Origin of the sequence: Nostoc sp. PCC 9305, assembly GCF_963920915.1 — a bacterium.
In the GTDB taxonomy this organism is placed as follows: domain Bacteria; phylum Cyanobacteriota; class Cyanobacteriia; order Cyanobacteriales; family Nostocaceae; genus Nostoc.
Window position 1 is genome coordinate 1 of sequence record NZ_CAWUDN010000070.1, and the last position, 41,732, is coordinate 41,732.

The window sequence follows — 41,732 nt, forward strand, 5'->3', positions numbered from 1 at the left end:
AAATACGATATTGAAGTACCCAAATACGATATTGAAGTACCCAAATACGATATTGAAGTACCCAAATACGATATTGGAGTACCCAAATGCGATATCGGAGTACCTCAATGCGATATTGAAGTACCCAATTATAATTAATGCTTAATTTGTTAGCTTAAATTTTAAGAATTTGTTATGGTGAGTAAACGATCGCAGCGATCGCAGCAAACGAGTATCCATTTATAATAAATGCTTAAGCTGTTGTTGCTAACAGACAAATATTCCTAAAGTCTGCGTCTTTCTTCGTAACGAGTGGACAAGCTGTTGTTATCACGGCAACTTTATTTGTAACGTTGCTGCTGCAAAAGGACTTAAATTATTCTTGTGAAGAGGATTTTCGCAAAGCTTCGCAGCGCACGAGTAGCAATATTATTCTGATGCCAAGCTTTATAGAAATCGGGGTAAGGCATATTCTGGGCGCATTTCCAGGCTAAATTGTAGTATTCATCATTTAATCGCCAATAACCACTTAAAGCTTTGACTACCGCAAAGCGATGCTGATTGTTCTGTATAATTTCCCCTAAGCTTTCTGCTGCTTGACTACGGGTGGAATCATCTACAGTAGTTGATTGCAGCAGTTGCACCAAGGCCGCGATCGCAATTTCATTGCCTGGGTCGATTTTCCATAAGCTATTTGCTGCCTGACAACGGGTGTAGTCATCCACAGTAGTTGATTTTAGCAGTTCCACCAAGGTAGAGATCGCAATTTTATTGCCTGGATCGATTTCCCCTAAGCTTGATGCTGCTTGCCTATAGGTGAAGTAATCGAGATTAGTTGATTGCAGCAGTTTCACCAAGGCGGCGATCGCAATTTCATTGCCTGGGTCGATTTTCCCTAAGCTATTTGCTGCCTGACAACGGGTGTAGTCATCCACAGTAGTTGATTTTAGCAGTTCCACTAAGGCAGAGATCGCATTTTCATTGCCTGTGCCGATTTCCCCTAAGCTTGATGCTGCCTGCATACGGGTGTAGTCATCCAGATTAGTTGATTGCAGCAGTTTCACCAAGGCGGCGATCGCAAATTTATTGCCTGTGCCGATTTTCCCTAAGCTTGATGCTGCCAGCCAACGGGTGGAGTCATCCACAGTAGTTGATTGCAGCAGTTGCACCAAGGCGGCGATTGCAAATTCATTGCCTGGGTCGATTTTCTCTAAGCTATCTGCTGCCTGCCAACGGGTAAAGTCATCCACAGTAGTTGATTGCAGCAGTTGCACCAAGGCGGCGATCGCAATTTCATTGCCAGTGCCGATTTTCTCTAAGCTATCTGCTGCCTGCCAACGGGTAAAGTCATCCACAGTAGTTGATTGCAGCAGTTGCACCAAGGCGGCGATCGCAATTTCATTGCCTGGGTCGATTTTTCCTAAGCTATTTGCTGCCTGACAACGGGTATAGTCATCCACAGTAGTTGATTTTAGCAGTTCCACCAAGGTAGAGATCGCAATTTTATTGCCTGGATCGATTTCCCCTAAGCTTGATGCTGCTTGCCTATAGGTGAAGTAATCGAGATTAGTTGATTGCAGCAGTTTCACCAAGGCGGCGATCGCAATTTCATTGCCTGGGTCGATTTCCCCTAAGCTTGCTGCTGCCCGCCAACGGGTGTAGTCATCCACAGTTGTTGATTGCAGCAGTTGCAGCAAGGACGCGATCGCTTTTGTAAAAAATTGAGGAATATCTGTTGATTGCAGCAGTTGAAGCAAGGACGCGATCGCTTTTGTGCGGTCTGTTTGTTGCAGTGCTGAACTAGCTTCCTCATTGATTGAATTCGTACTATCAATTGTCCACTCGACAATTTGTGCTATTAGTCCATCTGATCTCAAATAATCCCTAAACTCTGCAACTCCTGCGGCAGCTACAAAATAGGCGCGATATTCATAAAATCCTTTATCTACATTTTCTCTATTCCACTTACCACATCCATCTTGAAAGCATACTAAAGCATCGATAAACTGTTGCTTTTGCTGTTTGAGGTTTTTTTCTTCTCGCCCTAACCAAAGTAATATTGTTTGCTTCCATTGCGGTTCAAAGATGCGATAAGTTCCTTGACTGGGATTGTAGGGAAAATGCTTGAGAAAAAAATGCCAGTCATCAATTGCAATAGCAGCAAAGTACTCTTGAAATGAAGTATGAAAGAAAGCGTAAACAGGTTTTCTATTTGTATCTATCCCTACACAGTTCAGCCAGCCCCGATTTAGTGCCAATTTTAGCAACGACTTTTCATCATCAGTATTCCCCAAAAACTGACTAACAAAATCCTGCCGCAAGCGAAAACGGTTTGCTTCTTTGTCTATTGCTGCTTTAGCTAATTCGCCCAATTTGACATTGAGTTGCTGACGCTGATCAGAGTTTGTAGCAAATTCATCTTTTTTCCACTTGTAGAAGTCATCTACAAATTGCTGATATAGTCCCGCTTGGGTATCCGGTAATTTACCATCTCCTGATTGCCAATTCAAACACAGCAGCGTCAATCGCAAAGGATTTTTCACTAAATCTTGAATCCGTTCTTTACCTGATTCTTTCAACGCAGTACATAACTGCTCCCCTTTTTCTTGATTAGCAGCGAACCATTTGTAAATCAATCTCTCTACCTGTTGTGGATAAGAAAAATCTAAACTGCGATAAATATCAAAATCATCAAGTGCATTAATGCTGCCATCCCACAGATTAACCCGACAAGTCAACACGATTCGCGCTTGAGAAATTAACCCTGCTTCACGGAATTGTCGGGCAATTTCTGTGAGAGGATTAGATGCCGACATTTCATCTAACCCATCTAACAGCAGCCACACATTATTTTGATTAAACAGAGCAACAAAATCATTCTTTAGTTGCTCAGTGGCTTTAGCTTTACCTATTTTCTCAGCCACCTGAGTTAACCAAGTCTCAAACAGATAAGATTTTAGTTCCTTCTCTCGCAAATCTGCTAAAGATACCCAAATGACAATTGACTGGTTAATCTCACGAGATACCCAATCAGCAATCCGTTGTAACAGTGTTGTCTTTCCTGCTCCTGGTTCGCCAATGATGGCAATTCGCTTACCTTGACTTTTAGGCGTGTTCTTCTGTTTTAGAACTTCTTCGAGAAAAGCATCATGCTCAAATGTTTTGGTGATTTCTGTCTCCTTGTACAGTTCTGAACCCTGTTCTGGAGAAACATCGCCCTGACGTTTAGATTGTTTTTTACGCTCAACTAATCCCAGTGGTACGTAAACATCATCAACTTGCAGGGCGATTCCTTCAGTTGATGTTAGAGGATTTGTAGTCAGCTTTCGCCGTTCTGCCAGCATTTCACGGCAGATTTCACGCCAGTCATCGGGAGTTAACTTTGTCTCATCCTCCCCTTGAGACGACTGTAGTCAAAAGGTGAAGTTATTAGTTTGATTATTTATCTGTCCTTGATTTACAACCCCGATTTTCTCTGCTAACTGCGTCAGATTTTGAATGGTTGGCTGTTGAGACTTGAGGGTATTTTCGATTTCTTGAATTTTTTGAGTGAGTTTTGGTTCTGCTTTTGCTGCTGCTTCCACTTCCACAACTGCTTGAGCAATTTCTGAGTCTGTGTCTGCTGCTGCTTTCAGTTCTAGCACTGCTTGACCATAATCTAAACGCTGCGGTTCATTTCCGTCTACAGCATTGGTGAGTAATGGCGATTTATTCTTCTGGCGGAGTAATCCGATTAACTTGCCACCTAGTGCCCATGTAGCATCACCAATGTTTTCGCCAATTTTCTCCTGTGTTTTAGTCCAAAGTGTAGTTGCGATCGCAGTAGCAACAGCCGTCAGTGTTACAGTTACCATAAATTTACTACAAATTGAGTTTATGTAGAAATTATTTCAATTGACACAAATAGTATGACGCAAAAGCTAGGCGATTACTGATATAACTCAGTTTTTAACCCGCGCAGGTGGTCACTGAGCCTAGTCGAAGTGCGGGTTTTGTCTGTGTAGCCGCGATTTCTAATCGCCAAGGCACTATAAAACAAACGGTGCGTTAGCCTTTGGCATAACGCACCATAAAAAAATATATTAAACCTAATTATTAATTATCAATTAGAAGCTGCCTGTTCTGCAACCGAATGAATTATTTCCTCCAGGGTTTGCAATAACTCTTGCTCGTTATAAGGTTTAGAAAAGTAAGCCCGCGCTCCCAATTGCATAGCTAGTTGTCGATGTTTATTACTACTACGAGAAGTCAACATCGCCACTGGAATATTTTTTGTATCAACGTCTGAATTTACCTTACCTAAAAAGCCATAACCATCAAGGCGAGGCATTTCAATATCGCAAATTACTGCCTCAACCTTCAATCCACTATGGAGTTTTTCTAAGGCATCTTGACCATCTTTAGCTTGCTCTACTTGATACCCTCCTTTTTCAAGAGTCAGGGCTAAAAAGCGGCGTACATTAATCGAATCATCTACGATTAAAATTGTACCTTTCTGCTTAATAGATGCTGCTGACATTTTCTCTTCATCAAATATCAAGAACGGTGTTTTTAACCTTGCTGATGGTAATTGAGTACCTCTTGGTGTCTTTTTATTTGTAGCAATCCAATACAGCAACTCATTAACATTAACTAGTGGCACTACTCGACCATCTCCGAGAATTGTACAGTTGCTGAAGCCTTCAGGTAAAGGTATATTTCCTTCAACTTGGCGAATCGCAACTTCTTGTTCGCCCCAGCAACGATCTATTTGAATTGCTACTGGCTGATTATTACCTTTGACTACTAAGACGCTGTTAGTACTAATGGCTGCCGGAATTTCCAACTCTGCGCTATCGTAGCGTAGGCAATTAAACTCTAAATAACGAGTTAAGCGAATCAGTGGCAGCATGGTTCCTTGCCAATTTAAAACTTCGCTACCAGCCATTTCAAAAACTCGCTCGTCTTGGAGTAAAGATATTTCTGAAATGACATCTGTGGGAAATGCTAATAGAATTTTATTGATTTCTACCAGCAGAACTCGCGCAACAGAAAGTGTAAAGGGTAGTGATAAAGTAAAGGTAGTACCAACTCCTGGTTCCGTATCAACTTTCACATCTCCTCGAATTAGTTTGAGGTTGTTGCGAACCACATCCATACCGACACCGCGACCAGATAATGCTGTAACTTGTTCGGAGGTGGTAAAACCTGGTTCAAAAATTAGTGATAATAATTCTTCATCACTAGCATTAGCAAGTAGAGAAGCATCTAATCCCATAGCTAGGGCGCGGGTGCGAATTTTCTCCAGAGAAATGCCCCAACCATCATCACGGATAGTAATGATGGTGCGATTGCTGCGGTGAGTAGCTGTAATTTCAATTAATCCTTGTTCTGGTTTTCCTAAAAGGCGACGCGTGGCAGAGTCTTCGATACCATGATCGAAAGCGTTCCTTAATAGGTGCATTAAAGGTTCGTTTAAAGCTTCTAAAATGCTGCGTTCAATTAAAGTATTGCCACCTTCAATTTTTAACTGGACATTTTTACCATACTCGACATTTAAATCGCGTAAAGCTCTCGGAAAACGTTCGATTAAATCGGACAGCGGCCGCATTCGGATGTGATTTAGCTTGGTCTGTAACTGTTTCGATGTTTTGTTGAGTTTACGAGCAATATGGTCTGTATCATCTACACTGAGTTGCACATCTGTTGTGACTTCCTGTACCTGAACAATGGTTTCCATAACTTCCTGCGATCGCAGGTTTAATTCGTTATAGCGATCCATTTCTAAGGCATCAAATTCTGTATTTGTACCTTCTACTTGGTGGCCATTTTCAGCTTGTAACTGTGAGGTAGCTTGAGTGGAAATTTTGTCGGAGACTATGCGTAATTCCTGGTTTTCGCGGTCGAGAACTTGGACTCGTTGGTTGAGGTTACGAACGAGTTTGCGTAATCTTTCTAATTGCGAATTTAAGCCATTTCGCTGAACAATTAGTTCGCCAAATAAATCATTAATTTGCTCTAGCTGTTTGCTAGGAACTCGGACGCTATTTTCATGGATTTCTCCTCGTTCTTTAGCAACGGCAACTGGCTCTCCTTTACCTTCGCTAAATTTGCCATCTGGAGGATTCTCTTCTTTAGCAAATATTGTATTGTGTTCAGTTACATTGACAGAATTTACATCGTCGGCAAATTCTGCATCTACAAATGTGAAATTGGCTGCGATACCTGCGGTGGGCTGCGCCAACTCTTCTTCTTTAACCCAAGTTTCTGGAGTTATCTCTGCTTGCCAAACCCCTGTTGACACTGCTTCTGTGTCGAGGACATCTGTGGGGAGAAGTTGTGGTATCACTTCTGCTGGTAATAGCGGCAGGGATTGCGTAGAACTACCCAAATAAATTTCTGTAGGCAAGTTATCTAGCTGATTCGTCAGCACCAAAGCTTGCGATCGCCGCCATGCTTGCAATGCTAACTGGGCAATTTCGGGAATGCGTTCGCTACTAACAGTTTCCAAATGCTGCGTTACCGACTGACAAAGCTTGCTAAAAGCTGGCAACTGGAGCATTTCTCCCAAACCGCCTAACTCAGCTGCCAGGATTGCGATTTCTTCAGGCAATCCGGCTTGTTCGCTATCTGCCAATGTAGATTCTAGACGCTGCAAACACTCTTCTACTTCTGTGGCAAATAGCAAAGGGATAACGTCTTGCCCGTCCTCTGGGGATAGCATAGTTGAGGCATCTTCTGGGGTGGGGTCGCCCAAGCGATCGTGCAACTCATCGAAGATGGGATAACAAAAAGTTGCTAACCACTGATCTTCGACAACATTCCCTTCTGCAAGCAATTCGACAATTTGACGCAGCCAGTCAACTCCAGATAGCAATAAACTTTGCAACTGAGTATCAATTTCTAAAGAATTTTTTTTAGTTTTTAAAACTTTAAAGGAATCTTCCAGACGATGAGATAAATCACTTAGCGATTTAAATCCCATCATTCCCGCACCACCTTTAATAGAATGAGTGGCCCGGAGTGCAGCATTGATTTTATCCAAATCGATGCGGTTACTAGTATCGATTTCCAGCAATACCCCTTCTAAGGTATTTAAGTAATCTGTTGCTTCTTCCAGAAATTGCATCTGGATTTCTAATTCTTTGTCTTGTAGCATGGTTTTTGTCCTTAGTCATTGGTCAATCAATTTTGGATTTTAGATTGCGGATTTTAGATTTTTATTTCAATCCAAAATCTAAAATCTAAAATTTGCATGGTCATTCGTCATTCATCACTAGCAAATCGCAAAAGACAAAGGACAAATGACAAATGACAAACTTAACTAACTTTGAAAGCCTCGACAGTCTCTTGCAACTGCTGGGAAATATCCACAGTTTGTTGCAGAGATTCAGAAACTTGGCGGGAAGAATCGCTAGTACGTTGTGATATAGCAGCGATATCTTTCATCAATTGGCTAACACTTTGGGATGTTTCAACCTGAGATGCAGTTGCAGTGGAAATCGACTGCACTAAGGAGTCAATTTGAGAAGATACATCCAAAATTTCACTCAAACTTTGTTTAGCTTCCTCCACAATTCGAGTACCTTCTACCACTTGGGTAGTGCCTATTTCCATCGCTTGCACTACTTCACTGGTTTCTCGTTGGATATTTTCAACAATTTGTTCGATTTCTTGGGTTGCTGCGGCACTCCTGACTGCTAGTTCGCCGACTTCTTCAGCCACTACGGCAAAACCTTGACCTTCTTCACCCGCACGTGCTGCTTCAATGCCGGCATTAATAGCAAGCAAGTTAGTTTGAATCGCAATTTGGTTAATCAAGGAAACCACGCGAGAAATTTGTTGCGAAGACTCTCCCAAACGTTTCACTTTCTTAGCAGTTTCACCCACAGTTTCCCGCAAAGAGAGGATATTTTGTACTGTTAAATCCATCGCGTGTCCGCTCTTAGTAGCAGTGTGAGCAGCATGGTTAGCAATGAAGGCAGCTTTTTCGGCACTTTCGGCTACAGCTTTCATGGATTGGGTCATTTGGTCAACTGCATCAAGGGTGCGGTTGATTTCGGCAGCTTGGGTGAGCGCTTCTTCTGCTAGGTGGCGGATGGCTCCTTCGTTAGAGCCAATGGCGCTATTTACATGGATTGCAGCTTGTTTAACTTGGGTAACAATATCCCGGAGGCTTTCCACAATGGAGTTGAAGAAGTCGGCAACAGTACCAATTTCCCCAGCAGTTACGTCTGCACGCACTGTCAAATCGCCTCTGGCTGCACCTTCTACGTCGTTGAGTAGTTGTAAAAGTTGTTGTTGTAGTGTTTCGTCTGAAGCACTTACAGTTACATTTCTGACTTTTTCTATCTCTTCTAATAATTTGGCTTGTTCTAAGGCATAGCCGACTTGAGTTGCTATTTGTTGAAACAAGTCAATTTCCGGCTGTTCCCAAACACGAAGAGTTTCGCAATGATGAGCAATTAATAAGCCTAAAAGTTTTTCTTGGGCAAGAATCGGTACGATTAAATGACCTTTGACAGCAAATTTTTCCAACAGTTGGATGTAACTGTCGGCATTTTTCAGGCTTTGGTCTTGATGAATATTGGCAACCGCTTGCACCTCTCCATCGCGATCGCTTTCTAGATAACGTTCTCGAAAATAGGGGTCATCAATTTGCACTCCTAACATTTCCGGCCAATTACCTGTTACTGATTCCGCAACGACAACGCCAGTCAAAGTACCTGGATTCAGACTATAAATGATTACCCGGTCTGTTTTGAGGATTTGCTGAACTTCTTTGACTGCTGCGTGATAAATATCTTCAGTTTTAAGAACTTTCCGAATCCGTAGGGTAATATCTGCTAGTAATTTTGCCCCTTCAACGTCTACTTCCTGTTGCTGTTCTTTAACTAAGACCTGCAATTGTTCAGCCATTAGGTTGATATTTGCACTCAATACCCCTAATTCGTCTTCTCTTTCAATTTCCAGACGGGTATTAAATTTACCTTGACCTAACTTTGCTAATGCCGCAGTTGCATTAAGAATTGGCTGTGTAGTCAGTTTAGCTAACCGAGATGCGATCGCACCTACAATCAATGCTGTCAGTGCTGTACCGATGGCTATAATCCACAACAATTGTCTTTGCGGCTCAAATACAGATGCGGTGTCTGTAGCTAAAAGTACCTGCCAGTTTAAATCAGGTAAACCATCTATCGTACTAGCTGGTACATAGCTAACTAGTTCTTGTTTTTTGTCAGTTTTGGAAACTTCTATAAAACTATTTACCTTTTTAGCTGCTAGCAGTTTAGGTAAATTAGAATACTCTCCCTTAGCCTCTTTCCCCAATAATTCCTTTTGGGGACTCAAGAAAACCGTTCCTGAAGCATCGAGCAAATAGTATTGTTGTCCGTTGGCTGCGTAGTTTTTGGTAACTTCCTCTAAAGATTTTACGGGCATACGTGCTTGTACCACGCCAATAGTTTGACCCGTTCTTGTCTCTTTCACAGGTGCAGCGAGATAAATACTCACGACACCAGTATTTTTTGCTGCTTCCGGTTTGCTGATGACAGGAGTCTCTTTTTGTAAAGCATCTTGAAAATAGGTGCGGTCTTTTTGATTTTCCAGGGGTTCGCCTGTGGACTGGACAATCAAGTTACCTTGGCGATCGAAAACAGCAATACTGTCATAAGCTTTGTAGGCTTCGACAACCCGATCTAAGACTGCTTGCTTCTCCTGAGTACTAATACTAGCTTGAGAATTTGTTAAAAATAGCAAGTTTGATATTACCTGAATATCACCGTAGCGTCCCAGCATAAAGCGGTTAACTTTATCACTTAAGCCAGTGGCTTCGGCTTGTTGAGATTGGGTAATTTGCTTAGTAATGGATTTGTTGGCAAAACCAAAAGCGATCGCACCGATGCCCAAAACTGGTATTGTACCGATTGCGATCGCTAAAATAGTTGCTTTCTTAACCAATCCCAGCCTTGTAAAATAGGCAATTCCCTGATTCCAAGAAGAACTATTAGCACTTTCATTAGTCAGCTTAGTTGGTAGCTTTACTACAGTACCAATAGCTTTTTGAGATGAAATCAGTGATGCTCGATTTTGAGCGCTATTACCTTGATTCGTGTTGGTTTTATTAAACATAAAAGTATTTCTCCTAAATATGTGAATAAGAACACTAAAAAGCTTTTTTAGTAGTAAACCCTAATCACTGCGGAGAATAGAAGACTGGACAATTGCCTGTGCATCTAATACCAGTAATATTTCTTCCTGTTGCACAACGCACCCACATAAATAAGGAACTAAACTGGATGTCACTTGTCCTATAGGAGAATGAATATCATCAACTATGAACTTGGTTGTACCTTTTATTTCTTGTACAACTAATCCCAACACCAATGATTCCACTTGGATAACGATCACATTGTATTGTCGCAGTCGATAATCTAGGGATTCTAAATTGAGCATTCTTGGTAAATCAACTACCCAAATTATCCGACTCCGCCAATTCATTAATCCTAATATGCAGGATGGCATATTAGGTATTGACGTAATAGATTCAACAGGCACAAGAATTGCTTCTTGCGTATGCCTCATTGATAAAACAGCAGTAGTTTGTTGATTTAGCTGAAACTTCAGATAACTATCTGCTAAATTATTCGGGATTGGTTTTGAAGAAAGAGTAATGTTTGTACTAGTCATTGATTCAAATTACCACTGATTTAATAGTACGTAGGAGATGTTCGCGGGTGTAAGGTTTAGTTATATAGGCATCTGCACCTTGTCTCATTGCCCACAAACGGTCAATTTCTTGATTTTTAGAACTACAAACCACAATTGGCACTTTTGCAGTAATTGGATTTCTTCTCAGAGAACGACACAATTCAAATCCGCTCATTTCTGGCATTACTACATCAGTAACGATCGCATCTGGTTTTTCTAACACAGCTTTTTCTAAACCCTCTTTTGCACCACTTGCTTTAATTACGTTGTAACCACTCTCTTTGAGATAATGGCTCATTAATTCCAATTCACTGGGAGAATCTTCTACAATCAAAATTGTGCCAAGCAAAGTCAGGCTCACTATTAAATCTCCTAAAAAAATAAATTAAACATATTAGATTTTTTATTAGAATTCAGGAGTCAGGAATCAGAATTCAGAATGGAATTAGCATAGCTTGTTAGTAGTTTACTAACTTCCTCTATTTGGAGTTTTAATCCTGAAATATCACCATACTCTAAGTCATTTGAAAGAATTATATAATAACGGCATTCTTCCAAAGAACCTTGTGCAATATTTAAAAAACGTACTTTATCTGCTAAACCTTTTTTCTTAAATCCTTCCGCTATATTTGCTGGTATAGAAATTGCTGCCCGTCTAAATTGAGAGGTAAGCCCATATATTTCTGATTTAGGAAATTGAGCAGTAAATGGGTACACTAATAAAATAAATTGATGTGCTTTCTGCCAAACTATCAAATCTTGAAATGTCTTCGCTGGCTGTCTCATTTATTTTAACTCCTGAATTCTGACTCCTGAATTCTGAATTCTGACTCCTAAATTAACCAAGATGCTTAAAAACCATTTTTAGCAATTCTGATTGTGTAAAAGGCTTGGTCAAATATCCTGACGATCTGACTATTTTAGCCTTTGCCCTGTCGATAAACCCTGTTCTACCAGTCACCATAACGATCGGTGTATTTTTAAAAGCTGAATGTTTACGTAATAAGGAACATAGTTCATAGCCATCTAAACTTGGCATTTCAACATCTAGCAAAATCAAATCGGGCTTACTCCGTAGAATTTGCATTAAAGCTTTTACCGGATCGTTGATTGTTACAACTGAAAATGTATTTTCATCCAAAAAATGTTTGATAGAATTCAAAACTGTTTGGCTATCATCAATGCAGGCAATTGTATATAGTTTTTTGCCAACAGGTGGCTGAGTATTTTTATTATTCTCAGGAATATCAAAATTGATTGGTATTGGCAATTTTTGCCCAAGCTTTATTTGCAGCTGTGGCTGAACTTGAGACGATTGTGTTGTAGAAAATATTTGGGAACTCCCGCCAGCCGGTATTGATGACTGAATATTTTGCCGATTTCGTAATTGCTTTTGACAGTGTTCAACAAGCAACCTTAAATCCAGGTGACAGAACTTTGGTTGTTCGCCCAAAGAGCTTTCTGGACTGAATTCATAGCTACCTTCTTTTAAACACAGGAATGATTCCATTACTTCTTTTGCCAATTCGTCTATCAGGCTTCCTGCTTGCACAGAGGTAATATAGTCCTGATTTACTAACCAACAAATAGCTTGGTAATCTGCATTTGGTATTGATTGATGTTCATTCTTTGTCTCAAACATCAGCCGCATCTGTACGCGAGTGGCGCTGTTGAGAGCAGGAATTTGCTGACTCAAGCGCCGTAAGTGACTGTCAAGGCGCTCAAATAGTTTATCTGAATAGGAGGCATAAGTAAGTTTACCGTCCTCTAGATAGATTGACCAAGAAACTATCCCGGTAAATACGCTTAGGCAACCCGTAGCACGCCGACTTGTTAATTGTGCCAACAGAGATAGCGGATGTAGTTTCTGGAACAACCTGTAGCTACCTATAGGAGTTGTGCTCATTTTGCTTTTACTTCAGCTAAAATTCGATACGTGTAAGCTAAATTCGTGTAGAGTTATTCCACAATAAAAATCAAGTAAAAAACATTAAACTTTTGTATTTTAAAGTACATCTGTTTACATCTAGGTTTGTGGTGAAACTCAACGAGAGTAGCGTTATTTTCAGATGAGCAAATCTTAGTAAATTCGTAAATTACGATTAATCTACTTAGTGTTACTGAGATTTCTCAACATCTTTCGAGAAACAAGACATAAAAATGTCAAGACTAGATGAAGCCACTTTCCATTGAGTAACCCCAATCTGACCACAGAAATAATACTGATTTTATTGATGGTAATATCTTTGAACTTCTGTATTTACACTTAAATGAAATCTATTTTTTAAACAAGTAAGGACTGAATGAAGCCACTTTGCATCGAATAACTTCAAGTTGACCACAGTAACAATACTTATTTATTGAAAGCAATAAATGTATTTTTTGTTATTTGAATTTAAGAACTTAGATAAAACAGAATGCAAAACTTATTTTTTGCAGAGTCTTTTACCGCCAAGATTAGGGTACTGAAAGTACTTGGAATGCTACATTATGTCCCCAACACATCCTACCTACGAAAATTGTAGGTTATTAAATCCACTAGGAATTATGTACTTTTACACATTTACTATCATCTGAAGAACAGACTTATAAAGCTAAAAGTCTTTCCCCACCTTGTTCACAGACGCATTCTACCACAAACAAATTTTCAAATATCCTCTTGTATTTGAAGCTATGTTGGCGAAACATATTTTTATTTAAGCAATATTTAAACAGGCTGGTAACTATTCTTGAACTTTTAACTCAAGTATAAGTACCAGCCTAGATAAAGCAATTTAATTTATCAAAAGTGCGGATGAAAGGACTTGAACCTTCACTCCTTTCGGAACTAGAACCTAAATCTAGCGCGTCTGCCAATTTCGCCACATCCGCATCAGTTTATTATCGTAGCATAAGAAATTATTTTTGGGAATAGGGAATGGGAAAGAAGCAGGGGAGCAGCGAGCAAGGGAGCAGGGGAGGCAGAGGTAGATTAAAAAGAAATTCTTACTGGGGCAATGGGAAGAATACAAAATTACATCTTTCCCCTCTGCTCCCTGCTCCCTGCCCCTCTGCCTCTTCTCCATGCCCAATTACATGACTGCAACACGAGGCAAACGATGCTTGAATCCACAGAGAATTTCCCAAGAAATAGTGTTTAATTGTTTTGCCCAGTCGTCCGCTGAAATTTCTTCTTTTCCCTGTTCTCCCAATAAGGTGACTACTTCTCCTTCTTGGATATTGGGTATGGCACTTACATCCAGCATCAACTGATCCATTGTAATTGTCCCAATTTGCGACACGCGCTGACCGCGAATTAATACCTGCATTTTGTTGGAAAGACTGCGAGGAACGCCGTCAGCATAGCCAATTCCCACGACGGCGAGGCGAAGTTCACGCGGGGCAATAAATTTATGCCCGTAGCTAACAGCGGTTCCTGCGGCAATTGTTTTAACTTGAGTAACTCTTGCTTTAAGTTGCAAAACGGGCTTGATATCGATCGCATTTTGTAAATGGGTTGCTGGATAAAGTCCGTAAACGGCTAAACCTACACGCACCATGTCGTAGTGCAATGACGGATTTGTGAGTGCGGCGGCTGAGTTTGCCAAGTGCAAGCAAGGCGGTTCAATTCCCATTGCTTTGATTTGAGCGATCGCATCTTCAAATCGTTTATGCTGTTCTTCCATTGCCGTGGTATCAAGATCGTCTGCTGTCGCCAAATGAGAATAAATACTGGCAATAGATAGATGTGGTAATCGCTGCACTAATTGCACAAATTCACCTGCTTGCCGCCAATCAGTTCCCAACCTCGACATTCCCGTGTCTAATTTGATGTGTACGGGCACTGGAGAACCATGATTCATGGATTCCAGAATATCGGAAAAGACTAAAGCTTGTTTAGGGCTACAGAGTGTGGGCTGAAGTTTCCATTGAGCGATCGCATGAATCTGTTCTAGTGTATGAGTTGCCCCTAAAATCAAAATGGGCGCTTGAATCCCGCCTTCTCGCAATTGAATAGCTTCTGGAACTGTAGCCACTCCCAAGCAACTAGCTCCCGATTGGATGGCGATTTGGGCGACTGTCACCGCTCCATGTCCATAAGCATCAGCTTTTACTACTGCCATTAACTGGGTACGCGGCGATAAAAACTGCACCAATTGCTTTACATTGTACGACAACGCCTCTAAATCAATTTCTACCCAAGCTCGTTGCGAAAACCACGCGTAGGTATCGCACTGCTGATTAGGAACTATACCAGGGATTTGTTTGCGACTTAACATTTGTACTGACTCCTATCCCGCTACGGCTAAACTTGCAAATTATCTATCTATACACGCTCCTAAAAGCGAGATCAGATTAAATAGGAAGTTTAACCTTCAGATTGGAATTGATACAAGATGTTACGGCGCTCAAGTAAAAGTTATGAGTTATGAGTTAGGAGTTAGGAGTTAGGAGTTAGAAGTAAATCTTACGGCTCGATTTTTCACTCCTTTCTTCTCTACGAGACGCTGCGCGATTGCGTCAGTCTAAGTAATGATTTTAATCAAGTGATAAATTTGACTTCATAACTCCTAACTCCTAACTCCTCACTCCTAACTCAATTTCCAAATTCTCCCGAAAGTATAATTTCTTCTCATCTCCCTAGCAGGGTGTATTTGTGTTAATATATTGTAAAACTCATACCCTGAGCGCAAATAATGGGGAAGGTTTTAGTCTTAAACGCCTCTTACGAACCTCTCAATATAACGAGTTGGCGTCGTGCTGTAGTTCTTTTAATCAAGGGCAAAGCAGAACGCGTGGAACACAACGGTAAATTTCTGTACACGGATTTCCCGTTGCCGACCGTAATCCGGTTGCGTCACTATGTACGCGTTCCTTATAAAGAAATCCCTCTAACTCGCCGAAATATATTGCACCGTGATGGTCATGCCTGTCAATACTGTGGTTACACAGGGGATGAATTGACACTAGACCATGTAATACCGCGATCGCGCGGCGGAGGCGATACTTGGGAGAATATTGTTACCGCTTGTGTCCGTTGCAATGTCAAAAAAGGCAGTCGGACTCCCCACGAAGCTCACATGCCTTTGCGTCATCCCCCGCGCCAACCTTATAGCAGTCTCTATTTCGAGGTTAGCAAACATCTTAAGAGTGGACTGCATACAGAGTGGCAAAAGTATGTTATAGGTCTTTGAGCCAAAAATCAGAGGAGCAAAGGAGAAAGTAGAAATACCCTCTTTCTTTGGGAAATAGCCAATAACTTTAGTTATGGAGTGTTAAAAAATTGGTGGCTATATGGCTTGCAACGAAAGCGATTGATCAACTATCAAGCTTTTAAATTTGTTGTATGTATATAGAGTTTCCCTTTTGCTCTTTACTCCCCCTGTATTTTGCCCTTTTCCATTGGACTTGACTCTAAATTTTCAGAATTTTCAAAGGGGATAGGAAACACGCATTGTTCATCAAAAATAATTGTTAATTGCTCAATAGTCACAATAATGAGATATTAAGCATAAGAATATTTCAAATATCAAGGACTAATCCTAAAGTATAAGATAGAAAGTATACCCTAAGTTAGATAAAAATCCGTTTAATTCAATTTACGAGAGAGAACAAAACTCCTAAAACATATTTATGCTGCCAGATACAGCCCGATATCCTAAACTTCCTTGCTGTATGCCCTTTAGTGGAAGTTAGTTGATTGTTGAGCGCTGTTACTGGCAAGAAATATACTTAGATGTATAGTGCAATGTCTTGATATTTTTGCGAAGATCGTAATTAATGTGGCTAAATTCAGGGAATTGCTGCTCGTAGTATTTCTGAATTAAAGGAGCCTCACACTTTAAAAAAGTTCCCTATGTACTTTAATTCTCCCGTTACTCAGTTTGAGAGTTTGTCATTGACCACAGAGCCAAACCCAGAGGAACCTGAAATCGAGAAAGCGCCAGTGGAAGTTGCATTTAAAAGCCCGTCATTACCGCCATCGGTAGGTGATGGGGCTATATATCTCAGTCACCGTGGTAATTCTCTGGCACAACAAAAGTCAGAAGAACTGCAAAAAACCCTATTGGCACACCGACACGATCGCCAACTGGTAATTCTGCAAGATTTTCCTGACCCTGATGCCCTTTCCTGTGCCTGGGCTTACCAGTTAATTGCCCAGCAATATGATATCAAATGTGAAATCATTTATGCTGGCGCATTGAGCCATCAAGAAAATATTGCCTTGGTAAGGCTGACTAATTTACCTATCCAACGCTGGACAACCCAAACCTTGAAAACAAAAGATTTGTCATCTTATCAAGGTTTTGTGTTAATTGACAACCAGGGAACCACTTCCCAACTACTGTCATCGGTGCAGCAGGCTGGAATTCCTTTAGTGGTACTCATCGACCATCACAGTATCCAAGGCGATTTGCAATCAGAATTTGAGGATATTCGTCCTTATGTCAGAGCGACGGCAACAATTTTTACTCAATACCTCCAAACAGGATTATTAGCATTAGATAGCAGCATAAATCAACACGTCAAATGCGCCACTGCCTTGATGCATGGCTTGCGATCGGATACAAATCGGCTCATGCAAGCGCAAGAAGAAGACTTTATGGCAGCGGCGTATTTAAGCCGATTTTATGACGCTCAACTGCTGAATGCCATTTTACAGGCCAACCGTTCCAAGCGGGTAATGGATGTGATCGAGCGATCGCTGAAAAACCGTATCGTCCAAAATAACTTTTCCATTGCCGGTGTTGGTTATCTACGCTACGAAGACCGTGATGCCATCCCCCAAGCGGCTGATTTTCTCGTCACCGAAGAAAACGTTCATACCGCCGTAGTTTACGGCATTGTTCACGATGAAGACGATGAACTGGAAATAGTCATCGGCTCCCTGAGAACCAGCAAACTCACGCTTGACCCCGATGAATTCATCAAAGAAGCCTTTGGTCAAGATAGCACAGGGCGCTTTTTCGGTGGTGGAAGGACAAGCGCAGGCGGCTTTGAAATCCCGATGGGCTTCTTATCTGGCAGTAACGAAAATTCCGCTTATGCGAAAATGAAATGGGACGTATTCGACGCTCAAATTAAGCAAAAACTGCTGAGATTAGTTAATCCCAGAGATAACCCGATTCAGTCGGAGTAGAGGCAGAGGATAAGGCAAACTCGTAACTCATGCTGGAGTCAAAGTGTTTGGTTATATGAGCGCGTTATTATGATCCTAAACAAAGCAGCGCATATATTATCATGTACCAACTCACTTTGACTATTCCAGAAGAAACTGTATTGGCTCTCAATGTAAAACCAGAACAGTTACAAGGTGAAGTTCTTCTGGCTGCTGCTATGAAGTTATACGAACTTGGCAAACTCTCTTCAGGAGCAGCAGCTAATTTAGCGGGTATTCCCAAAGTTGTATTCCTTTCACAACTTGCAAAATATGACATCAGCACCTTCAAACTCACTGAGGCTGAACTGATTAAGGATTTAGTTCGTGCCTAATGTGATTTGTAAAGGAAGAATGCCATGAACTCTACAGAACTGCAAATGTTACAAACTCTGTATGAGCAAGATTTTTGTGCGTGGGCAGAGAAGACAGCAGAGCTTTTGCGATCGCTTGTATGTTTTCTGTCGATGAGATTTTAGACTTAGACTTTTATCCTAATGCTGACGAATAATCGTAAAGTTATTTACCCTCTAACAAGCGCTACTCATAGTCTAAATTAAGTAAAAATACGGCTTAAATTTAGTATGATAAATGGCTAGCATCATGATAATCATGAGCGGTCAATTTTATTTATGATGGAAACTATAATTTTTCTTTGCAACGGTGAAGCAAAATATAACAGTGGACAAGGAATCATTAAAAATAGTAAACTTCCTGGCTTTATAAAGTCAGAAATTTCATCAGGAGAATACTACGAAACATTCTGGAGTTGCTCGAATTCTAGATTCATACAGGTTGGAGATAGAGCCTACTTTCAGAGAAGCGGAAATACTGGCAATGAACCTAGTGGCTTTATTGCTGCTGGTCATATTATTGCAGCACCAAAAGATTATCAACTAAAGGTTTTAGATAGCAAAAAATATTCAGATTTAAGTGAAGCGTACATATCCGATAATGCTGGATGTTTTTTCGTTTACATTCAAATAGATTCAGTTGTTGATTTTGATTTCCCTCTGGAACAAAGGAATTTAAGAAGATTACCTCAATTTCAAGGTATAAATTTTAATTTTGGAGGTGGCGGTTGTAGATTCAATAGTAAAGCTGCTCCATTTTTAGATTCAGAATGGGAGAAGCATTCCCTAATACAACAAAGGCAAAGACGAAGACGTAGACTTGTTGACATTTTCTTTGAGCAAGGAGAGGATTTTAAGCAAAAAAAGGAGTATAAAGCTGCAATAGATGCTTATAAATTAGCCTTGGAAGTTGATCCAAAATATGTCAAAGCAATTAATAGAATAAGTTCTTGTAAATCAATTTTGGAGAAGATTGACAAAATGCTGAAGCCTCCAGAACCACCGATAGAACCGAAGCCTAAAATACTGCCGATTGATTCGGAGCTATTGCCGGAGACGAATGAACTATTGCCCGCAATAGAAGAGCTTGATAAGGAAAACTTCTTCACTTGTACAAGTGATGCTGAGGCTCGTCAAAAAATTGCTGTATCAATAGTTAGGAGACAAGGGCAATCACAGTTTCGTCAGTCTTTGCTGAAAGCATATTCTTACAAATGTGCAATTACAAATTTTGATGCTGAGGCTGCACTTGAAGCTGCCCACATTACTCCCTACATTGAAACTGAAAATAATCATCCGTCAAATGGTTTGTTATTACGTGCTGATTTGCATACCTTATTTGACTTAAACCTCATTGCCATTAATCCAACAACAATGATGGTGTATATTTCCCCTATTCTCCAAACCACTGAGTATCGAACAATTCAGGGAATAAAGCTACAGGTTCCAAAAGATGAAATCTGCCGTCCCAGCCAACAATTTTTGAAACAGAGGTTTCAGCAGTGTAAATGGTGTCAAAATATTTTATAGTTATCACCTTCAAATTTTTCAAGGCATAAGAATGACACAGCAAGAATTGTTGAATGAGTTTTTATCCCTTCCTCCTGAAGCACAGCGTCAACTCATGGACTTTATTGCTTTTTTGCGACAAAAATATGTAGTAGTTGAATTGGCCTCTCAGTCGCCAGATTTTGACTTGATAAATGATAGCTTTATTGGGATGTGGAGCGATCGCCAAGATTTAGCTGATAGCACTGCTTGGGTGCGCGGTGTTCGAGAAAATGAGTGGTCAAGGTCACATGACTAACTCAACGATAGTTGATACTGATATTCTAATTGATGCAGGTTGCGGTGTTATTGAAGCAGTAAAGTGTTTGCAAAATCTGAAAGCTAGTTCTGGCTTGGCAATTAGCATAATCACACAAATGGAACTAATGGTTGGTTGTCGTAACAAAGTAGAATTACAAACACTAGAAAATTTCCTCAAGCAGTTTTACATCATTAAGATTGACCAGGCTGTATCTGACACAGCAGTTGATTTATTGCGGTCTTATCGGCTCAGTCATGGTTTGCTCATTCCTGATAGTCTCATTGCAGCTACAGCAATAGTGTGGAATTACCCATTTATTACAAAAAACCAACGGGATTACAGATTTATTCAAGGTTTAAACCTATTGCCATATCCATAACACTTAGAATATCTAACGCCGCACTGTACCGGACAGATGGCAGATCAATGAATACGTAATAATGATTAAGATTAGGATAGGTTAAGTCACACCAAACATAACTCCTAACTCAGCACGGGCTACGCTAATAAAATTAAAAGTATGGAACTATATTTAATTCGTCATGGCATCGCCGAAGACAAGGGATTAGGCATCAAGGATGAGGAGCGCAGCCTTACCAAAGAAGGAAGGCAAAAAACTGAGAAAGTTGCCCAGAAACTTGTTAAATTAGGTTTAAACTTTGATTTAATTCTCACCAGTCCCTTAGTGCGGGCCCGCCAAACGGCTGAAATCCTGATAGCAGAAAAACTAAGCTCCCAGTTAGAGGAATCTAGCTACCTCGCCCACGATGGTCAAATTTCTAGTTGGCTAAAAGACTGGTTAGAACCAAGAAATTATTCCCAAAATACCCAACTGGCACTGGTTGGACACGAACCTGATTTGACCAGTTGGGCAGAAATTCTCCTGTGGGGAGAAGTCAAAGCAAGCTTAGTCTTGAAAAAAGCAGGTATGATTGGGATAAAACTACCAGAAACAGGTTCTCCTTTGGGTCGGAGTCAGATGTTTTGGTTGACACCACCCAAGTACCTGCTATAACAGTTTTTCAACATTTTCGATTGTTGTTAGAACGGCTACTGTTATGGCGACAATAAATTTCTGGTAAGTTAGCTTGATCAGATATTTCACAAAGCGAATGGTGTTGCCATGATGGTGTGCGAATACAAGCCTGGTTTAGAAGGCATTCCCGCCGCCCAATCAAGTATCAGCTATGTTGATGGGCAAAAAGGAATACTAGAATATCGTGGCATTAGGATTGAGGAATTAGCAGAAAAAAGTACTTTCTTAGAAACTGCTTATCTTTTAATCTGGGATAAACTGCCAAGCAAGGAAGAACTGGAAACATTTGAGCATGAAGTTCGTTACCACCGGCGGATAAAATACCGCATTCGGGACATGATGAAATGCTTTCCAGAAAGCGGCCACCCAATGGATGCCTTGCAAGCCTCTGCTGCGGCTTTAGGTTTGTTTTATTCGCTCCGGGATTTACATAATCCTGCCTATATTCGAGATTCAGTAGTACGGCTGATAGCAACTATTCCGACGATGGTGGCGGCCTTCCAACTGATGCGAAAAGGCAATGACCCGGTGCGTCCCCGTGATGATTTAGACTATTCGGCCAACTTTCTATACATGCTCAATGAGCAAGAACCCGATCCTCTAATGGCGCGGATTTTTGATATCTGCTTGATACTTCAAGTCGAGCATACAATGAATGCTTCTACCTTCAGTGCCAGGGTGACAGCTTCCACCTTGACCGATCCTTATGCTGTGGTTGCTAGTGCTGTAGGAACTTTGGGCGGGCCCCTGCATGGTGGAGCCAATGAAGAAGTAATTCAGATGTTGGAAAAAATTGGCTCTGTGGAAAATGTCCGTCCCTACATAGAGAATTGTCTGCAAACTAAATCTAAGATTATGGGCTTTGGACATCGTGTGTATAAAGTAAAAGACCCACGAGCCATAATTTTACAAGGTCTAGCAGAACAACTGTTTGAGAAGTTTGGCTATGACAAGTTCTATGACATTGCTCAAGAAATGGAACGAGTGGTAGAGGAAAAACTCGGTAGTAAAGGGATCTATCCAAATATTGACTTTTACTCTGGTTTAGTGTATAGGAAGATGGGTATTCCTACAGACTTGTTTACGCCAATATTTGCGATCGCCCGTGTTGCCGGTTGGTTAGCCCACTGGAAAGAACAACTAGCAGAAAACCGGATTTTCCGTCCTACCCAGGTTTATAACGGTCTGCACGAAGTTACTTATACCCCAATTGACCAACGCTAACAGGGGATTGGGCAGGGGCATTGGGCATTGCGCATTGGGTATAAGAGGCAGAGGGGCAGAGGGGAAAGACTTACTACAACTTCTCCTCTGCTCCCCTGCTCCCCTGCTCCCCTGCCCCCCTGGTCTCTTGCTCCCTTGCTCCCTTGCTCCCTTGCTCCCCTGATCCCCCATCCCTCAATAGCCAATCTCAATGCCAACCATAAGTAGAATTCTCATCTCGCTTCAGGGTGGTCAAACCATCCAACGATATACTAGGCATGGGAATTGGCAACAAATCTTCAATCGGACGTCATCACAGCAAAAATTATAAATGGGTGAATTTACAGGTATTAATTTAACTAATAGTTGTAATTCACCATGACTCGATGTCTTAAAGAGCGGAAACATGAATTCAGGAATTGACCTCCAAGGAACTTTTATTGAATCCCTCCGGGATTTAGGTATACCAGCAGGAACAGCCAAAGCGATTTGGATGCCGCTGCCAATGATACTGATGCTGATTGGGGCAACAGTGGGGGTATTAGTTGCTACTTGGTTAGAACGGAAAATTTCTGCCTCCGCACAGCAGCGAATTGGGCCAGAATACCAGGGGCCTTTTGGGTTGCTAGTGCCTGTAGCGGATGGTCTGAAGCTGGTATTTAAAGAAGATATAGTACCAGCCAAGTCTGACCCCTGGCTGTTTACCCTTGGCCCCATTATTGTTGTAATTCCGGTATTTCTGTCGTTCCTGATTGTGCCCTTTGGACAGAATATCGTAATTAGCAATGTGGGCATGGGTGTATTCTTGTGGATTGCCTTGTCAAGCATTCAACCCATTGGCTTGCTGATGGCTGGCTATGCATCTAATAACAAATACTCCCTCTTAGGGGGCTTGCGGGCAGCAGCACAATCTATTAGTTATGAAATTCCTTTGGCGCTGGCAGTGTTAGCGATCGCTATGATGTCTAATAGCCTCGACACCGTTGATATTGTCAATCAGCAGTCTGGCTATGGCATTCTGGGCTGGAACATTTGGCGACAACCAATTGGTTTTCTGATCTTTTGGATAGCTGCCCTCGCTGAATGCGAACGATTACCCTTTGACTTACCCGAAGCGGAAGAAGAAATCGTCGCCGGCTATCAGACTGAATACTCAGGCATGAAATTTGGTCTGTTCTACCTGGGTTCATACGTTAACTTGATCCTTTCTTCCTTACTAGTAGCAATTCTCTACCTGGGCGGTTGGGACTTTCCTATTCCCCTCAACCTCATCGCTGGTTGGCTGGGAGTCAGTGAATTAAATCCCGTGTTCCAGATAGTAACTGCGGCTTTGGGTATCACCATGACCGTGTTCAAAGCCTATTTACTAGTGTTTGTCGCCATCCTGTTGCGCTGGACAGTGCCACGGGTACGGATTGACCAACTGTTAGATTTAGGATGGAAGTTTTTGTTACCAGTTGGTTTGGTTAATCTCCTATTAACTGCCGCCTTGAAACTAGCCTTTCCCTTCGCCTTCGGCGGGTAATGAGAGAGTTAGGAGTTATAAGTTATGAGTTATGAGTTATGAGTTATGAGTTATGAGTTTTTAATTAACTCCTCATTCCTCACTCCTAGCTCCTCACTCCTAACTCCTCACTCCTCACTCCTAACTTTTATCACCTGAAGAGAGAGACACAAAATGCTAAAGTTCCTAAAACAAGTTGGTGATTACGCCAAAGAAACGGTACAAGCTGCGCGTTACATTGGTCAGGGTCTTTCTGTCACCTTCGACCACATGCGGCGGCGTCCAATTACTGTACAGTACCCTTACGAGAAACTAATTCCTGGCGAACGGTTTCGCGGTAGGATTCACTTTGAATTTGATAAGTGCATCGCTTGCGAAGTTTGCGTTCGCGTTTGTCCAATTAACCTGCCTGTAGTCGATTGGGAATTCGACAAAGCCAGCAAAAAGAAAAAACTCAACCACTACAGCATTGACTTTGGAGTTTGTATCTTTTGCGGTAATTGTGTGGAATTTTGCCCCACTAACTGTCTATCTATGACAGAAGAATATGAGCTTTCCACTTACGATCGCCATGAATTGAATTATGACAGCGTGGCGCTAGGTCGTCTGCCGTATAAAGTAACAGATGACCCAATGGTGACACCACTACGCGAACTAGTTTACCTACCTAAAGGCGTCCTCGAACCTCACGGACTACCCGCAGATGCGCCACGTGCAGGTGCGCGTCCAGAAGACTTGGTAGAACAAACAGAAAAATAAATGTCATTTGTCATTTGTCCATTATCCTTTCCTAATGACCAATGACCAATGACTAATGACCAATGACAATTGACTAAGGACAAAAAACAGTGAATCTAGCAGAAGGAGTACAGTTAGTATCACTTGGCATACTGGGCGTGATGATGATTGGGGCAGCCATTGGTGTGGTGCTGTTTTCCAACATCGTCTATTCTGCCTTTTTGCTGGGGGGTGTGTTCATCAGCATAGCGGGAATCTACCTGTTGCTAAATGCTGATTTTGTTGCAGCTGCACAAATACTAATTTACGTTGGGGCGGTTAACGTGCTGATTTTGTTTGCCATTATGTTGGTGAACAAGCGGCAAGATTTTGTAGCATTTCCTAACTCTTGGGTGCGGAAAGTACTGACGGGTGTAGTCAGTGTAGGATTGTTTGGTCTTTTAAGTACGATGGTACTGGCTACTCCTTGGGCGTATTCAACCGCTCCTGTAGCCGGTGGTGAAAGTTCTATAGTTTTGATTGGCGAACATTTCTTCACTGACTTTTTACTACCTTTTGAATTAGCTTCCATTTTGCTGCTGATCGCGATGGTAGGAGCAATTATTTTGGCACGTCGTGAGTATTTGCCAGATCAACTGACACGATCCAATGTGGGGCAAACTGTTTTGACTTTACAAGAACGCCCCAGAGAACTAGTATCAACAACCAGCGAAACAAAAGAATAATATTTGCGACCGGAATCGCAGATAAACAGCCAGCTTTTTCAGGAGGGATACCCAGATTCATGCAACTCCAGTACTTTTTATTACTAGCAGCAGCTTTATTCTGCATTGGCATCTACGGTTTAATTACTAGCCGCAACGCTGTGCGGGTACTGATGTCAATTGAATTACTGCTCAATGCTGTTAATCTGAATTTAATGGCATTTTCCAACTTCCTCGACTCAACATTAATTAAGGGTCAGGTTTTCACAGTATTTGTGATTACCGTGGCCGCAGCCGAGGCGGCGGTGGGTTTAGCGATCGTGCTGGCCATTTATCGCAACCGCGATACCGTCGATATGGAGCAGTTTAATCTCCTGAAGTGGTAATTGTGCGTGCAACTCAAGCAGGTAATCATTGCTTATAAAGCGCGGGATGCCCGGAGTAAACAATGGGCAGAAATCTGTGCTAAACAACTAGAAAGCCGCGATTGCCAAGTGTTGATGGGGCCTAGCGGGCCGAAAGACAATCCCTATCCAGTCTTTTTGGCTTCGGCGGGTCAACCAATCGATCTCGCTTTGGTACTCGGTGGCGATGGTACTGTTTTAACTGGTGCCAGACATTTAGCCCCAGCTGGTATCCCAATTCTGGGAGTGAATGTGGGAGGCCATCTGGGGTTTTTAACTGAGTCAGTGGAAGAGTTTCAGGATACAGAGAAAGTTTGGGATCGACTGTTTGAGGATCGCTATGCTATCCAACGACGGATGATGTTGCAAGCTGCGGTGTATGAGGGTCATGGATCTAATTTAGAACCAGTGAGCGAACGTTACCTGGCTTTGAATGAATTCTGTGTCAAACCCGCCTCCGCTGACCGAATGATCACCTCAATTCTGGAAATGGAAATCGATGGTGAGGTAGTCGATCAATACGTCGGGGATGGGTTAATTATTTCCACTCCTACAGGTTCCACAGGTTACACCGTTTCTGCGAATGGGCCCATTATGCATGATGGTATGGAGGCGCTTACCATTACTCCTATTTGTGCAATGAGCCTTTCTAGTCGTCCCCTCGTTTTACCCCCTGGTTCTGTAGTGAGTATTTGGCCTTTGGGGGATTACGATTTGAGTACCAAGTTGTGGACAGATGGGGTTTTGGGAACTTCAATTTGGCCCGGACACCGTGTTGATGTACGAATGGCAGAGTGTCGGGCTAAATTTATTATTTTGCGCGAGAACAATTCCTACTATCAGACGCTACGGGAGAAGTTGCTGTGGGCAGGTACAAGGGTTCACTACAACAATAATCACCGTAATTAATTAAGTATTTTAGAGTGCATTTACCGCAGATTGCGTAGGCGTAGCCCGTCGTAGACATCGCGTAACGACCGTAGGCGATCGCAATCAAAATTACCCAAGCCCCTGGATTTATCTGGGGGCTTTCTACTTAAGGAGAGAAACCTATACATAAATGTATTGGCTTTTTAAAGTTTAGGATAAAATCTCGCCTCACCTTAATTCAGTCCCAGTTCTTCCTTCAACGCCTCCGGTATATTAACTGCTGTTTCTAATCCCCGCACTCCTTCCCACTGCTGCTTTTTACCCCAGATCATCTCTTCTAGATTGGCGTCGCTAAGGTCTGCACCACCGAGAATGGCGTAACTGAGGTTGCTATGGCTAAGATCCGCACCGTTGAGGATAGCACCACTGAGGTTACTGCCACTGAGGTTAGCACTGTTAAGGTTGGCATAGCTGAAATCTGTGCCAAACAGGATAGCGTCGGTGAGGTCAGCGCCACTGAGGTCGGCGTCGTTGAGAATCACGCCGCTGAGGTCAGCTTCGTTGAGAATTACCCGACTCAAATCTACGCCGCTGAGGTCGGCACCTAAGAACATTGCACCGTTAAGTCTGGCATTATTAAGTTTGGCACCGTTAAGTTTGGCATAGCTGAGGTCTGCGGCAACCAGGATAGCATTGCTGAGGTTGGTACTGAAAAGAATTGTGTCACTGAGGTTAGTACCGTTGAGGATGGCGTGACTCAAATCAGCACCACTGAGGTCGGCGCGGCAAAGGTCAGCGTGGCTAAGGCTGACGCTATTAAGATTGGCTTCACTCAGATTTGCACCGAAAAGGATAGCGTTACTTAGGTCAGCATGGCTGAGGTTAGTGCTGCTAAGGTCAGCGCGGTTGAGGTCGGCGCGGCTAAGGTCGGCGCGGCTAAGGTTGGTATTGCTAAGGTCGGCGCGGTTGAGGTCGGCGCGGCTAAGGTTGGCACAGCTAAGGTTAGCACCACTGAGGTTGGTGCTACTGAGGTCGGCACTGCTGAGGTTAACACCGCTGAGGTTGGCGCCGCTGAGGTTGGCATCGCCGAGGTTGGCACCGCTAAGGTTGGCTCCACTGAAGTTTACGCCAGTTAAGTTGGCATCGCCGAGATAAGCAAGGCTTAGGTCAGCACCGCTAAAGTCTGCCCCGGTAAGGTTGGCATCGCCGAGGTAAGCACCCCTAAAGTTGCCGCCTTTGAGAAATTGTCCAACTATACTGCTAAAGTTGCCAATTTCCAGGGCATCGCTATAATTAATAATCCGCAGCAGTTGGGATGTGAAAAAATTGTCTGTGTCCGGTTGGGCGGATGGATAGAAGATGATTTTTTGTTTGAGTTCATCTTGCCCTTGAGCGTAACGGTGTAACTCTAATAATAAAATCAGTACGTTCAGCCCTGTATATATGTCTATCTGTCTCAAGCCGATCGCAATATTTTGTGCCGCTAGCTTTAACTTTGTTTTCTGAGGCAGGTTATCATCTGGTGTGCCATCAATAAATTCTCCCTGACACCAGCGACGATAAAAATCTTCTAGCCGCCCAAAAAGCAATTCTGGACGAATTTTTTGACCAGTCACAACCAATTCCATTAGTTGGTTGACTACTTCAGGTTTCAGGGCAGCATTGCCCAATAAATCATAAATCTCTTCATACATCTGGCGATCGCATACTTTAAAGCAAAACCCAGTGGATAAAGTGCCCAATGTGCGATCGTCTATCTGAGAACTCAAACCGTTCTTTGGTATTGTCCATTTTTCTAAGCTTTTTTGCAGTCTTGGAGAGTATAAATATTCCTGCAAATTATCTTGTGCGAATCTAACGCTTTTGTCTGGTTCTTTAATATTTTTTCCTAGAGGTAAAACTGCTTCAGTTTCTAGCGATGTGGTCTTTGGCATCTCTTGTAACCTTGCACCACTCACATAATTTCTCAGCAGCTGCCAAACTTGAGATAAATATGTTGACATTTTTGTTTCCGTTGTTACATTTAAATAACTGTTTTTGATAATCCTGAATTAAAAACTTTTCTATGGTAGTTTGCTTTGCATTCACAACAATCAATAGTATAAATAAATACTATAGTAAAAAAATCATGAGTTGGCGATATTTAGGGTAGGCTACTTCTGATGAATTTGCCAATGGCGTTTCTGAATGGCGGCTTCTCGCTCACCTGTAGTAGCCTTAAGCTTCCTCTCATAATATAAATAAAGTGTTAACTTCAAAATTATTTCCCAGCTCAACTAATTCTATGATTTAGCTAATTTGTGATACTTTTTCTGCAATAAATTTCCCAGTCTGATGTAAAAATCATACTTACTGTTTGTAGGAGATGCAATTGTTAGAAAAAATCCTACACTAAAACAGCATAACAAAGCTGAAAAATGGCAATTAAAATTTAAACTGAAAGTTTATTGCTTAATATAAAGCAGCTAAGATAATCGCCAGAGGGCAAGCTATATGGCTTTGCAAAAGTTAAAAATTAACGAGAGATAGTTATCAGGTAATGAATGCGATGAACAGATTAACCTTTTATATGATTTTGTTACATAGTTTATTTTTAGGAATAGCCACAGCTAGCGCTAAGTCACCGTTTGTTAACAATGTTGATACCGCCAAGCATATTGTTGGAGAAGATGTGGTTACAGTCAGAAGTGGAGAGAAATTCAATAGTCAGTTATCGACAGAAACTTCTTCAACGAAAATCTCAGCCTTATCATCAAATAATATTAATATTCCTCAGAAACAGAGGCTAGCGTCAAATCAAGTTTGGGTAGTTAATCCAAATAAACACGCAGAGCCTCAACCGTTTATTTGGATAGTAAAAAACCTGAAACAAGCAGGTCAGCAACCATTTTTACAAGTTGAAAACCCCTTAGAGAAAGCAAATGCAAAGCCTAGTACAACCGCAAAACCAGCAGCAAAGGATGATTTAGAGCCATTTAACGAAGTAATTAAAAACACCCAAAAATCTGGGGGATTGTTCACCCTTTATCGTAATAAAGAAAAGAATAAGATTTATCTAGAAATTAAGCCAGAACAACTTAATAAAAATTACCTAGCTACGGCAACCCTGGAATCGGGTATTGGCGAACAGGGTATTTACAGTGGTATGCCTCTGCAAGATTTTTTGTTTTATTTCAAACGGGTGGATGATAAATTACACTTTGTGATCCGCAATGTGAATTTTCGCACTCGTGAGGGAGATCCTCAGGTGCGATCGCTGACGCGATCGTTTAGTGATTCTGTTCTCTACACCATTCCCATTAAAAGCATTCATCCAGAACGCAAAACTATTCTCATTGACTTGGAAGATTTACTACTCACAGACTTAGCTGGATTGTCTGTAGGTTTAGGAGTTCCAAAAACCACAAGCCAGTCCTATTTTGGTACTGCTAAAGCCTTTCCCCAAAACTTAGAAGTCGAGTCAATTTTGAATTACTCTAGTAGCGTTGACCCCAACAGTGAAGTGACAAACTTTGGGTCGCTAGCTGACAACCGTGGCTTTACCCTGCGCGTTCACTACAGTTTCTCCCAACTACCCGATCTAGATTATCGACCGCGCCTTGCTGACGATCGCATCGGCTATTTCATCACCGCCTACCAAGATTTATCCAAAGACGACGATCGCGGCGATTCTTTTGTCCGCTACATAAATCGCTGGCATTTAGAAAAACAAGACCCGAAAGCAGTCATTTCTCACCCCAAAAAACCGATTGTTTTTTGGATTGATAACGCTGTGCCCTTAGAATACCGCGATGCGATGAAAGAAGGCGTTCTCATGTGGAACAAAGCCTTTCTCAAAGCCGGATTCAAGGATGCAATTGAAGTCCGCCAAATGCCAGATGATGCTACCTGGGACCCGGCAGATATTCGTTACAACACGATTCGCTGGATAAACACAGTCGATGGCTACTTTGCAATGGGGCCATCTCGCGTTAACCCATTGACAGGGGAAATTTTAGATGCAGATATTCTCGTAGATGCTAGCTTTATCCGGGCACTCAAGGGTGAATATCGCAAAATCGTCCAACCCAGCCAAACAGAAAATCACACGACTTTATCAGCTTTGATGCAAAATCGTCTACTTTGCGCCAATGGTTTAGATGGGAAAAACAATGGTGTCCCCCAGAAGATGCAAGGACAACAAGGGTTGTTGAATCGTTTATCGAAAATGGCAGGCGAGTACGATTTATGCTATGGCATGGAAGCTGCTAACCAGTTTGCCTTTGGTTCACTGGCAATGTCTCTGCTGCCTGATACTATGGCTACTCCAGACAAGGTAAAAGAATATATTAATCAATATTTACGTTTAATCATCGCTCACGAAGTTGGACATACTCTTGGTTTACGTCATAACTTCCGTGGTAGTACATTGCTACCACCACAGGAGATGAATAATACAGAAGTTACCAAAAATAAAGGTCTGACAACTTCTGTCATGGACTATATTCCCCCAAATATTGCCCCTCAAGGTACAAAACAAGGAGATTATTTTCCGAGTATGGTGGGGCCTTATGATGAATGGGCAATTAAGTACGGCTACACAACAATTCAGACATCAACTCCTCTAGCAGAAAAGCCAATTTTGGAGGAAATTGCTGCACAATCCTACAAGCCAGAGTTGAGTTATTCCACAGATGAAGATGTATATGACCTTGACCCCACAGCTAATGCTTGGGATAACAGCGGTAATGTGCTGCTTTATTCTCAGTGGCAATTGAATAATTCGCGGGTGATGTGGGAACGTCTGGATAAACGTTTCCCAATGGCTGGTGATAGTTACAGCGATGTCAGCGAACGTTTTAGCACAGTATTGGGTAACTATTTCCAGCAAATATATTTCACCACAAAATACATCGGGGGACAATCTTTCTATCGCATTCACCCCAGCGAGCTACCTGCCGAGAAAGTCTCTGGAGTTCTCCAACACCGTTTACCATTTGAACCAGTACCAGTTGAAGAACAACGCCAAGCTTTAGAAACGCTGCAAAAATATGTATTTGCAGAAGATGCCCTGAGTTTTTCACCAGAATTACTCAATAAATTAGCACCTTCTCGTTGGCGACATTGGGGTAGTTCTCCACAAGTTGGTCGTTTGGATTTTCCCATTCATGACTTGGTGCTACTAATGCAAGGTTCTGTGTTGCGAGATTTACTCTCAGGCGATCGCCTCTCTCGTCTCAAAGATATTGAACTCAAAACTCCCGAAGGAAAAGCGCTGACTTTACCAGAACTATTTGACACTTTACAATCAGGTATTTGGACGGAAGTTATCCAACCAAAAGGTAAACCAATGAAAATCGCCAGTTTGCGGCGAGGCTTGCAGCGTCAATATTTGGACATTTTGACAGATATGGTATTGCGAAAAGAAAATGTTCCAGAAGATGCTCGTACTTTAGCTTGGTATAAACTAAAGCAACTTGATGAAAAACTTAAGGGGGTTAATTCCGAGGATGAATATACCAAAGCGCACTTATTAGAAACGCGCGATCGCATCGAGAAAGTTTTAAACGCCCCATTGCAAGCGAATTAAAAAAGTGAGGAGTGAGAAGTTAATAGTAAAATTTCTCACTTCTCTTCTTTTCCTATGATTTTGGCAAAATATATTGATTATGCTGTGGGATAAAGGCTTTTTGCTTAAGTCTTATTGAATTTACAAAAGCAAGTTTTCACCGCCCACAAAAACCTTTCCAAGAAATTTGTATGTAAAGTTTTGTATCAATATTTAACATTTCTGCACCGAAGCATAAATATCAAATACCATTGATGCCCCTAACTCTGATATGCACACTGACTCCAAAAACCCCCTTCCTTGAGTCGTCCTCCATTCTGAGTGCAAGCGCTATTTAGTCCACTGTCAACTACTCTCGATCAACCCAGTATTGCGGTTTACGCTTGTGGTGTGCGACTGCCAAAATACGAATCCGATCGTCTTCTAGAATACGATACAACAAATAATATGGAAACTTGGGCAAAATCAGGCGGCGAAGGGAGCCTCGAACTTTTGAACCAGCTTCTCGATATTGGATGAGGAAGTTTACTGCGTGTTCTATTTCTCCAAGATACTCCAGCCCAAGTCCGGGTTTTTGCTCTTCGTAATAGGCTACAGCATCAATTAATTCTTGCTCTGCTAAGGGATGAAATATAACGTTTGTCATTGCACAGATGCACGAATTTGCTGAAAAACTTTTTCGGCAGAAATACCACTTAATTTACCGCTATCCATTTCTCGATCGCGCAGTTCAGCTTCCTCTGCCCAAATGGATGCAACTTCTCGATCAATTTCGCCACTTTTGCCCAAATGTTCAAGGAGTCGAGCCAGTAGTGCCGCTTGAGAGTCTTTTGGAAGTGCCAAAACTTCAGCTTCAAGGTTTTCAAGTGTCATAGCTATTTAAGAGTTTTCTAGCGAAGTATTCCGATCATACTTTAGATCATTCGCTCTACATGTGTTGCACCGTTGACAAAAGGTATATCAATAGAAAACTTACCGAGGAGGCAGCAGGCGATTAAGTTTCCTCCTGCTACCTCTGCATTATCCTAACTACTCAATGCTTTTAAGAAGCGTTGCAAACTCTTAAATACACTGGGCTTTCTCACAGGTGTCGCGTCTGTTGTTGTTCGCGGTTGTCCTTTTAAAACAATGAGATCCAAATCATCACCAGATGGTTTTGTGGGTAATTCGGCAATTCTTTGATATTCGCCACCGGTTTCCAGCCAAACTTCCCACTGTCCTGGGTAGCAACGATATAGGGCACTTTCATCGTCTATGGGGCGCACGTAATAAGCGGATTCAATGGTACTGATAAAGCGATCGCGGATTTTTCTCGCTGTATAACCAATGCCCACGGTTCCAGAATCTTCTAAGCGAGGATTTAACAAGACTAAAGGGCGATCGCCTATTACTTCACACAGCTTTTCCAACTGCGGCACTTCTACGGATGTGGGGGCGATGAATAAGAAAATTTCATCCTCTGGCTGAATTTTTGTCTGCAAAGAAGCAGCCCTACCCGTACCAATATCCAAAATTTGAAATGGTGCATCTGCCCAATCACGACGGGCTAGAGCCGCAGCGCCAGCGTCAGCAAAGAAAATCTTCAAACGGGAATCATAATCTGTAAATGCCGGCAGAAATTGTTCCGCCACCGGCATAAACTTCAGTTCTGGGAACAGGAACTCAACTTGTAAGCGAGTACAGCCATCTGCAAGGGCAGTTTGAACGGCTACGCGAGATTGGGCAATCGCATCTTCAAGAGTATTTGGAAGTTCACTCATAATCTGCATGGTTCTGTAATGTCTACTCCCATTGTTTCAGTATTGGCTCTTAATTAGGACTTACGCACACTAGATCGCCCAATCCCCTGAAAATGCAGGGCTGTTTCATTGAGTGTTCCTGTAATAATATAAATCCTCAAATATCTCCATTAAACTCAGTCGTCAGCAGGAGGATACTTAGCGCAATATTTTTTACACTAGAAAATAAACCTTATAAACAACTTAGGAACAGCGTATGCCTCTTCATAAACTTGAACATTTTGACCAAAATTATCGAGACACTTTTGGCGGAGACGATCTCAAAGCGCTGGATCTCTATACTGGCGGAGGAGACAGAGTTGGCTCAGTTGCTGACGTTTTAGTTGATGATGATGGTCATTTCCGGTATTTAATTATTGATATAAGCTTAGATTTTGTTAGCAAGAAAATCTTACTACCAATTGGTCTTTGCCGGATCAGTTATCCAGAAAGACGCGTCTATGTTGACGGGTTAAGCAGACAGCAAATAGAAGGTTTACCCGATCATACAGAAGACGCGATCATTAATAATGATTACGAAGAAAAGGTACGTAGTGTATTTCGTTCTCCAACCAGCGGTGTGACTTACGATCGCGATACATACAATTACCAAAAAGATCCAGATTTGTATGGGTTGAACGATCAATCTCATCAAACTTTTAGACTGTATGAAGAACGATTAATTGCCAGCAAACAACGCATCAAAACCGGAGAAGTAACGGTTGGGAAGCATATTGAAACAGAAACTGTAAACCTTACAGTACCCGTTCAAAAAGAACGAGTTCTAATTGAGCGAGTTACGCCAACAGAAGCAGGAAAGGTTGTAAATCCCAATGAACTTCAGTTTCAAGAAGGGGAAGTAGCACGCATAGAAGTGTACGAAGAAACTCCTGAGATACATAAAGAAGCGTTTGTGCGTGAAGAAGTCCGGGTGAAGAAAGTAGTAGAACGGGACACTGTGGAAGCACAAGACACCATTCGTCGAGAGGAATTAGATATTGATACTGCGGGCAATTTAGATGTGCAATAAACTGCGATCGCTAGACATGAGGCTATTTAATTAGCTGGCTCATCAATTTGTTTAGTAGATTTATTTGAAAATAATCATACAGGCAAAGTTAATTTTTCTCTTTGCCTGTGTTTATTTTATTCAATAACAAGATTCCCGACTTATAAGAAGTAGGGAATTTCACCATACAAAAAATCTGTATTTTTTGCATATAAAGATGCAAAACTTTGCGGTGAGAATTCTAATACTGAAATATATTATTATATCTGGCAAAATTCGTGTACTAAAGCTAGACATATCTTTACAAAAATAAAGTGAATGCTCTTAATTTCGTTTCTCTTCTCTAGTTAGCCACATCGATCAAAACATCAAAACTCTCTATAACTTTCGATTATTTAACTCTGGAAATAATTCATTCGGCAGAAGGATGTACAAAAATAAATAAATGTCTAGTTTAGATATTAAGAGATGACAAAAAAATATTTGAGGTTAAACATAATGGTTCTTTACAAATTAGAAGATTTTGAGCCTAGCTATCAAGAGAGTTTTGATGGTCATGACATTAAAGGGCTGGGTGTCTATACACAGGGAACTGATGAAAAAGTTGGTACTGTTAGCGATGTTTTAGTTGATGAAGAAGGTCATTTTCGCTATCTAGTTGTTGACTTAGGCTTCTGGATTTTTGGTAAAAAAGTATTACTACCAATTGGCCGCGCCCGTATCGACTATGATGTCGATCGCGTTTACACAATTGGCTTGACTAGAGAGCAAGCTGAAGATTTGCCTGAGTTCGATGAACGTCAAACCCTTGATTACGATTATGAAGAACGGGTGCGTGGGGTATATCGCCAACCCACAGACTACAACCTTCCTGTAGAAGCTGCAACACCATTAGACCCTTTAGCAGGATTAGATCCTTTAGGAGCGCCTGTAGCATCATTAGGTACAACTCCTACTTACGCCCGTGATAGCTACACTTATGATAATGAGCCTGCTTTATACGGGTTAAATGAGCAAGATCATCAAACTCTGAGATTGTATGAAGAACGGCTGATTGCCAGCAAACGACGCCAAAAAACTGGAGAAGTAACGATTGGCAAGCATGTTGAAACTGATACCGCACGGATTGCAGTGCCAGTAGAAAGAGAAAGAATAGTAATTGAACGTGTAACTCCAGCAGATGCGGGTACGGCTGTTTCTGGGCGCGAAGCAGACTTCCGTGAAGGCGAAGTTGCTCGCATAGAAATCCATGAAGAAACTCCTGATGTTCGCAAAGAAGCATTTTTGCGTGAAGAAGTCAGAGTTAGAAAAGTGGTCGATCAAGACACAGTTGAAACTCAAGAAACCGTGCGTCGTGAAGAGTTAGATGTGAATTCTGGTAATCTTCCCATTGAAGAACGCTAACTAAAAATAGTCATTAGTTAATCGCTAATGACTAATAATTAATTCTACACAGTATAGGTGAAGCAATTGAATTAGCTTGACCTTTGCTCACAATAGCTGATACCACTTACAATACTTTTTGGATAAACCCAACAATCTCTCTTTTGGTCTGGGGAAAGGTTAAAGGTAAACTCAAACCCTTTCTCTTTCCCCTTTCCCCCTGAACCGAAAAGTATTGATATCACTTAGAGTTTTTGATTGCAAATATTACTCTGGATATGAGTTGGATAAATCCATCGATCGCCAATACTTTCTAAATGGTATCCAGATGATTAATACATTTAATTTAGCTAAGTAGAAAGCAGTTAGTAAACTTTCCAGATGAATGGCCAAACTATGGCAAAAAATACTTTACAGGCAAAGGGTAATTCTCGCACTATCTCCTCGCTGGCAGATTTAAGAAAGAAAGTGAACAATTTTGCTGTGTTTGATAATCAAGGTCAGCTAGTAGGAGTAGTTCATGATTTAATTGTGGATGGTAATCGTCGGCTAAACCTCGTTGTATCGAACCAGGCTAATCAAAAAACTGTTGAATATAGCCAGCAGTTAGCTGACAAACATCCTTCTTTATTTCAGTTGCAGAGCCAGAGAATAAAAAAAATAGATAAGCCGACTCAATCTGTTTTCATAGACTTAAACAAATCAGAAATTGAATATATGCCTGAATATTTAGAATCAGAAACACCAGGCGATTTGAACTTAACTGAGCAAGTAGCTAACAATCAAACGACAAATAGCCCAGTTGAGTCATTAAATAATTTAGAACAGATTCCTGAAGAACAGATTATTCGTCTACTAGAAGAACGACTATTTGTTGAAAGCAGTAAGCGTAAAGTTGGTGAGGTAATTGTTCGCAAAGTAATTGAAACCCGGATGGTACAAGTTCCTGTCCGGCGTGAAAAGCTGATTGTGGAACAAATTAGCCCAGAACACAAACAACTTGCAGAAATTGATTTAGGACAAGAAGAAATTTCTGGGCTTGATTTGACCGAAGTCGAAAAACTTGAAGCTACACATAATAACGGTTTAACGGTAAGCGGCGAGTTTAGCTCACCTAAAATTGCTAATTTATTATTGAATGCGATCGCACTAGAGCGAAATAACGGCTGTAAGCAGGTGCGTGTTACCATCGCTGTTGAAGATGAGTCGCACCAGAAAAAATACCAGGAGTGGTTTGACCGCTGTTCTAAAGGTCAATCACTAAAGCCATAACAACAAGTTTATTATAAGTTTCTAGCAGATAAATTAGTAGGGTGGGCATTGCACACCCTATTTTTTTGCTGATTTAAGAACAGAAAGTTTAAATTTCCACTCTACACTCCCTAACTTGTCTAGAGTGAATGTCTCTAAAGCAACTTAATTTACAATACTAAGTAGTTGCCGTTCTTTTGGCTACTTGCAATGAAATTTCGACTGAAGAGACTTTCACCCAAGAAACGACAGCGTTTGATCTCACCGATTAAGATTCAAGTTAAAAATGGAAAATTTGAGATTATAGGTATGGGTGCATGGCATTCCTACTGGCGCGATCCCTATCATCTGCTGCTAACGATTCCCTGGACTGGCTTTCTGCTGCTGATTTGTACTTTCTATGTAAGTATTAATGCTCTATTTGCCCTCGCTTACTTGATAGGAGGAGATTGTATTGCCAACGCCCAACCTGGCTCTTTTTTAGATGTCTTTTTCTTTAGCGTCCAAACCCTAGCATCTATTGGCTATGGGGCAATGTATCCGAAAACAACTTACGCCAACATTATTGTCACGATTGAAGCAATGATCGGTTTGGTAGGAATTGCTGTGATGACAGGACTAGCATTTGCTCGGTTCTCTCGACCTACAGCCCGTGTACTCTTTAGCCGTGTTGCTGTCATTACAGCTCATAATGCGATGCCGACTCTGATATTTCGCAGCGCTAATAAGCGTCGCAATACGATTCTGGAAGCGCAGATGCGAGTCTACTTGATGCGCGACGAAGTAACCCTAGAAGGACAGTTCATGCGTCGGTTCCACGATCTCAAACTGGTGAGGAACCAAACACCTAGCTTCACGTTAAGCTGGTCAGTGATGCATGTCATTGATGAGTTTAGTCCTTTGTATGGGATGACATCAGAATCGTTAACCCAGACAAATACTATGCTGATTGTCTCTTTAAGTGGGATTGATGAAACGGTTGCCCAGGTCGTCCATGCCCGTCATAGCTATGGTGCGAATGACATTTTGTGGAACAATCAATTTGTCGATATCTTTCACCACACACCTGATGGACATCGCTACATTGATTACAACCACTTCCACGATGTTTTACCTTTAGAGTGAAGGCGTAAAATTCCTGAAAGTTACTCGGAAGTTTCATTGAGTGGTGGTTGTAAGGGTTTAACGACCACCCGGCCATTTTCAATTACAGTGCAATTTTTAACCGTGCTCTTACTGTGGTTAACTGGCACATCCTGGCACTGGTTTTGGTGGGAAATATTTTGCTCTTGTTGTTGGTTGAGGACGACAACACAACAGGCGCAGGAAGCAATGGACATATAACTTAATTTTGATCTCTATATCTATTATCGCGCTACTGATGCTGTTTGACTGAAAAATTTGCTACTCATGTATTTTGCTCGTTCAAAGCTCCTGTCAAATTTCTGGTAAGTACTTGCTTTATTGTGCTTGTAGCCTGTTTGATATATCTAAACCAATTAAACAGGAAAGCGGTTATAGATCCCGCCCCGCTTTCCTCCCTGCCCAAACAAGTTTAAGCAGGGTTAGATAGTGGGTTTTTCTAATGAAAAAATTTTTGAGATATCTGGGTTTAGGTTTGCTATCTACGTTCTTAACTGCTACTCCCGGATTAGGGGCTGAACGCATTAGCTTTTATTATCCTCCCTTCGGCGAATTTTCCTTATCGGTGGATTCGCTGGAAACCTTTGCTAAAGAAGGCAAAATCGATCAAGATTTTTCATTTTATGCTAACCGTGCGACTCCCGAACAACTCGCTCAACTGCGGGATCTACTCCAGCAGCGCTTTAATCTCACTCCTACACTAGTATCTCAAGTTACCTACTCACCGATAGGCGAGCAGTTGGTGCAACAACTGGGAAAATTACTTCTCACTGAGTCTCGAAAAAATGGCTTCTATGCCATACGCGCCTCTTTAATTTTGTCTGCTGCCGATCGACAAGAGGGGTTAACGGTTGTGAATTTACTGCGGAAATTTCCTAGCGATACTATACGGGTGAATTTCACAGAGGGGTTGAGGATAGTCGATGACTTGTCGCAATTGATTAAAAAAAAGGATGAAGTTTTTGCCTCTCTTCAAAAAGAAGCGATCGCTCAAGCAGCCACTGACAAAATTGATTTCTCCCAAAAACCAGATTTGCGATCGCCAGGAAAATTTACCTGGCAGAAAAAAAGCCTGGAGTTAAATGACATTTCTCGCTCGCGCCGTCTACCTGTGGATATCTATCTCCCTTCAGCAGGTTCACAAAACACTGGAGAATTATTCTCGCCTCCCTTTCCCCTGATTGTAATTTCTCACGGACTGGCCTCAGATCGCTCTACGTTTGTCTACTTGGCTGAACATCTAGCATCATACGGTTTTGCTGTTGCCGTACTGGAACACCCTGGTAGTAATGCCGAACGCTTTCAACAATATTTTGCGGGTTTGGCAGGGCCGCCAGATGCAGCAGAATTTGTCAACCGACCCTTGGATATCAAATATCTACTAAATGAACTCCAGCGTCTAGATAAATCCGATCCCACTCTCCAGGGAAAATTCAATTTTCAGCAAGTTGGGGCGATCGGTCAATCCTTTGGTGGTTATACTGTTTTGACTTTAGCAGGAGCCAATATTAACTTTGAGCAATTGCGCCAAGACTGTAATCCCGATAATTCATCCTTTAATTTGTCGCTGTTTTTGCAGTGTCAAGCAAACGAGTTACCTCCAAAGAATTACGAACTGAAAGACGATCGCATCAAAGCCATCATTGCGATTAATCCCATTGACAGCTCAGTTTTGGGTCAGGGGGGAATCAGTCAAATTAAAACTCCCGTCATGTTGGTAACAGGTAGCCAAGATGTTTTTGCACCACCCGTATTTGAGCAAATTCGCCCCTTTACCTGGCTTTCTGACTCCAATAAGTACTTGGCTTTGATTGAAAATGCCACCCACTTTTCAGCGATCGCCGAACCTACTCCTGAAAACGATGTCTTACCTGTGCCACCTGCCTTGCTGGGCCCCGATCGTGCTGCTGTTTATTCTTATCTCAACGCCCTCAGCGTCGCTTTTTTAGAAACCCATCTCCTCAACCGCCCTGAATATCGTTCCTATTTGCAGCCTTCCTACGCCACTTTTATCAGCAAACAGCCGCTTAATCTCAGTATTTTACAGTCGTTGTCGGTAGCTCAGTTCAATCAAGTTTGGAGTGGGTCAACTCCCCAGTCCAGCAAGCCATCAAATCCTCAACCTACTTCTACCCCTTATCAACCTTTGAGGCAATGAAACAGCCCTGTTGCTTTTGCAGGGGGATTGGAGGGATCAAAAGCCCTCACCCTAAGTCCCTCTCCTTTGGGCTACGGTGTATACAAGTCTTTGAGAGTTGCCTCACAGCGTTTAGATCCCCCCTAACCCCCCTTAAAAAAGCTACCGTGTATACACAAGTCGGATGTAAAGTAGGTGCAGAGGATTTTTGAGAAGCAAAAACTATGGATAATCCAATCTTAATTCACGCTTCGACGACACCAGGAACGGCATTTGGAGACCCAAGGCTGATAAAAAGGGGGCAGCATTATACGAGGCGATTCGTAAGCACCAATCGATAAATATCCGGCAAATCAGTCGAAATTGGGCAGAACAGATGGGTTATTATCGGTTTTTGGAGAATGAAAACGTAACACTATCAGAACTAGTACGTAGCCTTTCGGATGATTGCGAGTTTCATCTGGCAAAACGACACGTATTGGCGATTAGCGATACTAGCGAGATTAACTTGCAGTCTCATGCAGGTAGGCTGTCACCGCCAGGATTAGGAGTAGTAGGCAATAACACAGATGTGGGGTTTTATATCCATCCAACATTGGTATTAGATGGTGAGAGTGGATTTCCACTGGGGTTAAGCACAGTAAAACTGTGGAGCCGAGCTATAAACCATGCAGACAAACATCAACGAGACTATCAAAATTTACCAATTGAGGAGAAAGAATCTTACAAATGGTTAGCATCGGCAGAAAGTAGTAAGCGATGCTTTGAAGTGGGTGGAGCAAAAATGGTAACTCATATTGGCGACCGCGAATCGGATTTATTTGAAGAATTTGCAACTGTACCCAATAAAAACAATCATTTACTGATAAGAGCTTGCCAAGATCGTCGATTGTTAGGGCGGTCTGAATCACTATTCGACTACTTAAGTCAGCAGCCTTGTGAAGGTACTTATATAATTAACGTTCCCGCAGACTCACGTCGAAAGCGAATGCCAAGAGAAGCAATGCTTATTGTTCGTTGTGGACAAGTTGAGATTCAACGCCCCGATAAATTAG

35 protein-coding genes, 1 tRNA gene and 2 pseudogenes are annotated in these 41,732 nt (G+C 41.8%); 21 read left to right on the forward strand and 17 right to left on the reverse strand.

Annotated features, from left to right (window positions below):
• Positions 1–350: 350 nt before the first annotated feature.
• The 10 genes from ACM0OX_RS23330 to alr all read right to left on the reverse strand — a co-directional run bounded on the left by ACM0OX_RS23330 (position 351) and on the right by alr (position 14,927).
• Positions 351–3,323, reverse strand: coding sequence for a HEAT repeat domain-containing protein (locus ACM0OX_RS23330; protein WP_414517366.1), 2,973 nt, complete (start codon positions 3,321–3,323; stop codon positions 351–353).
• A 69-nt stretch (positions 3,324–3,392) separates the two neighbouring features.
• A complete protein-coding gene (locus ACM0OX_RS23335; RefSeq protein WP_414517367.1) occupies positions 3,393–3,833 on the reverse strand; it encodes a hypothetical protein in 441 nt (146 codons plus the stop codon).
• 248 nt (positions 3,834–4,081) lie between these two features.
• The gene (locus tag ACM0OX_RS23340; protein ID WP_414517368.1) at positions 4,082–7,117 is read right to left on the reverse strand and encodes a response regulator; all 3,036 of its coding nucleotides are present in this window, start codon (positions 7,115–7,117) and stop codon (positions 4,082–4,084) included.
• A 161-nt stretch (positions 7,118–7,278) separates the two neighbouring features.
• A complete protein-coding gene (locus tag ACM0OX_RS23345; RefSeq protein ID WP_414517369.1) occupies positions 7,279–10,089 on the reverse strand; it encodes a methyl-accepting chemotaxis protein in 2,811 nt (936 codons plus the stop codon).
• A gap of 60 nt (positions 10,090–10,149) precedes the next feature.
• Positions 10,150–10,647, reverse strand: coding sequence for a chemotaxis protein CheW (locus ACM0OX_RS23350; RefSeq protein WP_194042956.1), 498 nt, complete (start codon positions 10,645–10,647; stop codon positions 10,150–10,152).
• Positions 10,648–10,651: 4 nt separating this feature from the next.
• On the reverse strand, positions 10,652–11,029 hold the full coding sequence (locus ACM0OX_RS23355; RefSeq protein ID WP_069071198.1) for a response regulator transcription factor: 378 nt from the start codon (positions 11,027–11,029) through the stop codon (positions 10,652–10,654).
• Between the two features lie 59 nt (positions 11,030–11,088).
• A complete protein-coding gene (locus tag ACM0OX_RS23360) occupies positions 11,089–11,454 on the reverse strand; it encodes a four helix bundle protein (protein ID WP_414517370.1) in 366 nt (121 codons plus the stop codon).
• A gap of 52 nt (positions 11,455–11,506) precedes the next feature.
• Positions 11,507–12,574 carry a response regulator gene (locus tag ACM0OX_RS23365; protein ID WP_414517372.1) on the reverse strand — a complete coding sequence of 356 codons (1,068 nt, stop codon included), beginning with the start codon at positions 12,572–12,574 and terminating at the stop codon, positions 11,507–11,509.
• An 883-nt stretch (positions 12,575–13,457) separates the two neighbouring features.
• Positions 13,458–13,539 (reverse strand) — tRNA-Leu (locus ACM0OX_RS23370).
• A 200-nt stretch (positions 13,540–13,739) separates the two neighbouring features.
• Complete coding sequence (gene alr, locus ACM0OX_RS23375) at positions 13,740–14,927, reverse strand: alanine racemase (protein ID WP_414517374.1); 1,188 nt, start codon at positions 14,925–14,927, stop codon at positions 13,740–13,742.
• Positions 14,928–15,344: 417 nt separating this feature from the next.
• On the opposite strand from alr, the gene ACM0OX_RS23380 reads away from it, so the two are divergent.
• The 13 genes from ACM0OX_RS23380 to ACM0OX_RS23440 all read left to right on the forward strand — a co-directional run bounded on the left by ACM0OX_RS23380 (position 15,345) and on the right by ACM0OX_RS23440 (position 26,467).
• The gene (locus tag ACM0OX_RS23380) at positions 15,345–15,842 is read left to right on the forward strand and encodes an HNH endonuclease (RefSeq protein WP_094349059.1); all 498 of its coding nucleotides are present in this window, start codon (positions 15,345–15,347) and stop codon (positions 15,840–15,842) included.
• Between the two features lie 662 nt (positions 15,843–16,504).
• Complete coding sequence (locus tag ACM0OX_RS23385) at positions 16,505–17,788, forward strand: DHH family phosphoesterase (RefSeq protein WP_414517375.1); 1,284 nt, start codon at positions 16,505–16,507, stop codon at positions 17,786–17,788.
• A gap of 101 nt (positions 17,789–17,889) precedes the next feature.
• Complete coding sequence (locus ACM0OX_RS23390; RefSeq protein ID WP_414517376.1) at positions 17,890–18,141, forward strand: UPF0175 family protein; 252 nt, start codon at positions 17,890–17,892, stop codon at positions 18,139–18,141.
• Positions 18,142–18,438: 297 nt separating this feature from the next.
• Entirely contained in the window at positions 18,439–19,689 is a 1,251-nt protein-coding gene (locus ACM0OX_RS23395) for an HNH endonuclease (protein WP_414517377.1), read from the forward strand.
• A 31-nt stretch (positions 19,690–19,720) separates the two neighbouring features.
• Complete coding sequence (locus ACM0OX_RS23400) at positions 19,721–19,966, forward strand: hypothetical protein (protein WP_414517378.1); 246 nt, start codon at positions 19,721–19,723, stop codon at positions 19,964–19,966.
• The gene (locus ACM0OX_RS23405) at positions 19,959–20,348 is read left to right on the forward strand and encodes a type II toxin-antitoxin system VapC family toxin (RefSeq protein WP_414517379.1); all 390 of its coding nucleotides are present in this window, start codon (positions 19,959–19,961) and stop codon (positions 20,346–20,348) included. Before ACM0OX_RS23400 ends, ACM0OX_RS23405 begins: the two co-directional genes overlap by 8 nt.
• Before the next feature lie 141 nt (positions 20,349–20,489).
• Positions 20,490–20,984, forward strand: coding sequence for a phosphohistidine phosphatase SixA (gene sixA, locus ACM0OX_RS23410; RefSeq protein ID WP_414517380.1), 495 nt, complete (start codon positions 20,490–20,492; stop codon positions 20,982–20,984).
• Between the two features lie 108 nt (positions 20,985–21,092).
• Positions 21,093–22,229 carry a citrate synthase gene (locus tag ACM0OX_RS23415; RefSeq protein ID WP_414517381.1) on the forward strand — a complete coding sequence of 379 codons (1,137 nt, stop codon included), beginning with the start codon at positions 21,093–21,095 and terminating at the stop codon, positions 22,227–22,229.
• Between the two features lie 385 nt (positions 22,230–22,614).
• Positions 22,615–23,733 (forward strand): NADH-quinone oxidoreductase subunit NuoH, encoded by a 1,119-nt coding sequence (gene nuoH, locus ACM0OX_RS23420; RefSeq protein WP_194045704.1) that lies wholly within the window; start codon positions 22,615–22,617, stop codon positions 23,731–23,733.
• Positions 23,734–23,886: 153 nt separating this feature from the next.
• Positions 23,887–24,471 (forward strand): NAD(P)H-quinone oxidoreductase subunit I, encoded by a 585-nt coding sequence (ndhI, locus tag ACM0OX_RS23425; protein ID WP_190890175.1) that lies wholly within the window; start codon positions 23,887–23,889, stop codon positions 24,469–24,471.
• Positions 24,472–24,560: 89 nt separating this feature from the next.
• Entirely contained in the window at positions 24,561–25,175 is a 615-nt protein-coding gene (locus ACM0OX_RS23430; RefSeq protein ID WP_414517382.1) for an NADH-quinone oxidoreductase subunit J, read from the forward strand.
• Positions 25,176–25,234: 59 nt separating this feature from the next.
• Entirely contained in the window at positions 25,235–25,540 is a 306-nt protein-coding gene (nuoK, locus tag ACM0OX_RS23435) for an NADH-quinone oxidoreductase subunit NuoK (RefSeq protein WP_006199065.1), read from the forward strand.
• A 6-nt stretch (positions 25,541–25,546) separates the two neighbouring features.
• The gene (locus ACM0OX_RS23440; RefSeq protein WP_335196969.1) at positions 25,547–26,467 is read left to right on the forward strand and encodes an NAD(+) kinase; all 921 of its coding nucleotides are present in this window, start codon (positions 25,547–25,549) and stop codon (positions 26,465–26,467) included.
• Between the two features lie 194 nt (positions 26,468–26,661).
• Here ACM0OX_RS23440 and ACM0OX_RS23445 read toward each other — a convergent pair whose 3' ends face one another.
• Positions 26,662–27,009: a pentapeptide repeat-containing protein gene (locus ACM0OX_RS23445; protein ID WP_414517395.1), complete on the reverse strand. Its 348-nt coding sequence runs from the start codon at positions 27,007–27,009 to the stop codon at positions 26,662–26,664.
• A pseudogene (locus ACM0OX_RS23450) lies at positions 27,001–27,381 on the reverse strand (pentapeptide repeat-containing protein); the annotation flags it as partial. The pseudogene ACM0OX_RS23450 and the gene ACM0OX_RS23445, both read right to left, overlap by 9 nt.
• On the opposite strand from ACM0OX_RS23450, the gene ACM0OX_RS23455 reads away from it, so the two are divergent.
• Positions 27,314–27,583 (forward strand): pentapeptide repeat-containing protein, encoded by a 270-nt coding sequence (locus ACM0OX_RS23455; protein WP_414517397.1) that lies wholly within the window; start codon positions 27,314–27,316, stop codon positions 27,581–27,583. The pseudogene ACM0OX_RS23450 and the gene ACM0OX_RS23455 overlap by 68 nt on opposite strands.
• On the opposite strand, the pseudogene ACM0OX_RS23460 reads toward ACM0OX_RS23455, so the two are convergent.
• Positions 27,478–28,431: pseudogene (locus ACM0OX_RS23460) on the reverse strand (pentapeptide repeat-containing protein); the annotation flags it as partial. The gene ACM0OX_RS23455 and the pseudogene ACM0OX_RS23460 overlap by 106 nt on opposite strands.
• 545 nt (positions 28,432–28,976) lie before the next feature.
• Here ACM0OX_RS23460 and ACM0OX_RS23465 point away from each other — a divergent pair.
• Positions 28,977–31,997, forward strand: coding sequence for a zinc-dependent metalloprotease (locus ACM0OX_RS23465; RefSeq protein ID WP_414517385.1), 3,021 nt, complete (start codon positions 28,977–28,979; stop codon positions 31,995–31,997).
• A gap of 328 nt (positions 31,998–32,325) precedes the next feature.
• Here ACM0OX_RS23465 and ACM0OX_RS23470 read toward each other — a convergent pair whose 3' ends face one another.
• The 3 genes from ACM0OX_RS23470 to ACM0OX_RS23480 form a co-directional block, all read right to left on the reverse strand.
• Positions 32,326–32,622, reverse strand: coding sequence for a type II toxin-antitoxin system RelE/ParE family toxin (locus ACM0OX_RS23470; protein ID WP_414517386.1), 297 nt, complete (start codon positions 32,620–32,622; stop codon positions 32,326–32,328).
• Positions 32,619–32,849, reverse strand: coding sequence for an addiction module protein (locus tag ACM0OX_RS23475; protein WP_414517387.1), 231 nt, complete (start codon positions 32,847–32,849; stop codon positions 32,619–32,621). The genes ACM0OX_RS23470 and ACM0OX_RS23475 overlap by 4 nt, the downstream gene beginning before the upstream one ends.
• Positions 32,850–33,001: 152 nt before the next feature.
• Positions 33,002–33,736: a DUF1995 family protein gene (locus tag ACM0OX_RS23480; RefSeq protein WP_414517388.1), complete on the reverse strand. Its 735-nt coding sequence runs from the start codon at positions 33,734–33,736 to the stop codon at positions 33,002–33,004.
• Positions 33,737–33,971: 235 nt separating this feature from the next.
• Between ACM0OX_RS23480 and ACM0OX_RS23485 the strand changes: the two genes are divergently transcribed.
• From ACM0OX_RS23485 to ACM0OX_RS23500, 4 genes are all read left to right on the forward strand, one after another.
• Positions 33,972–34,784: a DUF2382 domain-containing protein gene (locus tag ACM0OX_RS23485; RefSeq protein ID WP_414517389.1), complete on the forward strand. Its 813-nt coding sequence runs from the start codon at positions 33,972–33,974 to the stop codon at positions 34,782–34,784.
• A gap of 477 nt (positions 34,785–35,261) precedes the next feature.
• On the forward strand, positions 35,262–36,167 hold the full coding sequence (locus tag ACM0OX_RS23490; RefSeq protein WP_414517390.1) for a DUF2382 domain-containing protein: 906 nt from the start codon (positions 35,262–35,264) through the stop codon (positions 36,165–36,167).
• Positions 36,168–36,542: 375 nt separating this feature from the next.
• Complete coding sequence (locus tag ACM0OX_RS23495) at positions 36,543–37,418, forward strand: YsnF/AvaK domain-containing protein (protein ID WP_414517391.1); 876 nt, start codon at positions 36,543–36,545, stop codon at positions 37,416–37,418.
• 189 nt (positions 37,419–37,607) lie between these two features.
• Positions 37,608–38,522 (forward strand): ion channel, encoded by a 915-nt coding sequence (locus ACM0OX_RS23500; RefSeq protein ID WP_414517392.1) that lies wholly within the window; start codon positions 37,608–37,610, stop codon positions 38,520–38,522.
• A gap of 20 nt (positions 38,523–38,542) precedes the next feature.
• Here the strand turns inward: ACM0OX_RS23500 and ACM0OX_RS23505 are convergent, their stop codons facing one another.
• The gene (locus ACM0OX_RS23505) at positions 38,543–38,737 is read right to left on the reverse strand and encodes a hypothetical protein (RefSeq protein ID WP_414517393.1); all 195 of its coding nucleotides are present in this window, start codon (positions 38,735–38,737) and stop codon (positions 38,543–38,545) included.
• Positions 38,738–38,982: 245 nt separating this feature from the next.
• Between ACM0OX_RS23505 and ACM0OX_RS23510 the strand changes: the two genes are divergently transcribed.
• A complete protein-coding gene (locus tag ACM0OX_RS23510) occupies positions 38,983–40,698 on the forward strand; it encodes an alpha/beta hydrolase (RefSeq protein WP_414517394.1) in 1,716 nt (571 codons plus the stop codon).
• A gap of 298 nt (positions 40,699–40,996) precedes the next feature.
• Positions 40,997–41,732 (forward strand): IS4 family transposase (locus ACM0OX_RS23515; protein WP_414517398.1); only part of this gene is annotated, 736 nt, incomplete at its 3' end.

Coding starts and splice junctions, on each gene's coding strand:
- ACM0OX_RS23330 (WP_414517366.1), bottom strand. CDS start 3,323: ATGCTGGCAGAACGGCGAAAGCTGACTACAAATCCTCTAACATCAACT.
- ACM0OX_RS23335 (WP_414517367.1), bottom strand. CDS start 3,833: ATGGTAACTGTAACACTGACGGCTGTTGCTACTGCGATCGCAACTACA.
- ACM0OX_RS23340 (WP_414517368.1), bottom strand. CDS start 7,117: ATGCTACAAGACAAAGAATTAGAAATCCAGATGCAATTTCTGGAAGAA.
- ACM0OX_RS23345 (WP_414517369.1), bottom strand. CDS start 10,089: ATGTTTAATAAAACCAACACGAATCAAGGTAATAGCGCTCAAAATCGA.
- ACM0OX_RS23350 (WP_194042956.1), bottom strand. CDS start 10,647: ATGACTAGTACAAACATTACTCTTTCTTCAAAACCAATCCCGAATAAT.
- ACM0OX_RS23360 (WP_414517370.1), bottom strand. CDS start 11,454: ATGAGACAGCCAGCGAAGACATTTCAAGATTTGATAGTTTGGCAGAAA.
- ACM0OX_RS23365 (WP_414517372.1), bottom strand. CDS start 12,574: ATGAGCACAACTCCTATAGGTAGCTACAGGTTGTTCCAGAAACTACAT.
- alr (WP_414517374.1), bottom strand. CDS start 14,927: ATGTTAAGTCGCAAACAAATCCCTGGTATAGTTCCTAATCAGCAGTGC.
- ACM0OX_RS23380 (WP_094349059.1), top strand. CDS start 15,345: ATGGGGAAGGTTTTAGTCTTAAACGCCTCTTACGAACCTCTCAATATA.
- ACM0OX_RS23385 (WP_414517375.1), top strand. CDS start 16,505: ATGTACTTTAATTCTCCCGTTACTCAGTTTGAGAGTTTGTCATTGACC.
- ACM0OX_RS23390 (WP_414517376.1), top strand. CDS start 17,890: ATGTACCAACTCACTTTGACTATTCCAGAAGAAACTGTATTGGCTCTC.
- ACM0OX_RS23395 (WP_414517377.1), top strand. CDS start 18,439: ATGATGGAAACTATAATTTTTCTTTGCAACGGTGAAGCAAAATATAAC.
- ACM0OX_RS23400 (WP_414517378.1), top strand. CDS start 19,721: ATGACACAGCAAGAATTGTTGAATGAGTTTTTATCCCTTCCTCCTGAA.
- ACM0OX_RS23405 (WP_414517379.1), top strand. CDS start 19,959: ATGACTAACTCAACGATAGTTGATACTGATATTCTAATTGATGCAGGT.
- sixA (WP_414517380.1), top strand. CDS start 20,490: ATGGAACTATATTTAATTCGTCATGGCATCGCCGAAGACAAGGGATTA.
- ACM0OX_RS23415 (WP_414517381.1), top strand. CDS start 21,093: ATGATGGTGTGCGAATACAAGCCTGGTTTAGAAGGCATTCCCGCCGCC.
- nuoH (WP_194045704.1), top strand. CDS start 22,615: ATGAATTCAGGAATTGACCTCCAAGGAACTTTTATTGAATCCCTCCGG.
- ndhI (WP_190890175.1), top strand. CDS start 23,887: ATGCTAAAGTTCCTAAAACAAGTTGGTGATTACGCCAAAGAAACGGTA.
- nuoK (WP_006199065.1), top strand. CDS start 25,235: ATGCAACTCCAGTACTTTTTATTACTAGCAGCAGCTTTATTCTGCATT.
- ACM0OX_RS23465 (WP_414517385.1), top strand. CDS start 28,977: ATGAACAGATTAACCTTTTATATGATTTTGTTACATAGTTTATTTTTA.
- ACM0OX_RS23470 (WP_414517386.1), bottom strand. CDS start 32,622: ATGACAAACGTTATATTTCATCCCTTAGCAGAGCAAGAATTAATTGAT.
- ACM0OX_RS23475 (WP_414517387.1), bottom strand. CDS start 32,849: ATGACACTTGAAAACCTTGAAGCTGAAGTTTTGGCACTTCCAAAAGAC.
- ACM0OX_RS23480 (WP_414517388.1), bottom strand. CDS start 33,736: ATGAGTGAACTTCCAAATACTCTTGAAGATGCGATTGCCCAATCTCGC.
- ACM0OX_RS23485 (WP_414517389.1), top strand. CDS start 33,972: ATGCCTCTTCATAAACTTGAACATTTTGACCAAAATTATCGAGACACT.
- ACM0OX_RS23490 (WP_414517390.1), top strand. CDS start 35,262: ATGGTTCTTTACAAATTAGAAGATTTTGAGCCTAGCTATCAAGAGAGT.
- ACM0OX_RS23495 (WP_414517391.1), top strand. CDS start 36,543: ATGGCAAAAAATACTTTACAGGCAAAGGGTAATTCTCGCACTATCTCC.
- ACM0OX_RS23500 (WP_414517392.1), top strand. CDS start 37,608: ATGAAATTTCGACTGAAGAGACTTTCACCCAAGAAACGACAGCGTTTG.
- ACM0OX_RS23505 (WP_414517393.1), bottom strand. CDS start 38,737: ATGTCCATTGCTTCCTGCGCCTGTTGTGTTGTCGTCCTCAACCAACAA.
- ACM0OX_RS23510 (WP_414517394.1), top strand. CDS start 38,983: ATGAAAAAATTTTTGAGATATCTGGGTTTAGGTTTGCTATCTACGTTC.